The sequence below is a fragment of the Paraburkholderia diazotrophica genome (assembly GCF_900108945.1).
GTDB lineage: Bacteria > Pseudomonadota > Gammaproteobacteria > Burkholderiales > Burkholderiaceae > Paraburkholderia > Paraburkholderia diazotrophica.
The window spans coordinates 1-57,050 of record NZ_FNYE01000039.1 but is presented as its reverse complement, the minus strand read 5'-3'; the positions used below and the strand labels follow the sequence as shown (position 1 = coordinate 57,050).

The 57,050-nt window shown below is 64.4% G+C and carries 52 protein-coding genes and 1 pseudogene (1 of these 53 running past the window's edge); 36 read left to right on the top strand and 17 right to left on the bottom strand.

Going from position 1 to position 57,050, the window contains the following annotated elements; genetic code table 11:
• From glmS to BMW76_RS32570, 5 genes are all read left to right on the top strand, one after another.
• A protein-coding gene (glmS, locus tag BMW76_RS32590; RefSeq protein WP_090872740.1) for a glutamine--fructose-6-phosphate transaminase (isomerizing) crosses the window boundary here: on the top strand, positions 1-31 show its 3' end. The gene continues 1,799 nt to the left of window position 1, outside the view; only the last 31 of its 1,830 coding nucleotides appear in the window; its start codon lies off the left edge, out of view; it ends in the stop codon at positions 29-31.
• 9 nt (positions 32-40) lie between these two features.
• The gene (locus tag BMW76_RS32585; protein ID WP_090872738.1) at positions 41-1,303 is read left to right on the top strand and encodes a hypothetical protein; all 1,263 of its coding nucleotides are present in this window, start codon (positions 41-43) and stop codon (positions 1,301-1,303) included.
• 200 nt (positions 1,304-1,503) lie between these two features.
• The gene (locus BMW76_RS32580; RefSeq protein WP_090872735.1) at positions 1,504-1,875 is read left to right on the top strand and encodes a GFA family protein; all 372 of its coding nucleotides are present in this window, start codon (positions 1,504-1,506) and stop codon (positions 1,873-1,875) included.
• A 33-nt stretch (positions 1,876-1,908) separates the two neighbouring features.
• Entirely contained in the window at positions 1,909-2,646 is a 738-nt protein-coding gene (locus tag BMW76_RS32575; protein ID WP_090872734.1) for a response regulator, read from the top strand.
• Entirely contained in the window at positions 2,646-4,013 is a 1,368-nt protein-coding gene (locus BMW76_RS32570; RefSeq protein ID WP_090872731.1) for an ATP-binding protein, read from the top strand. The genes BMW76_RS32575 and BMW76_RS32570 overlap by 1 nt, the downstream gene beginning before the upstream one ends.
• Positions 4,014-4,100: 87 nt before the next feature.
• On the opposite strand, the gene BMW76_RS32565 is transcribed toward BMW76_RS32570, so the two are convergent.
• Entirely contained in the window at positions 4,101-4,979 is an 879-nt protein-coding gene (locus BMW76_RS32565) for a LysR family transcriptional regulator (RefSeq protein ID WP_090872729.1), read from the bottom strand.
• 96 nt (positions 4,980-5,075) lie between these two features.
• Here BMW76_RS32565 and BMW76_RS32560 point away from each other — a divergent pair, with 96 nt between their 5' ends.
• From BMW76_RS32560 to BMW76_RS32550, 3 genes are all read left to right on the top strand, one after another.
• Entirely contained in the window at positions 5,076-6,059 is a 984-nt protein-coding gene (locus tag BMW76_RS32560) for a nitrilase-related carbon-nitrogen hydrolase (protein ID WP_090872727.1), read from the top strand.
• A gap of 141 nt (positions 6,060-6,200) precedes the next feature.
• Positions 6,201-6,653, top strand: a complete 453-nt coding sequence (locus BMW76_RS32555) for an SET domain-containing protein (RefSeq protein WP_090872725.1) — start codon at positions 6,201-6,203, stop codon at positions 6,651-6,653.
• A 218-nt stretch (positions 6,654-6,871) separates the two neighbouring features.
• Positions 6,872-7,123, top strand: a complete 252-nt coding sequence (locus BMW76_RS32550; protein ID WP_090872723.1) for a hypothetical protein — start codon at positions 6,872-6,874, stop codon at positions 7,121-7,123.
• Positions 7,124-7,213: 90 nt separating this feature from the next.
• On the opposite strand, the gene BMW76_RS32545 is transcribed toward BMW76_RS32550, so the two are convergent.
• Positions 7,214-8,656, bottom strand: coding sequence for an ATP-binding protein (locus tag BMW76_RS32545; protein WP_090872721.1), 1,443 nt, complete (start codon positions 8,654-8,656; stop codon positions 7,214-7,216).
• Positions 8,653-9,312 (bottom strand): response regulator, encoded by a 660-nt coding sequence (locus BMW76_RS32540; protein ID WP_090872719.1) that lies wholly within the window; start codon positions 9,310-9,312, stop codon positions 8,653-8,655. Before BMW76_RS32540 ends, BMW76_RS32545 begins: the two co-directional genes overlap by 4 nt.
• 171 nt (positions 9,313-9,483) lie before the next feature.
• Between BMW76_RS32540 and BMW76_RS32535 the strand changes: the two genes are divergently transcribed.
• The 8 genes from BMW76_RS32535 to BMW76_RS32500 all read left to right on the top strand — a co-directional run bounded on the left by BMW76_RS32535 (position 9,484) and on the right by BMW76_RS32500 (position 17,260).
• On the top strand, positions 9,484-10,023 hold the full coding sequence (locus BMW76_RS32535; protein WP_090872718.1) for a cytochrome b: 540 nt from the start codon (positions 9,484-9,486) through the stop codon (positions 10,021-10,023).
• 244 nt (positions 10,024-10,267) lie between these two features.
• A complete protein-coding gene (locus BMW76_RS32530) occupies positions 10,268-10,627 on the top strand; it encodes a hypothetical protein (protein WP_090872716.1) in 360 nt (119 codons plus the stop codon).
• Between the two features lie 89 nt (positions 10,628-10,716).
• The gene (gene hpnI, locus BMW76_RS32525; protein ID WP_090872714.1) at positions 10,717-11,967 is read left to right on the top strand and encodes a bacteriohopanetetrol glucosamine biosynthesis glycosyltransferase HpnI; all 1,251 of its coding nucleotides are present in this window, start codon (positions 10,717-10,719) and stop codon (positions 11,965-11,967) included.
• A 59-nt stretch (positions 11,968-12,026) separates the two neighbouring features.
• On the top strand, positions 12,027-13,451 hold the full coding sequence (gene hpnJ / locus BMW76_RS32520) for a hopanoid biosynthesis associated radical SAM protein HpnJ (protein ID WP_090872712.1): 1,425 nt from the start codon (positions 12,027-12,029) through the stop codon (positions 13,449-13,451).
• Positions 13,448-14,293: a hopanoid biosynthesis-associated protein HpnK gene (hpnK, locus tag BMW76_RS32515; RefSeq protein ID WP_090872710.1), complete on the top strand. Its 846-nt coding sequence runs from the start codon at positions 13,448-13,450 to the stop codon at positions 14,291-14,293. Before hpnJ ends, hpnK begins: the two co-directional genes overlap by 4 nt.
• A 4-nt stretch (positions 14,294-14,297) precedes the next feature.
• On the top strand, positions 14,298-15,362 hold the full coding sequence (locus BMW76_RS32510) for a lysylphosphatidylglycerol synthase domain-containing protein (protein WP_090872708.1): 1,065 nt from the start codon (positions 14,298-14,300) through the stop codon (positions 15,360-15,362).
• A gap of 222 nt (positions 15,363-15,584) precedes the next feature.
• On the top strand, positions 15,585-16,082 hold the full coding sequence (locus BMW76_RS32505) for a Fur family transcriptional regulator (RefSeq protein WP_245763469.1): 498 nt from the start codon (positions 15,585-15,587) through the stop codon (positions 16,080-16,082).
• 464 nt (positions 16,083-16,546) lie between these two features.
• Positions 16,547-17,260, top strand: a complete 714-nt coding sequence (locus BMW76_RS32500; RefSeq protein WP_090872706.1) for a carbonic anhydrase — start codon at positions 16,547-16,549, stop codon at positions 17,258-17,260.
• 45 nt (positions 17,261-17,305) lie between these two features.
• On the opposite strand, the gene BMW76_RS32495 is transcribed toward BMW76_RS32500, so the two are convergent.
• Positions 17,306-18,712 (bottom strand): aminotransferase-like domain-containing protein, encoded by a 1,407-nt coding sequence (locus BMW76_RS32495; protein ID WP_090872704.1) that lies wholly within the window; start codon positions 18,710-18,712, stop codon positions 17,306-17,308.
• A 783-nt stretch (positions 18,713-19,495) separates the two neighbouring features.
• On the opposite strand from BMW76_RS32495, the gene BMW76_RS41395 reads away from it, so the two are divergent.
• The 10 genes from BMW76_RS41395 to BMW76_RS32450 all read left to right on the top strand — a co-directional run bounded on the left by BMW76_RS41395 (position 19,496) and on the right by BMW76_RS32450 (position 33,779).
• Positions 19,496-19,642 (top strand): hypothetical protein, encoded by a 147-nt coding sequence (locus BMW76_RS41395; RefSeq protein ID WP_177200556.1) that lies wholly within the window; start codon positions 19,496-19,498, stop codon positions 19,640-19,642.
• A gap of 45 nt (positions 19,643-19,687) precedes the next feature.
• Positions 19,688-20,677 (top strand): iron-containing redox enzyme family protein, encoded by a 990-nt coding sequence (locus tag BMW76_RS32490; RefSeq protein ID WP_245763468.1) that lies wholly within the window; start codon positions 19,688-19,690, stop codon positions 20,675-20,677.
• Positions 20,677-21,672, top strand: a complete 996-nt coding sequence (locus tag BMW76_RS32485; protein WP_090872702.1) for an iron-containing redox enzyme family protein — start codon at positions 20,677-20,679, stop codon at positions 21,670-21,672. Before BMW76_RS32490 ends, BMW76_RS32485 begins: the two co-directional genes overlap by 1 nt.
• Positions 21,673-21,680: 8 nt before the next feature.
• Positions 21,681-23,210, top strand: coding sequence for an iron-containing redox enzyme family protein (locus BMW76_RS32480; protein WP_090872700.1), 1,530 nt, complete (start codon positions 21,681-21,683; stop codon positions 23,208-23,210).
• Positions 23,200-24,462 carry an aspartate aminotransferase family protein gene (locus tag BMW76_RS32475; protein ID WP_245763467.1) on the top strand — a complete coding sequence of 421 codons (1,263 nt, stop codon included), beginning with the start codon at positions 23,200-23,202 and terminating at the stop codon, positions 24,460-24,462. The genes BMW76_RS32480 and BMW76_RS32475 overlap by 11 nt, the downstream gene beginning before the upstream one ends.
• The gene (gene rarD, locus BMW76_RS32470; protein ID WP_090872696.1) at positions 24,459-25,511 is read left to right on the top strand and encodes an EamA family transporter RarD; all 1,053 of its coding nucleotides are present in this window, start codon (positions 24,459-24,461) and stop codon (positions 25,509-25,511) included. Before BMW76_RS32475 ends, rarD begins: the two co-directional genes overlap by 4 nt.
• Positions 25,512-26,192: 681 nt before the next feature.
• Entirely contained in the window at positions 26,193-28,553 is a 2,361-nt protein-coding gene (locus tag BMW76_RS32465) for a tellurite resistance TerB family protein (protein ID WP_090872694.1), read from the top strand.
• The gene (locus BMW76_RS32460; RefSeq protein WP_090872692.1) at positions 28,550-29,860 is read left to right on the top strand and encodes an ATP-binding protein; all 1,311 of its coding nucleotides are present in this window, start codon (positions 28,550-28,552) and stop codon (positions 29,858-29,860) included. The genes BMW76_RS32465 and BMW76_RS32460 overlap by 4 nt, the downstream gene beginning before the upstream one ends.
• Complete coding sequence (locus BMW76_RS32455; RefSeq protein ID WP_090872775.1) at positions 29,832-32,066, top strand: DEAD/DEAH box helicase; 2,235 nt, start codon at positions 29,832-29,834, stop codon at positions 32,064-32,066. Before BMW76_RS32460 ends, BMW76_RS32455 begins: the two co-directional genes overlap by 29 nt.
• A gap of 210 nt (positions 32,067-32,276) precedes the next feature.
• Positions 32,277-33,779 carry an MDR family MFS transporter gene (locus BMW76_RS32450; protein ID WP_090872690.1) on the top strand — a complete coding sequence of 501 codons (1,503 nt, stop codon included), beginning with the start codon at positions 32,277-32,279 and terminating at the stop codon, positions 33,777-33,779.
• A 41-nt stretch (positions 33,780-33,820) separates the two neighbouring features.
• On the opposite strand, the gene BMW76_RS32445 is transcribed toward BMW76_RS32450, so the two are convergent.
• Positions 33,821-34,774 carry a LysR family transcriptional regulator gene (locus BMW76_RS32445; protein WP_281248574.1) on the bottom strand — a complete coding sequence of 318 codons (954 nt, stop codon included), beginning with the start codon at positions 34,772-34,774 and terminating at the stop codon, positions 33,821-33,823.
• A 205-nt stretch (positions 34,775-34,979) separates the two neighbouring features.
• On the opposite strand from BMW76_RS32445, the gene ampC reads away from it, so the two are divergent.
• From ampC to ppk2, 3 genes are all read left to right on the top strand, one after another.
• Positions 34,980-36,119: a class C beta-lactamase gene (gene ampC / locus BMW76_RS32440; protein WP_090872773.1), complete on the top strand. Its 1,140-nt coding sequence runs from the start codon at positions 34,980-34,982 to the stop codon at positions 36,117-36,119.
• Positions 36,120-36,275: 156 nt separating this feature from the next.
• Positions 36,276-36,497: a YdcH family protein gene (locus BMW76_RS32435; RefSeq protein WP_090872688.1), complete on the top strand. Its 222-nt coding sequence runs from the start codon at positions 36,276-36,278 to the stop codon at positions 36,495-36,497.
• Between the two features lie 139 nt (positions 36,498-36,636).
• Positions 36,637-37,752, top strand: coding sequence for a polyphosphate kinase 2 (gene ppk2 / locus BMW76_RS32430; RefSeq protein WP_407669053.1), 1,116 nt, complete (start codon positions 36,637-36,639; stop codon positions 37,750-37,752).
• Positions 37,753-37,850: 98 nt separating this feature from the next.
• On the opposite strand, the gene BMW76_RS32425 is transcribed toward ppk2, so the two are convergent.
• The 3 genes from BMW76_RS32425 to BMW76_RS32415 all read right to left on the bottom strand — a co-directional run bounded on the left by BMW76_RS32425 (position 37,851) and on the right by BMW76_RS32415 (position 41,760).
• Positions 37,851-38,921 (bottom strand): serine hydrolase domain-containing protein, encoded by a 1,071-nt coding sequence (locus tag BMW76_RS32425; protein WP_090872687.1) that lies wholly within the window; start codon positions 38,919-38,921, stop codon positions 37,851-37,853.
• An 84-nt stretch (positions 38,922-39,005) separates the two neighbouring features.
• Complete coding sequence (locus BMW76_RS32420) at positions 39,006-40,328, bottom strand: MFS transporter (protein WP_090872685.1); 1,323 nt, start codon at positions 40,326-40,328, stop codon at positions 39,006-39,008.
• Positions 40,329-40,338: 10 nt separating this feature from the next.
• On the bottom strand, positions 40,339-41,760 hold the full coding sequence (locus BMW76_RS32415) for a M20 family metallopeptidase (protein WP_090872683.1): 1,422 nt from the start codon (positions 41,758-41,760) through the stop codon (positions 40,339-40,341).
• Between the two features lie 132 nt (positions 41,761-41,892).
• Between BMW76_RS32415 and BMW76_RS32410 the strand changes: the two genes are divergently transcribed.
• The 6 genes from BMW76_RS32410 to BMW76_RS32385 all read left to right on the top strand — a co-directional run bounded on the left by BMW76_RS32410 (position 41,893) and on the right by BMW76_RS32385 (position 47,348).
• Positions 41,893-42,798 (top strand): LysR family transcriptional regulator, encoded by a 906-nt coding sequence (locus tag BMW76_RS32410; protein WP_090872769.1) that lies wholly within the window; start codon positions 41,893-41,895, stop codon positions 42,796-42,798.
• A 355-nt stretch (positions 42,799-43,153) separates the two neighbouring features.
• Positions 43,154-43,900: a glutamine ABC transporter substrate-binding protein GlnH gene (gene glnH / locus BMW76_RS32405; protein WP_090872681.1), complete on the top strand. Its 747-nt coding sequence runs from the start codon at positions 43,154-43,156 to the stop codon at positions 43,898-43,900.
• Positions 43,901-43,924: 24 nt separating this feature from the next.
• On the top strand, positions 43,925-44,581 hold the full coding sequence (gene glnP / locus BMW76_RS32400) for a glutamine ABC transporter permease GlnP (protein ID WP_090872679.1): 657 nt from the start codon (positions 43,925-43,927) through the stop codon (positions 44,579-44,581).
• Positions 44,578-45,318 carry a glutamine ABC transporter ATP-binding protein GlnQ gene (glnQ, locus tag BMW76_RS32395; protein WP_090872678.1) on the top strand — a complete coding sequence of 247 codons (741 nt, stop codon included), beginning with the start codon at positions 44,578-44,580 and terminating at the stop codon, positions 45,316-45,318. Before glnP ends, glnQ begins: the two co-directional genes overlap by 4 nt.
• 10 nt (positions 45,319-45,328) lie before the next feature.
• The gene (locus BMW76_RS32390; RefSeq protein WP_090872676.1) at positions 45,329-46,393 is read left to right on the top strand and encodes a C45 family autoproteolytic acyltransferase/hydolase; all 1,065 of its coding nucleotides are present in this window, start codon (positions 45,329-45,331) and stop codon (positions 46,391-46,393) included.
• The gene (locus BMW76_RS32385) at positions 46,350-47,348 is read left to right on the top strand and encodes a MurR/RpiR family transcriptional regulator (RefSeq protein ID WP_090872673.1); all 999 of its coding nucleotides are present in this window, start codon (positions 46,350-46,352) and stop codon (positions 47,346-47,348) included. Before BMW76_RS32390 ends, BMW76_RS32385 begins: the two co-directional genes overlap by 44 nt.
• Positions 47,349-47,662: 314 nt before the next feature.
• Here the strand turns inward: BMW76_RS32385 and BMW76_RS32380 are convergent, their stop codons facing one another.
• From BMW76_RS32380 to BMW76_RS32355, 7 genes are all read right to left on the bottom strand, one after another.
• Positions 47,663-49,231 carry an AMP-binding protein gene (locus BMW76_RS32380; protein ID WP_090872671.1) on the bottom strand — a complete coding sequence of 523 codons (1,569 nt, stop codon included), beginning with the start codon at positions 49,229-49,231 and terminating at the stop codon, positions 47,663-47,665.
• A gap of 151 nt (positions 49,232-49,382) precedes the next feature.
• Positions 49,383-50,528, bottom strand: coding sequence for an acyl-CoA dehydrogenase family protein (locus tag BMW76_RS32375; RefSeq protein WP_090872669.1), 1,146 nt, complete (start codon positions 50,526-50,528; stop codon positions 49,383-49,385).
• A gap of 185 nt (positions 50,529-50,713) precedes the next feature.
• The gene (locus BMW76_RS32370; RefSeq protein WP_218162571.1) at positions 50,714-51,742 is read right to left on the bottom strand and encodes an NAD(P)H-dependent flavin oxidoreductase; all 1,029 of its coding nucleotides are present in this window, start codon (positions 51,740-51,742) and stop codon (positions 50,714-50,716) included.
• Between the two features lie 100 nt (positions 51,743-51,842).
• Positions 51,843-52,469: a 2-phospho-L-lactate guanylyltransferase gene (cofC, locus tag BMW76_RS32365; RefSeq protein WP_090872667.1), complete on the bottom strand. Its 627-nt coding sequence runs from the start codon at positions 52,467-52,469 to the stop codon at positions 51,843-51,845.
• Positions 52,466-52,597 (bottom strand): hypothetical protein, encoded by a 132-nt coding sequence (locus BMW76_RS42525; RefSeq protein ID WP_281248573.1) that lies wholly within the window; start codon positions 52,595-52,597, stop codon positions 52,466-52,468. The genes cofC and BMW76_RS42525 overlap by 4 nt, the downstream gene beginning before the upstream one ends.
• Positions 52,594-53,286: an NADPH-dependent F420 reductase gene (gene npdG / locus BMW76_RS32360; RefSeq protein WP_090872666.1), complete on the bottom strand. Its 693-nt coding sequence runs from the start codon at positions 53,284-53,286 to the stop codon at positions 52,594-52,596. The genes BMW76_RS42525 and npdG overlap by 4 nt, the downstream gene beginning before the upstream one ends.
• Before the next feature lie 163 nt (positions 53,287-53,449).
• Complete coding sequence (locus BMW76_RS32355; protein ID WP_090872665.1) at positions 53,450-54,517, bottom strand: LLM class F420-dependent oxidoreductase; 1,068 nt, start codon at positions 54,515-54,517, stop codon at positions 53,450-53,452.
• Positions 54,518-55,211: 694 nt separating this feature from the next.
• Between BMW76_RS32355 and BMW76_RS42520 the strand changes: the two genes are divergently transcribed.
• Positions 55,212-55,745: an acyltransferase gene (locus BMW76_RS42520; protein ID WP_143062379.1), complete on the top strand. Its 534-nt coding sequence runs from the start codon at positions 55,212-55,214 to the stop codon at positions 55,743-55,745.
• 119 nt (positions 55,746-55,864) lie between these two features.
• On the opposite strand, the gene BMW76_RS32345 is transcribed toward BMW76_RS42520, so the two are convergent.
• Together BMW76_RS32345 and BMW76_RS32340 are read right to left on the bottom strand one after the other, a co-directional pair.
• Positions 55,865-56,521, bottom strand: a complete 657-nt coding sequence (locus BMW76_RS32345) for a ProQ/FinO family protein (protein WP_090872661.1) — start codon at positions 56,519-56,521, stop codon at positions 55,865-55,867.
• A gap of 313 nt (positions 56,522-56,834) precedes the next feature.
• Positions 56,835-57,050, bottom strand: a pseudogene (locus tag BMW76_RS32340) (porin); the annotation flags it as partial.

The following is a 57,050-nucleotide window of genomic DNA, read 5'->3' as shown; positions in this document are numbered from 1 at the left end:
CAATCTCGCGAAGTCGGTGACGGTCGAGTGAGCGACGAGCATGCGGACGACGTTTGCAGTGCTCGCCGTGGTGGCCGCATGCGGACTTGTTCCGGCCGCGCTGGCGGCGGGAGCCAAGGCAGGAACGCATGCGGGAGCGAAGGCGGGAACCAGCGCGGCAACGAAGGTCGCGAGCGCGTCGAGCGCCCGCGTGCCGACGGGCGACTTGCGCGCCTATATGCACGGCATCGGCGCGACGACGGACGAGCGCGGCGTGACGACGGTGTTCTTCAGCAGTTCGGGCCTGCCGCCGCGCGGCGCGGGCCGCGACCGCAACTGGACACACGATGTCTACGTCGCGCGCTGGACGCCGCGGCAGGCGACGCTCGATCGCCCGCGCATCTTCATCAGCCGGCCTGAGGCGCAGGAACCCGTGTCGGTCGCGCAGAACGACACGGGCCGCGTGATGGTGTCATTCGAGGACGGCTGGAACACGCCGAATCAGGTGAGCCAGCGTTACGGCGTCTACACGTCGGACCTGAAGGGCGTGAAGCCGTATCCGAACGATGTGCTGTCGGGCGGGCACTCAGGTCATGTCGCGGGCGTCGGCTCGCGGTTTGTCGTGTTCTATTCGAACGACTGGATCGACGGCGGCGGTGTCGACAATCTCGGCACGGGCGACGGCGTCTACGTGAAGACCTTCGATGCCGACGGCGCGCTGTTGCAGGCGATCGACGTCGCGCCGCGCGTGCGCGAATGGTGGCCGATGATCGCCGGTTCGCCGACGCGCGCGCTGCTCGTGTGGCAGCAATACGTGAGCGGCGAAACCTACGCGCGGCTCAAGGTCGCGACGCTCGACCCCGCGACGGGCGCGCTCAGCGAGCCGCATGTGATCGCGGAGCGCCTGCAGTACTACACATACGCGGCGGCGTGGGTGCCGTCCGTCGACCGCTTCATCGTCGTCGCTACCGACGACAAAGACAGAGGCTTCGCGGAGCTCATCGATGCGAACGGGCAGACGACGGCGACGCTCGGCTGCATGCCGGCATCGGTGCGCGAGGCAGGCATTGCCGTGATCGGCGCGCGCGCGTTCACGCCGTCGCAGGACGGACGGCTGCTGCATCTGAAGCTCACGCCTTCGTCGATCGAACTCGCGGGCACGCAGCCGTCGCCGATCAAATGGACCTATACGGGCAGCGTCGGGCTCGTGCGCTCGCCGTCGGCTTTGCATTGGGTCGCGACGAGCCCCAAAGGACTACAGGAAGCGGACTTCGATCTGAATGCCGCAAGCGTGCCCGGCGACAAGGATCAGTGCCGGGAGTGATCGGTGCGTTGAACCGGGTGCGTTGAACCGTCTTGAACCGTTCCGCGACGGCATGCAACGTGTCGGGCGAGAGGCGGCGACGCATCATCGGCAAACCCGCCATCCACCCATTTTGTATCGCCGTACCCGCCAGATACATTGGGACACAAAGCAGGGGAGACGTTACGGTATAAAGTCGGCATTGCAATCAGGAGCAAGCCATGACGTCCAACCTTCATCACGGCTCGTGTCACTGCGGCGCGGTCACCTTCGAAGTCGAAACCCCCGTCACGCCTGCCGCGCGCTGCAACTGCAGTCTGTGCCGGCGCAAGGGCGCGCTGATGTCGCCGTTCCTTCCTGCAAGCGCGCTGCGCATCCTGTCGGGCGAGGACAGTCTCACGCTGTACCAGTTCAACACGCACGTCGCGAAGCACTACTTCTGCAAGCATTGCGGCATCTATCCTTTTCATCAGACGCGCAAGGACCCGAATCTGTGGCGCGTGAATCTCGGCTGCCTGGACGGCGTCGATCCGTATGCGCTCGAAGCGTCCGTATCGGACGGCGCGAGCCTGTCGGTGGTCGGCGACGCATAATGTCGAGGACAACGGCGGGCTAAGGAGCCTTGTGTGGAAAAGACGGATCACGTTCTGATCGTCGACGACGACCGCGACATCCGCGAACTGGTCGGCACCTATCTCAACAAGAACGGCGTGCGCGCGACGCTCGCGTCGGGCGGACGACAGATGCGCGCCGCGCTCGCCAGCGAGCGGCCGGATCTGATCGTGCTCGACCTGATGCTGCAGGGCGAAAGCGGCCTCGACCTGTGCCGCGAGCTGCGCGCGGGCGAATTCCAGACAGTCCCCATTCTGATGCTGACGGCGCTGAGCGAAGAGACCGACCGCGTCGTCGGCCTCGAGATGGGCGCCGACGATTACCTCGCGAAGCCCTTCGCCGTGCGCGAATTGCTCGCGCGCATCCGCGCGATCCTCCGCCGCGCGCGCATGATGCCGCCCGGCAACGAGCAGGCGAGCACGTCGCACTTCCTGTGCTTCGGCGACTGGCGGCTCGATACGATCGGCCGCAATCTGATCGACAGCGAGGGGACGATGGTCGCGCTGAGCGGCGCCGAGTACCGGCTGCTGCGCGTGTTCCTCGATCATCCGCAACGCGTGCTGACGCGCGACCAGCTATTGACGCTCACGCAAGGGCGGCAGACGGAACCGTTCGACCGCTCGATCGATCTGCTCGTGAGCCGCGTGCGCCAGCGTCTGCGCGACGACGCACGCGAGCCGCGCTACATCAAGACGCTGCGCAACGAGGGCTATGTGTTCTCGTCGCTCGTCACGCCGGAGGACCGCGCGTGATGAACGATGCAGCCGGCCGCCTGCGCGGTCTGTGGCCGCCGCGCACGCTGTTCGTGCGCCTGTCGCTGATCTTCTTCGCGGGGCTGATCGCCGCGCAGACGCTGTCGTTCTGGCTCACGATGACCGAGCGCAACGAGTCGATGACGCATGTGATGGTCGGCTACATCGGCCAGGAAGTGACGAGCTCCGTCGCGCTGCTCGACCGGCTGACGCCCGCCGAACGCGTCGAATGGCTGCCGAAGCTCGCGCGGCGCAGCTATCGCTTCGTGCTTGGTCCGGGCACGAGCGGCATGCCGCCGGATGCGACGCTGTCCCGGCAGATCGGCGCATCGATCGCGAAGGACGTCGGCGCGCGCTACAACGTGACGGCCAATGCGGTGCCCGGCGAGCGCGAGCATCTCGAAGTGCATATGACATTGAGCGACGGCTCGCCGCTCACCATCGACATGCATCCGATGCACGGGGTTCCGCTGTCGCCGTGGCTACCGCTGGTGCTCGTTGCGCAACTCGCGCTGCTGGGCGGCTGCGCGTGGCTCGCAGTGCGCCTCGCGACGCGGCCGCTCGAACGTCTCGCTCAGGCGGCCGACACGCTCGGCCCCGACCTCGCGCCCGCCGCGCTGCCGGAGGACGGGCCCGAAGAAGTCGCGCGCGCGTCGAAGGCGTTCAATGCGATGCAGGCACGCATCGGCATCTATATGCGCGAGCGTCTGCAGATTCTCGCGGCCGTTTCGCACGATCTGCAAACGCCCATCACGCGCATGCGCCTGCGCGCCGACCTGCTCGACGACGAAGCGGAGCGCGCGCGTCTGCAAAAGGATCTGAAAGAGATGGAGCTGCTCGTGCGCGAAGGCGTCGCGTATGCACGCACGTTGCATGGCGCCGACGAGAAGCCCTGCCGCATCGACCCCGATGCGCTGATCGAGAGCATCGTCAGCGACTATGCGGATGCGGGCGACCGCGTGTCGCTGACGGGGCACGTCGGCGAGCCGGTGACGACGCGGCCGCAGGCGTTGCGCCGCATTCTCGGCAATCTGATCGACAACGCGCTGAAGTACTCGGGCGGCGACGAAGTGACCGTCGAAATGAGCGCCGAAATGAGCGCCGAAATGAGCGCCGAAATGAGCATCGACGCCGCGCGCGCGCGGCACGTGTCGATCGCCGTGCTCGATCGCGGCCCCGGCATTCCGCAGTCGCAACTCGACGCCGTGTTCCAGCCGTTCTATCGCGTCGAGACGTCGCGCAATCGCGAGACGGGTGGCACGGGTCTCGGGCTCGCGATTGCGAAGCAGCTTGCGCAGTCGATGGGCGCGACGTTGACGCTGCGCAATCGCGAAAGTGGCGGTCTCGAAGCACGTCTCACGCTCTGAAGGACCACTTCTTTTTAAGGCGCGCTTCGAACGTTCGTAGGCGCTTCGCGGGCGCTTCAAAGGCGTTTCGTACACCCTACGCAGACCTTACGCGGCGCGCTTCACCGACGCGCGCACATAATCGACGAAGCGCGTCACGACGGGATCGTCGCGCTCCGTCTGCCAGGCAAGACCGACGCGCCATTGCGCGGACGCATCCTTCAGCCGCAACACGCGCGCGTCGCGCAGCAGATGCTCTGCGCGCGAAGGCACGAACGCCGTGCCGACACCCGCAGCAACGGCGGCCAGCACCGACTGGATATCGTCCGCCTGCTGGATCACGCGCGGCACGAAGCCGCGCTCCGCACACCATGCGTCGATCATGCCCGACAGCCCCGGGCCGCGGCTGCGCACAAGCGCAATGAAGCCGAGTTCGTTCAGTTCATCGAGGTTCGCGGGCACGCGCTTCCACGTCGCGTGCGGCGGCACGGCCAGCGCAAGGGATTCTTCGACGACGGGAAACGCCGACAGGCCCGCGCTCGCGGGCAGGCGGACAAAGCCCACGTCGAGCTTGCCCGCGAACATGCGCCGCGTCTGCTCCGCCGACGACAGATCGTTCAGCGTGACGCCGATGTTGGGATTGAGCCTGCGATACGCGGCGATCAGGGCCGGCGCAAGCGTGAGCGCCGACAGGCACAGGCCGATGCGCAGATGGCCGCGCCCGCCGCTGCTCGCTTCGCGCGCGCGGGCGAGCACGTCGTCGGCGTCGCGCACGAGCGTTTCGGCATCGGGCAGGAACACGGTGCCGAAGGCCGTCAGTTCCGCGCCGTGCCGGCCACGCTCGAAGAGCCGCGCGCCGAGGCTTTCCTCGAGCGCGACGATCTGCTTGCTGAGGGCCGGCTGGCTCAGATGCAGCGCCTGCGCCGCACGGCCGAAATGGCGCAGGTTGGCGACCGTCAAGAACGCGCGCAGCAGCCGGATTTCCATTCTTCACCGTTATCGTTTCGATCAGATTATTCATTTTACGTATCGAATAGCCGGAGGTCCAATGGAGGCATTTCATCGATTCTTATCGGGTCCATCATGTCCTCTCTGCCCACGACGACGCTGCGTGTCGCGTCGATGCTGTTCACTTCGCCCCGTGGCGCGACGGCCGATAACGTTGCGCGAACGGTCGCTGCGATCGAGCGGGCCGCGCGCGATGACGTCGGACTCGTGGTCTTTCCCGAAGCATGTCTGACGGGTGGCATTGGCGAAACCGCTTCGTCGGATGCGCGCAAGATGCGCCGCACGGAGCTGAGGGCGCTTGCGCTGGGCATCGAAAGTGCGCCCGTGCTCGCCGTCGCCGATGCTGTCGAGCGCACGGGCGTCGCTGCGGGCGTCGGCCTGATCGAAGCTGCGCCCAACGGGGAGTTGTTCAGCAGCTATATCGTGTGCTTGCCGGGCGGCGTGCGGCACGTGCATCGCAAACTGCAGCCGGATGGCGAGCGCCATCTCGCGCGCGGCGACCGCTTTACGGTATTCGACACGCGCGGGGGATGGCGGCTCGCGGTGCTGATCGGCGGCGACAACTATCTGGTGGAGAACGCGCGGATGGCGGCATTACTCGGCGCGCGGCTGCTCGTCGCGCCGCATGCGCGCACGGGCGCCGGCGACGCCGCGAGCAACGAATGGATGCGCCGCGCGTTGCCGGCGCGCGCGATCGACAACGGCATGTTCGTCGTCTACAGCGACGGCGCTTACGGCGAAATCCAGGCGGGCGAGCGCGAAGATGCAGGCGAGGGCGGGGCGGCCGCGATCGTCGATCCGTGCGGCAATGTGATCGTGCAAAACCGGCAGCGTAAGCACATCGACGAGATGATCGTTGCGGACCTGGACCCGGCGTTGATCGGCACGAGCCCCGGGCATCGCTGGCTCGATGCGAGGCGCCCCGACCTGTATGCGCGGCTCGCAAGCGTGCGCGACACGCCACTGGACTCACGCGGATTCGAATCACGCACGGCCAGCGCGCGCGGCTCGGTGCCCGTGAGCTTTGCGATGGTGAGACGCGAACGGACGCAGGGCTGATCGAACGCGACGCCTGCTTTCGTTATCCCATTCCGATGCACGCTTGCGATGCATGCAAGAGGATCAACATACGCACATCGATAACAGCGCATTTTTTTCGCGCCCTATACTTAGCCGATGAATCCTCTTCGAAAGCAGGCCATGCGTCGTTTATCAGTCAGGCGGTCGCCCATTCATGGCAAGGGCGTGTTCGCGCTGTGCGCGCTCGCGGCCGGCGAGCGCATCATCGAATACAAAGGCGAAGTGACGTCATGGCGGCGCGCCGCGCGGCGCATCGAGCGCAGCGGTGACTATGGGCATACGTTCGTGTTCGGCCTGTCGGATGGGCGCGTGATCGACGGCAGCGTCGGCGGCAATAGCGCGCGCTGGCTCAACCATGCGTGCAAGGCCAATTGCGAGGCGGTCGAAATCGACGGACGCGTTTTTATCGAAGCCGCCGTCGATATCCAGTGCGGCGAAGAACTGCTGATCTCGTATGGTCTGTCCGTCGACGATCCGCAAGACGAAGAAACACGCCGTCAGTACATATGCCGGTGCGGATCACCCGCATGCCGGGGCACGATGCTCGCCGTTGCGGACGACGCGCGCGCATGAGGCGGCAGCGCTTGCCTGCATTCACCTGTCGATAAAGCCGGCTGACGATCAGCTGACCGTGCGTGTCGCGCGTGGTTCCAGACCGTACACGCCGTCTGGGCGGACCTGTGGCTGGGCTGTGCCGTCGGCTGTATCACAGGGCTGTAATGCCGGGCTGTAACTTCGGGCTGTAACTCCGGGCTGTGATACAGTGCCCGCAGCGTTCCAGAGAGGCGTCCATGACAAAACGACCACGGAAGACCACGCAGTCCCCGGCTCCGACCTTGCCGGCGTTGCTCATCGAACTGGAAGCGTCGCTGCCGTGCCTGATGGCGCAGCCCGCCGCTTTCTCATCCGCGCTGGTTCGCGTGTACCGTTGCCTCGACCGCGCGAGCGCGCCGATCCGGCAGCGCGCGCAGCGAGCCGAGCGGCCCGCGCGAAAAAAAGCGTCGCGCGCCGACATGCCGATGTCGCTGCCGCTCTTTCCCTGAAGCCCGAATCCCCGAGCTTTTCCGCGTTGCGCCCAACATACGGACCCACACCGCGTGTTCTTGCACACGCGCCGCATCGACTCGCGTCGTTTATGGCCTGAGCGGCTCGACAGCCTGACCGGCCCGCGCGTGCTGCACGCGCGGAAATGCAATCTGCACTGCGAGCCCGCGCCGCCCGATCCCCGAACCGATGTGAATCTGCGCGTCGAAATGCGTGGCGATGCGCGCGACGATCGACAGCCCGAGGCCGCTGCCATTGCCGCTCGCCGTTGCCGCCGAGCCGCGGAAGAAGCGGTCGGTCAGACGCAGGCGCTCTTCGTCGGAAACGCCCGGGCCGTTGTCGGAGACCGTCAACGCAACGCTTTGCGCATCGGCCAGCACGCTGATATGCACGCGACCGCCGACATCGCCGTACTTGATCGCGTTGTCGAGCAGATTGTCGATCAGCGTGCGCGCGAGCACGCGATCTGCATACACTTCGGCGTCGCGATCCCCGGCCAGCACGATGGCCATCGACTTCTCTTCGGCATGAGGCGCGCGGAACGCGATCGCTTCGCCCGCGACTTCATGCAGTTTGACGGGCAGCGTCGTGACCGTCTCGCGTTCGTCGAGCCGCGCGAGCAGCAGCAGTTGCTCGGCGAGACGCGCGCTGCGGTCGACACCCTGTACCACCCGGTGCATCGCCTGTTGACGCTGCGCGCCGTCCTGCGCGGCGAGCGCCACTTGCGCCTGGACCTTGATCGCGGCGAGCGGCGTCTTCAGCTCGTGCGCCGCATCGGCCGTGAACGCGCGCTCGCGCATGATCGAGTGTTGCAGCCGCGCGAGCAGCTGATTGATCGCGTCGACGAGCGGCTTCACTTCGGCGGGCGACGGATTGACGTGGATCGGATCGAGGTTGCGCGCGTCGCGCGTGCGCACCGCCTTCGAGATCGTCGAGAGCGGCCTGAAGCTATGTCCGATGCTGAACCAGACGAAGAGCGCGAGCACGGGCAGGGCGATGGCCATCGGACGTGCGATCCGGCTCGCGACGCCCGTTGTCAGATCGCTGCGCATATTGGCCGGCTCGAGTACGCGCACGGTGCGGCCCGTCGCGCTGTCGCGCAACGCATAGGCGAGCCACATGCGTCCGCCGATCGCCAGCCGGTGCACGCCTTCTGCCGTCTCACCCGGCTCGACGGACGTTTTCAGCGCAATGAGGCCGGGGCTTTCGACGATCAGCTGGCCTGCCGCATCGCGCATCTCGAAGAGCGCATAGCGCGGCTGCGCATCGCTGTCGTCGTAGACGGCGGGCGACGCGCGCGTGTATTCGTTGCGCACGTCGATGCCCGTCGCGGCCAGCTTCGCGAGATTGGCCGCGTCGAGCTGGATCAGCAGATGCGCGAGCTGGATCAGGCGCGCGTCGTCCCATTCGTCGACTTCGCGCGTCGCGTTCGTGAAGCTCCACGCGAACATCACCGCCCATACGGCGCTGACGCTGACGAGAATCAGCCACATCAGCCGGCGGCGGATCGACGTCGAGCGCGTTCCCGTCATGCTTTGTCCACGACGTAGCCGAAGCCGCGCACGGTGCGGATCACGTCGCCGCCGAGCTTCTTGCGCAGATTCGACACGTGCACTTCGATCGCGTTGCTCTCGACTTCCTCGTGCCAGCCGTACAGGCTTTCCTCGATCCGCGAGCGCGGCTGCGGCACGCCCGCATGCGTGAGCAGGTGGATCAGCACGGCCCACTCGCGCGCGGTGAGCGGCACGCGCGCGCCGTCCTTCGAGACCGTTTGCGCGACGGGGTCCACGGTCAGCCCGCGCCATGCGATCACGTCGGTGCTGCGGCCTTGCGAGCGGCGGATCAGTGCACGGCAGCGCGAAACCAGTTCGGCGAGATCGAATGGCTTGCCGATGTAGTCGTCGGCGCCGGCGTCGAGGCCGCGCACCTTGTCGGCGGCCGTGTCTCGTGCCGTCAGCACGAGCACGGGAATGTCATTGCCGCGCAGGCGCAGCGCCTTGAGCAGATCCATGCCGGAGAGCTTCGGCAATCCCAGATCGAGGATCAGCAGCACATAGGGCGTGGTTGCGAGCGCCACTTCCGCATGCTGGCCATCGCGCGCCCAATCGACCGTAAAGCCGGCGTTACGCAACGCGACTTCGAGTCCGCTGCCAATCAGGTCGTCGTCTTCGACGAGAAGGATGCGCATAGATGTCAAATCTGTTTTAGGTCTGTTTGATGAGAGTCTATCGCGTATGGCATATGTATACATGGGCCGCGCGGCATCGGCAGGACTTAAGCATTTCTTCAGATTGAGCCGCTAGCATCGCCCGGTACCCGCTTGCAGCAACGGCGCCGCCCCTTCACGACGAGGTAAACGATGAACCTGAACGCACTCACTCAACGCCCTGCCTACGATGGCATCGCGCGTCTGCTGCACTGGCTGGTGGCGCTTTTGATCGCCGCGCAGTTCGTGCTCGGCTGGACGATGCCGGACGTGCATCGCGATACCGTGCCCGACGGGCTGATCGCGTGGCATCTCGGCGTGGGCGCGGCCATCGTCGCGGCCGTCGCATGCCGGATTCTCTGGCGCATCACGCATCAGCCTCAGCCCGCCGAACTGACGCCCACGCTCAGCTTCATCTCGCGCGCGACGCATACGCTGCTGTACGTCACGCTCGTCGCGGTGCCGCTCGCGGGCTGGGCGAACGCGTCGTCGCGCGGCTGGGCGGTCAAGCTGTTCGGCATGGTCCGCTATCCCGACCTGACGCAGAACGGCTCGCAGACGGGCCACGCGCTCGGCGATGTGCATGGATGGCTCGCTTGGGCGCTGCTCGCGCTGATCGTGCTGCACATCGGCGGGGCGCTCTTCCATCGGATCGTCCTGAAGGACGACGTACTGCAACGCATGCTGCCGTAGTTGCCGCAGTGGCCGCAGTCAAGCCACAGTTAACCGTAAGCCATGAGCAATATGCCGCAAGGCATCTGAAACGGCCGCCGCGCCGAAGGGGCTTAATATTCCCTTCAGAATCGGGTCGCTACCATCGGGGTGCCGTGTCCGGCAAGGTTCGGACACGTTCGAATTCGTCGCACCGTCACGCGAACTTCACGCGAGGGGAGTAGCCACAGCGGGCCGGTGCGCGTCATGTAGGGCTGGCTGTGTGATGAAGCAAACCACTGTAGAGATGATCCGGGCACACGTCGTCACGGCTTCCGTTGCTGCGACGGCCATTGACGTGGCAGTCGTCAGCCTGCTTTTCTTCTGCAAATTTCCGGAGTCGATGTTCGAGACGGCTTCGTTCCGTGTGCTTACGTTTACCTTATTGCTCGCTGCCGTTCTCGCCACGCGCCACGCGGCGCATATCGCGTTCCGCGCGGCCATCCGGCGGCGTCATGCGCGCTTCGTCGGGCCACGGGAGGATGCCGTTTGTGTGTCCTCCCTGTGTCCGGCGCGCAGACTTGTGATTCTTCATCTGCATTTCACCGGCATGCCTTACGTTCCCGTCAACCGGACGGGATGGTGACCGCGCGTTGTGACGCGTGTCATCCGTTTATGCGCGGCTGTCAGCGTGACGGCCAGCTTTGAAGTCTTTTTGCCGGAGCAACTGAAACCATGCAGGACGCGCTGCTGCACATCTACTGGCTGCCGACCGCGCTTGCGCTCGGGGCAGCGGTGTATGCCGTCATTGCGGTGGTGGCCTCGATCGTTTCGATGTCGCGTGTGGCGGCGTCCGAACGGCGCGTCGCGCCGATGCCCGTGAGCGTGCTGAAGCCGCTATGCGGTGCCGAGCCCAGGCTCTTCGAGAATCTCTCTACGTTTTGCGAGCAGACGCATCCGTGCTTCGAGCTGATCTGCGGCGTATCGCGCGCCGACGATCCCGCCGTCGCGATCGTCCATCGCTTGCAGACCGTTTATTCCGAACGCCAGATTTCGCTCGTGATCGATCCGCGCATCCACGGCACGAATCTGAAAGTGAGCAACCTGGTCAACATGGCCGAATGGGCGCGGCACGACGTGTTCGTGATCGCCGACAGCGATATCGCCGTCGAAGCCGATTATCTGGAGCGCGTGTGCGCGCCGCTCGACGACCCGCAGGTCGGGATCGTCACGTGCCTGTATCGCGCGAAGGGCATCGCCGGGTTCTGGTCGCGCGTGGGCGCGCAGTTCATCAACGAATGGTTCGTGCCTTCCGTGCGCGTCGCGCATATGTTCGGTTCGACGCGCTTCGGCTTCGGCGCGACGCTCGCATTGAAGCGCGCGACGCTCGAGCGCATCGGCGGCTTCGAACGTCTGAGGAACACGCTCGCCGACGACTACTGGCTCGCCGGGCATGTACGCGAGCTCGGCTTGAACACGGCGCTGTCGCCCGTCGTCGTCGAGACCGATGTGACGGAATGCACGCTGCCCTCGCTATGGGATCGCGAGACGCGCTGGCTGCGCACGATCCGCTCGGTGAACCGCGCGGGCTTCACGTTCCTGTTCGTGACGATCACGCTGCCATGGATGCTGTGCAGCGCGTGGCTCGCGTTCGCGCTGCACGGCGGCGCGCATTCGCCGGGCCTCGCGCATGGCGCGCTTGCGCATCCCGCTGTGTCGATCGCGCTGATCGTCGCGACGGTGACGGGAATTTCGGCGCGCGTCATCCTGCATGCGATGATGAGCGCCGAGCGAAACATGTTCTGGCGCGATCTCGCGCTGACGCCCGTGCGCGATGCGCTGATGTTCGCACAGTGGCTCGCGGGATCGTTCGGCTCGACCGTGGTGTGGCGCGGCGTGCGCATGCCCGTCGAGGAAACGGACAGCGCGGCGGCCGTGTTCCGGCGTGAGCCCGTCAAGGCACTCGAAGTATCCGACGGCCGCTGAATGCGCTGCATTCGCAGCAGTGGCGCGTTCGGCTCAATTGAAACTCGTGGAAAACGACTATGAAAAAGACGTTATTTTTGCAGGCGCCGTCGTACGACGGTTTCGATGGCGGCGCGGGGTCGCGCTATCAGGCGAAGCGCGAGATCCGCTCGTTCTGGTATCCGACGTGGCTCGCTCAGCCGGCTGCGCTCGTGCCGGGCAGCCGCGTGCTCGATGCGCCCGCCGATGGTTTATCGGTGGAAGCGACGCTTGCGATCGCGGCGGAATACGAGGTCGTCGTCATTCATACGAGCACGCCGTCGTTCCCGACGGATGCGCTCTTCGCCGAGCAGTTGAAGGCGCGCGCGCCGAAGGTGATGGTCGGCATGGTCGGCGCGAAGGTGGCCGTCGATCCGCACAACTCGCTGACCGCGAGCGATGCGATCGACTTCGTCTGCCGCGAAGAATTCGATTTCACCTGCAAGGAACTCGCCGAAGGACTGCCGCTCGCGCAGATCAAGGGCTTGAGCTATCGCGCCGCCGACGGTTCGATCGAGCATAACGAAGCGCGCCCGATCCTCGAAAACATGGACGAGCTGCCGTTCGTCGCGCCCGTCTATCAACGCGACCTCAAGATCGACAACTACTTCATCGGCTATCTGAAGCATCCGTATGTGTCGATCTACACGGGGCGCGGCTGCCGTTCGCGCTGCACGTTCTGCCTGTGGCCGCAGACGGTGGGCGGCCATCGCTATCGCACGCGCTCCGTCGAGAACGTGCTCGAAGAAGTGAAGTGGATTCGCGACAACATGCCCGAAGTGAAGGAGATCATGTTCGACGACGACACGTTCACCGACTTCAAGCCGCGCGTCGAAGAGATCGCGCGCGGTCTCGGCAAGCTGGGTGTCACGTGGTCGTGCAACGCGAAGGCGAATGTGCCGTATTCGACGCTGAAGATCATGAAGGAAAACGGTCTGCGTCTGCTGCTCGTCGGCTATGAGTCCGGCGACGACCAGATCCTGCTGAACATCAAGAAGGGCCTGCGCACCGACATCGCGCGCCGCTTCTCCGATGACTGCCGCAAGCTCGGCATCAAGATTCACGGCACCTTCATTCTCGGCCTGCCGGGTGAGACGCAAGAGACGATCAGGAAGACGATCGAGTACGCGAAGGAGATCAATCCGCACACGATTCAGGTGTCGCTCGCGGCCCCGTATCCCGGTACGACGCTCTACCAGCAGGCCGTCGAAAACGGCTGGCTCGAAGAGAACAAGGTGATCAATCTCGTCAGCAAGGAAGGCGTGCAGCTTGCCGCCATCGGCTATCCGCATCTGTCGCGTGAAGAGATCTATCACCACCTCGAACAGTTCTATCGCCAGTTCTATTTCCGGCCGTCGAAGATCTGGGAAATCGTGCGCGAAATGCTGATGAGCTGGGACATGATGAAGCGGCGTCTGCGCGAAGGCGTCGAGTTCTTCCGCTTCCTGCGGGCTCACGAGGCATGACGCAGCCGGGCAGGCCCCGACGCGCACTGATCGTTACCGCCGACGACTTCGGCCTGCATACGCGCATCAACGAAGCCGTCGAGCGCGCGCATCAAAACGGCGTGCTCACGGCGGCGAGCCTGATGGTCTCGGCACCCGCCGCCGCCGATGCCGTGCGGCGCGCGCAGCGCAATCCGACCTTGCGCGTCGGCCTGCATATCGTGCTGGCCGACGGCGTCCCCATGCTCGCGACGCAACTCGTGCCGGCGCTCGTCGACAGGCACGGGCGTTTCGGCGACCGGATGGTGCGCGACGGCTTTCGCTTTTTCTTCCTGCCGGAAGTGCGCCGTCAGTTGAAGGCGGAAATCCGCGCGCAGTTCCAGGCGTTCGCGCATACGGGGCTGAAGCTCGATCACGTGAACACGCACAAGCACTTTCACCTGCATCCGACGGTGCTCGCGCTGATCATCGAGGTCGGCAGCGACTTCGGGTTGAACGCGATGCGTCTGCCGTATGAACCCGGCGCGCCGGCGTGGATCAGACCTTGGATGGCTCGCGTGCGCAAGCAGTTGGATAATGCAGGAATCGCGCACAACGATTACGTGATCGGCATGTCGCAGACGGGGCGGCTCGACGAAGCGGCGCTGCTTGCCGCGCTCGCGCGGCTGCCGGAAGGGGTCGGAGAGATTTACGGTCATCCGGCTGTGGCCGGAGACGGGGCGATCACGCCCACGATGCAGACATACCGGCACAGCGACGAATTCGACGCGCTGGTGTCCGGGCGCGTTGCATCGGCAATTGCCGCGAGCGGGGCCATCACGGGCGGTTTCGCCGATGTGTTCTCGCAGCGGACTTACGTATGACGAAGTGATGAAGTGGCTTAAATGGTTGGGGTTGCCGGTGGGCATCGCGGTGCTGATCGCGCTGGCGCTGCACGGCGGGATGGACGATGTGCTGCGCGCGATCGGCGCGGCCGGCTTTGCGCTGTTGTGGCTCGTGCCGCTGCATGCGCTGCCGCTGCTGCTCGATGCGCAGGCATGGCGGCTGCTGCTCGGCAAGCGCACGCCGCTCGCGTATCTGTGGTGGGTCGCGACGGTGCGCGAGGCGGTCAGCCGGCTGTTGCCGGTGGCGAGCATCGGCGGCGAGTTTGTCGGCGTGCGGCTTGCGCGCTGGCGGGCGGATGACGCGAGCGTGGTCGGCGCGTCGGTGATCGTCGAGGTGCTGGTGACGATGGCCGTCCAATACGTGTTCGCGGCCATCGGTCTCGTGATGATTGTCGCGCAGACGGGGCACGACGCGATGCTCGTGACGGTCGGCGCGGCGCTCGTGCTGTCGCTGCCGTTACCCGTCGTCGTGTTCGTGCTGTTGCGGCGCGGCGGGCTCTTTCACGCGATCGAGCGATGGTCCGCGCGTCTGCCGATGAGCGAGCATTGGGGCGTCGAGCGCATGGGCGGCGCGCGGCTCGATGCCGCCATCGATGCGTTGCTGCGCGAACCAGGCCTGCTGCTGCGCGCGTTTCTGTGGCAGTTCGCCGGCTATGTGCTGGGCGCGTCCGAGGTGTATCTCGCGCTGTGGATGCTCGGGCATCCCGTTTCGATCGGCGGCGCGATCGCCGTCGAGGCGCTCACGCAAGCCGCGCGGCATGCGGCGTTTTTCGTGCCGTCGGGGCTCGGCGTACAGGAGGCCGTCGTCGTGCTGCTCGCGCGGATGTTCGGCGTCGACGAGCACACGGCATTTTCGCTTGCGCTCATCAAACGGATGCGCGAGGTCGTGTTCGGCTGCGTTGCGCTCGCATCGTGGCAGACGGCCGAGCTCGTTCGCAACCGCGTCCGCGACCGCCAGGACGCGTGGCGCAAGAATCCGTCGCTCAGACCGGCCGAGCATCGCGTGCCGTCTCGCGATGCCGTCGAGCGCAAGCGTTCTTCGCGCTGATTTGATTCTGTGTAGTGGCAGCGCGCGATTCGCGCGATGTGAGTTGCGCACGCTGGTTCGCGCAGTGGATCAAATGGCGCAAGTGGAGCAACTAGATCAACCGCATGCGCAACGCGCGCGCTTTACCGAACGCGAATCGCAATCAACAAGGTTCCGGAAATGTGCGAGCCGATGTCATAGGCTGGAAGCCGGTACCTTCCGATCGATACAGAACGGCTGCGCATGCCGCCACGTTCCCCATCCCCGATACATCCCCTCGACGCGCTGAGGCGCGCCGGCCTCGCAGGTACGGCCGCGCAGGCTGCCGTGCTCGATTATCTGCAGCATGCGGAGCACGGCCACTACAGTGCGGAAGAGATTCATCGGCGCATTACGGCGAGCGGCGAGCGGATGAATCTGTCGACTACCTATCGCGTGGTCAATCAGCTCGTCGACGCCGAGCTCGTCGCGAGCGTGCCGCTCGGCAAGCACCATAGCCTCTATGAGCTGAATAGGGGCAAGGCGCACGACCATTCGTATGCGTCGTGTGCGGACGCGTCGAGGAATTCTCCGACCCGGCGTTCGACCGCCGGCGCAACGCGATCGCGAAGAAGTTCGGGATGCGCTTCGTCGGCAGGACGCTGGCGTTGCAGGGTATCTGCGCCGCATGCACGGCGCGCACGCATCCGCCTCGCACGCGGACGGAGCGAACGTAGTTCAAGCAAGCAGGGCAGGCGATGAGCCGCTACCGCGCTTGCATGCGTTTGCGCACGCAGGAAAGGACTGTTCACCCGAGACGGATTAATCCGCCGCACGGGAACCGCTAAAGTGGCTCGTGTGCGCGGTGGTCCCTTCGCGCGCGAGAGAGCTTCCCCCGGTCTCCGGCACCCGGAGACCGGGGTTTTTTTCGATTGCTCCGGTTTTTTGATGCGGGTAACGTGAGATCGCCTCTTGAGAACAGGCGAGCTTTTGTCGAGCCCCGCGCCGCTCCGATCACGTCCGGCCGGGGCTTTTTTTCCGCCCAGCGCTTCTGTCCGAACTTCTGCCCGAATTTCTGCCCGAATTTCTGCCGGCAGCATCGCGCACCGCGATCCGCTGCGTTCTTCCGCCTCCGCTGGACCGCACCCGTCCGTCAGCTGACGCGAACCCGTCGTACACTCTCCTTCAATCATCATCGAGGCGCACTGCGAAGGGGGACCATTTTCATGCCGGACGATCTGCTCAACACGAGGCGCCTTCGCGATCCGGCGAACCCGGATCTGCTACATCTGCTCGAAGGGGTCGAGCAGTTCAGCGACCAGGTGTTTCCCGCCACCCAGGCGCTCTTCGAGAGCCTCGCGCAAGGGCAGGCGCCGCATACGCTCTTCATCACATGTGCCGATTCGCGCGTGTCGCCGGAAATGATTACGCAGACGCATCCCGGCGAGCTGTTCGTGTGCCGCAACATCGGTAATATCGTCCCCGCTTACGGCGAGATGCTGGGCGGCGTGTCAGCCGTCGTCGAATATGCGGTGCTTGCGTTGAACGTGAGGCAGATCGTCGTGTGCGGACACAGCGATTGCGGCGCGATGCGCGGGCTCGCGGGCACGGCTCCGATGACAGCCGAAGACATGCCGACCGTCAACGCCTGGCTGCGCAACGCGGAGACGGCGCGCAGCGTCGTGCAGGCGCGCAACGTGGGCCGCGATCAGCTCGTGCAGGCGCTCGTCGAAGAGAACATCCGGCTGCAACTGATGCATCTGCGCACGCATCCGTCCGTCGCGGGGCGGCTCGCGCAACGGCGCCTCGATGTGCAGGGCTGGGTGTACGACATCGGGCACGGGCGCATCACCGTCTTCAACGATGAAAACGACCGGTTCGAGAGCGTGAGTGAAGCGCGTGAGCGGCTCCAGTTGCTTACGCGGCAGCAGCGCGGTTGAGTCGGCTTAGCCTTCATTCGCTGCCGCCGGCGTTTGCCTGTCGGTTCATCCGCCCAGTTTCGCCGCGCGCCGCAGAAATCCCATCGCGCGCTCGTTGTCGAGATACGCGGTGTTGAAGCGGACCCACGGCGTCGGCTCGCCGTGCGGCCGGTAGTAGCTGCCGGGCTGCACGGTGATGCCCGAGCGGGCCGCCTCGGCGACGAACACATCCGAATTCGGCACGCCGGGCACGCGCGCCCACACGAGCGTGCCGCCGCAAGGCTCGTCGAACACCTGCCAGCCGACGCTTGCAAGCAGTTCCACCGCCGTCGAGATCGCGCCGTTCACGCGCCGGCGCAGCCGCTCCAGATGCTTGCGATAGGTGCCGCGCTCGAGCAGCGCGGCTACCACGCGCTCGCTGAAACGCGTACCGCCGAGGCTCGTCAGCGCTTTCACTTCGACGAAATGCTTGACGAGCCCCGCTTCCGCCGCGATATAGCCGAGCCTCAGCGACGACGACAGGCTCTTCGAAAATCCACCGATGTACACGACACGCGTGAGCCGGTCGAGCGACGCGAGACGTTGCGTCGGAATGGTCTGGAAATCGGCATACACATCGTCTTCGACGATCATGAAGTCGTGCTCCTGCGCGAGTTGCAGCAGCCTGAAGCCGACGTGCGGCGCCACGTTCGTGCCCGTCGGATTGTGAAAGACGGTGTTGAGGAAAAAGAGCTTGGGCCGGTGCGCTTTCAGCAGCGCTTCGACGGCTTCGACATCTGGCCCCGTCGACAGACGCGGCACGCCGACCAGCTCGATGCCTTGCAGCTTGAGCAGGCCGAACAGGTTGAAGTAGCCGGGATCTTCGACGAACACCGTGTCGCCGGGTTTGAGCAGCATCCGCACGACGAGATCGAGCGCCTCGCTGGCGCTGTTCGTCACCATGATGTTCTGCGGTTCCGCCGTCACGCCGACAAATGCCAGCCGCTGTTCGATCTGCAGACGCAATTGCGGGTCGCCTTGCGGGATCGCGTAATCGATCAGGCTGCGGGCGTCCGTGCGCGACGCCTGGCGGATCGCCTGCGCGATTCCTTCGACATCGCGCCACGCTTCGGGAATGAAGCCGATCGACAGATTCAGCACTTCGTCGGGCCGCTCGAACTGGCGCAGGATCTGGTCGGACTCGGGCGTCGCGCGGATCGCGTCGAGCCCGCGCGTGGCACGCGGCGCTTTTTCGAACTGCTCGGCGACGTAGTAGCCGGAGCCGTGCTTCGGCTGGAGCAGGCCGCGCGTGGCGAGCCGGTCGTACGCCTCGATGACGGGAAAGCGGCTGATGTTGTGCTCGGCCGCGAACTTGCGGATGGACGGCAGGCGCATGCCGACGCGCAATTCGCGCGACAGGATCAATGCCTCGACCTGCCCGACAATCTGCTCCGTGAGCGGCGTGGAAGTTGCGACGTCGAGGGTAATTTTCATTCGCCTCCCGTTCAAAGTGTTCGAGCAAGTTCACCGAACACTTCGCGCAAATTGATCGAAAGTGTTCATTCCAGTCGTCGAAGTTTACCGGAACAATAGGTCCGACGAAGAGAATTCTTCGCGCAGATTGTTAGCTGAAAATGGCTTTAAATCAATAGCTTGCTTAGCATTTGGCGAATTCGCCAATCGCCGGTGAAGACGGCCGAACACTTTGAGTGATCGTACGAAAGCAGAACTGTATCGAAAGGACTTCCGAGGCCGTGCGAAACGACATGGCCCAGCAGAACCTGAGAGAACCGAACCTGAGAGAAACCATCGAACGGCGGCCGCTAACGAGACTCCGACCGGACCGACCAGTCTGAAATCGACCTTTGAGCGCGCTCCCCACTGCGGGAGCGCCCGTTTTGTGGGTCGAGCGTTCAGTCTGCGGTCTCAGTGCGACACTCGGGCACGCATTCGATCACAGCGCGATTTGCCACGGTCGTTGCGCCGCAATTACTTTGCTGCGACCGCTTGCTGCGACGTATGGCATCTGGCGGATAAACACATACACGTCTGACTGAGCCGGAACGGACACGAAGGAGCCGCCGGTGTCGGGATTCACGACGGAGAACGGGGGCTGCATCTACAAGCCTGTTGCGCTCATCGTCTTGCCGCCGCGGCGGGGCGGTGCTGCCTGTCACATGGCTCGGGTTTCTGGCTCCGGGTGCGCAGAACTGACCACTTTAAGTGGGCAGATTGTTAAGTAGTGCAGATTTAAACCATTAACCGAAGGAGATTGAAATGACGACGCAAACGCAGGTTCAACAGGTTCAGCCGCAGCAGCAGTCCCAGGCGCAGCCGCAAACGGACCCGCAGGACGACAGGAAGGTGACGGTCGTGGTCAAGCCGCGCAAAGCCCGCCCCGTGCTCATCCCCGTCCACCTGTAACGAGCGGGCCGGCACTCCGCGTGCCGGCCGCGAACGGAGGCTGTCGTGATCGACGACATCTTTGAACCACACGCGTTCGTGCTGGCGGGAAAGTGTCTCAGCACGTCGCCTTCGCTCGTCATCGAAGACGACGAGCATCAATACGAATTTCCGGCGTCCGCCGACGGTGAAGACGCAGCGCCACTCATCAGCGCGCTGCGCTCGGGTATCAAGGCCGACGAGGTGTTGGCGCGCTGCTCGACTTATGAACAGAAACTGTTCGGCCGTCTGAAGGAGCTGCAACTGGTGCGCGCGGTGAAGCCTGCGCTCGCCCGCAGCGGCCTTGACGTGCTGCTCGAACTCGAAGATCTCGCCAACGAACTGCTGTACCGCACGCTCTACACGAACGTGTTCTGGGAGAAATGCGCATCGGCGAGCACGCGCGACGACATACCGCTCAACGTGATCCAAGGGATGATCGTCGAGAACTACCATTTTCTGTTCCGCGAAAGCTACTTCGACGCGCCCGTTCTTTCGTACGTCGCGAATACGGGCGTGCGGCTCGCGATGAACGAGTTTTACGCGGAAGAGTACGGTCACGACGAACTGCTGCTCAAGGCGCTGAGCACGCTCGGCGTCACGCGCGAAGACCTCGCGCGCACGGTGCCGCTGCCGCAGACCATGGCGTTATGCAATGCGCTCGCGTATTGGGCGCACAGCGATCCGCTCTTCTTCTTTTCGACGCTCGGCATTCTCGAAGGGAAGGACATCAAGCAGGATTCCTTTCTCGATGCCGCGTACCGGATCGGCGTCGATCCCGCGTTGCTCAGGCCTGTAAAGGCGCATTCCGATATCAATCTGCACGGCGGACACGGCAGCCTCACGCGCAAGATCTTCTCGCGCATCCCCGCCATCGCGGAAACGGACGTGCGGCGCATGCGCGCGCAGACGCATCTGTTCATCGAACTGTACGACCAGTTCTATACGGGCATCTGGGAACACTATTCGACGTCGCCGACGCTGTTGCGCAAGCTCGACGTCGACGAGGAGGCGTAATGCAGGCCACGACCGCATCGGATCTCTTTTCCGCGCCGCGCTTTCGTCCCGGCGTTCAGCTGATTCAGGAACACAACGGCCTGACGATCGACTATCGCGAGCAGTCGTGCTCCGTCGTCGCCGACATGCAGGGCTCATTGCAGGCGTTCGCCGATTCGCTGAAGCTGGGCGACGCGACGATTGCCGAACTGAAGCGCAGGCATGCCGATCTCTCGCCCGAGATCGACGGGCTGATCGAAGAATTCGACCGGCTCGGCTTGCTCACGGAGAGCGCTTTTCCGGCGCCGCGAGGGTGCCTGTCGGGCGAGGAGTTCTACCATCGGATCAGGAAGTTCGCCGCCGAAACGATCGAGCGCAAATCGAAGTCGCGCTTCTATCAGGGCCTGCGCGATAGAACGCTGCCGCGCAGCGCGCTGATCGGCTATGCGCTCGAATACTTCTACATCGTCCGGGAGGCACCGGGCCTGATTGCGCCCGCGCTCGGCCACGCCGAACCCGTGAAGGTGCAGAAGCTGCTGCAAGGCTTTCTCGCGTCGGAGCTGAATCATGATGAGATGCTGCGCCAGTCGCTGCATGCCGTGTCCATTCGCACCGACAACCTCGACTATCTGGTGCCGCTGCCCGCCACATTCGCGTTGTGCGCGTCGCTCGGCGTGTACGCGCGTCAGCATCCATTGAGCTTCAAGGCGCTGCTTTTCCTGTTCGAGCAGCCAGGCGTGAGCTTTCATGTCGAACTGGCCGACTATTGCCGCGAGACGGGCATCCCGGAAGGCTTCTGGCGCCCGATCGCCCGTCACGCGTCAATCAACGACGAGTTCGATCACGACGACATTTCGCTCACGCTGCTCTCCGGGATCGACGCCGTGTCGCCAGAAGAGCAGTTGACCGTGAAAAAGCACGTGATGCTCGCGATCGAAACGATGGTGCTGCAAGAGAACCAGATTTTCAATTACTACGGCAGGCAGCCCGTCGTGAAGCCCCGCATCTTTGCCTGAGCACGGTCATGGAACGCTGGGATATCGATCGATACAGACGGCCCGCGCTGGTGCCGTGCGAGGTCGCGCCGGGCGACGACGACGTATTGACGATCGGCGTCGGCGACGATGCCATCGATCTGTCGTTCGAAGGCGTCGCGCGTGACGAAGTGGCCGATGTCGTCGCGCAATTGATGCGGCCTTCATCCGACATCTGGACGAAGCTCAATCGTGGCGCGTGCCCCGCGTGGGTACGCGCGCTGACGGTACAGCTCGACGCGCTGTCGTTGATCGAAGAGACCGACTCGGGCATCGACAGCGTGACGTCGGGCGCCGAACGCGCGATCGCGATGTGCGCAGAAGTCGGCCAGCGTCTCGCCGCTGTCGTCGAGGCGCGGCTTGCGATGTACAAGGACACGCTCGCCGCCGTTCACGAGATGCTCGCCGACGATGACGACGAACGTGCTGCGCCGCCTGGCACGTTTCCGTTCTCAGGCAAATCAGCGGGCCCGTTCGCGGACAACTTCGCGCTGCAAGCCCTTCATTTCCAGCTTGCGTACGCGCGCCGGAACGCGCCCGAACTCCTGATCGCGTGGCAGCGCGTGCTTGCAGAAGTGTTCCGCCACGTGTGCTGGTTTCTTGCGCACGCGACGGCGAGATCGCGCGGCCAGAAAGACGCCGCGCTGGAGAGCTTCCGCAGCGTCGCTTCGCTCGATCCCATCGACCTCGAAATGTATCTGCTGTCGTTCGCGCATTTCGTCGAGCTTGTGCCGTTGCGCGTCGGCAGGCGCATGATGTCCTTCGCGTCCTTTGATACCGCGCGCTTTGACGACGCATGCAGCGGCCTCACGCTCGCGGCGCGCGCGGAGCGGCTGCTGATCAGGGCGCTCGATCAACTGGGCAGCAACGCGTATGCATCGGCGGCGCTCGCGTGCAACGAGATCACGCCGCTCGTGAAGGGCCTGTACATCGAGCAGTATCACGTGACGGACCGCTTCGTCGAGATACTCGGGCCGCTGCTGTCGCGGCGTGTGCAGCGCAATCTCCGCGCGCGGCTTTTCCAGTACTTTCAGGAGGAGTACGGCCACGAAGCGTTCGAGCTGGCCACCTGTGTCGCGCTCGGCATGAACGAAGCCGATGTGCGCGCATCGGTGCCGCTGCCGCTGACGGCGCTCTATATCGATACGTACACGGTGCTCGCGCATCGGATGCCCACGGCGTTCTTCGCGTCGATCATGGTCACGGAGGGCTTGCGCGACCAGCACAGCCCCGTTCACGCGCACATCGCCGCGCTCGTCGAAAACGCGCTGCACGCGGGCGACATCGCCGCGAAACATGGCGAGACGAACGACGAGCTGAATCATCCGAGCCTGTCGCGGCTCTTTCTCGCCGACGTTCCGCACGTGACGGCGGCCGAGCAGCGCTACAGCCTCGAAGCAGCGCTGTTCATGCTCGAAGTGAACATGCGGCAACTGGAATCGGTCGCGTACTTCTATGGCGGGCAGACGCAACTCGAGTTTCATGGACTCCGCGAAGGCAGGAGGGCGCTTGAAGTCTGATCGCGAGTCGGGCGGCGCGTCGTCGCGCTTCGCTTCCGTCAATCCGTACTGGGAGACGTTTCTCGACGAGCTGGGCCTCGACATGACGGGCGCGCGCGGCGACGGCTGCTACATCGAAGCGGCCGACGGGCACGTACTGCTCGATTGTCTCGCGGGCTTCGGCACGGCGAATCTGGGTCACGCGCATGCGACGCTGAGCGCTCGCTTCACCGATGCGTTGCAGCGCACGTCGCTGAACGTGTTTCCGTTCGAATGCGCCGAAGCTCAACTCGCGCTCGCCGACAGGCTCCTCTCGCTGAGCAGCCGGCGTTTTCAGAAAGTGTTCTTTGCAACCACGGGCGCCGAAGCCGTGGAAAGCGCCGTCAAGTTCGCGATGACAAGCACAGGCCGCAGCGATGTCGTCGCGTTTCGCGATTCGTTCCATGGGCTGTCGATGTTCGCATCGTTCATGACGGGCAATCCGTTCTGGACAGAGGCGTTGCCCTGGAAGCCGGGCAACGTGAATCACGTCGACGCCGGCAACTTCGCCGCGCTCGAAGACATGCTGGCGAGCCGCAAGATCGCGGCCGTCGTGTTCGAGCCGGTGGCGGGCTCGTCGGCGGCGCAGCACTGGACGGCGGAAACATCGGCGCGGCTCGCCGGGCTGTGCCGCTCGGCGGGCACGAAGCTGATCGCCGACGAGGTGTACTGCGGGCTCGGGCGCGCGGGCGCCTGGTTCGGCATCGACGCGATCGGCATGCGCGACGTGGCGCAAGCGGCGCCCGACATGATCGTCGTATCGAAGGGACTGACGGGCGGGCTCGTGCCGCTGTCGGCCGTGCTGATGAACGACGGCGACTTCGACGCCGTGTTCGGCGCACCCGGCAAGGCGAAAGTGCAGGGCTCGACGTTCGGCGGCAACCGGCTCGCGATGCAGTGCGGACTGATCGTGCTCGATCTCGTCGAAAGCGGACGGCTCGTCGATAACTCGGCGGCGATGGGCGCGCTGATCGAACGGCGCATCGCCGATCGCTTCGATGGGCGTCTGACGCTGCATGGCAAGGGACTCGCGCTGAGTCTCACGCCCGGTGCGCAGTGGGACATCAACATGGCGGATGTGTGGCTGGCGCTGATCGACGCCGGCGTGCTGGCGATGCCGAATGCCGCGTCGCCGCGTTCGTCGGGTTCGCTGCGCCTGTCGCCGCCCCTGATCTTCGGCGTGGACGAAGTGGAATTTCTGATGGACCGACTCGATGAGGCGCTACAGGAATGAACGCACACAATCAGAAGCACAAGGAAGGCGCCGGCTACCCTGCGCTGCTCGTGGCGCTGTGCTGGTGGGGTCTGATGCCGCTGTACTACTGGCATCTGAAGGAAGTGAGCGCGCCGGAGATGCTCGCGCATCGCGTGTTCTGGTCGTTCGCGGTGCTGTCGGCGGTGATCGGGTTCAGGCCCGCGTTGAGGCGGCAGATGGGCGGCTGGCGGTCATTCGCGCTCGCGCTGCTGCCGGCCGTGCTGCTGTCGGCGAACTGGGTCGTGTATATCCTCGCGTCCGTGACGGGCAACGCATTGCAGGCGAGTCTCGGCTATTTCCTGAATCCGCTGCTGTCGGCGGCGCTGGGCATCGTATTTCTGAACGAGCGGCTTAACGGTCTGAAGGCTGCGGCACTTGCGCTCGGACTGGCCGGCACGGTCGTTCAGTGCTACGCGCACGGCGGCGTGCCCGTGTTCGCCGTGATGCTCACCGTGACGTTCTCGCTGCTCGGCCTGGTCCGCAAGCTATGGCCGACGAAGAACGCGATCGTCAGCACCTGGCGCGAGACCGTCGTGATGATGCCGTTCGCGCTCGGCTACTTTGCGTTCCTGTCGTCGAGTCATGCGCTCGCGTTCACGTCGTTTGGCGCGAGCGCGGCGGTGCTGATGATGCTCGCGGGCCCGCTGACGGTCGTGCCGCTCGCGCTTTACGCCTATGCAATGCCGCTCGTCTCGCTGACCGAGTCTGCCGTGATGCAGTACGTGACGCCGACCGTGACCTTCGCCCTTGCGCTCATGGTTTTCCACGAACGTCTGACTACCATCGATCTGACGGGCTACGGGCTGATCTGGTGCGGGCTCGCGCTCGCGACGTATGCGACGGTGCGGCGGCGTCCCGTCGGGTCGTCGACAGCGGCCGGAGAAGAGGCAAGCGCAGGGACAGCGGCACAGAACGTGTCCTTTCTCGCTGCGCACAAAAAGACGCCAGCTTCCGCTGGCGTGAATAGGTTCTGGCATTCCGAGGGCCGTCCAGAACCTGAGAGACGGTGTGAAAAGTCCGACGCATGACCGTGCGAGTGGGCGCCGGATGTGGCGCGAAGCGGATTCGACGGTATCGGATCTGTGCACATCGACAGCGCGGTCAACACATCGCCAGTCTACTCCAGTTCGCAAAACAAACCCCGAAAATATGCGAATTGGGTATGAGATCCGCGTGCGCTCCCGCACGCAAGTCACATGAAAGCCGATGCCGTTGTCGAGGGCGCGAATTCGTGATGCGTTCCCCGCGCCGCGCGTCGCAAACAGGCGTTTAGCGGCGTCTGAGCGATCCCGGAAAAGATAATATAATCAACCGTTAAAACAGGCCGCGACCGCGACCGCGGCGGCACGCGGCGGACGGGAGAACAATGAGCCGCGGGCGAAGCAGTATCGGGAAGGGCTCAGCTGTCGTTAATTGACGTGCTGTTTGGCGTGCTTTTCGGGCTTGCCGTTCTTGCGCCGGATGGCCACATGCGGATCGTCCATCCGATCGTTCTGGCGCTGGCCCTTTTGGCCGCCTATCGTAGGTTCCCAATCAGGCTTGCATCGAAGAACACGTCGCGCGATGCGCCGCCTGTCGCTGCAAGGCGTGCCCGCGAACCGCTCGATTCTTCCACCGCGCCGCTGTTGTCTATGGCGTCACTGGCATCACGTTTTGCTTCGCAGTTTTCATCCGGATCTCACAAGGCTCACGCTGAGCCAGGCTATTTCATGACAAGTTCTCCCGGCTCATACGACGAGGAGCCGTTTGCATCGATGACGGAAGCCGGCACGCCCGCCGACGCCTATCGCATCCGGCCCGCGTCCGGCGGCGCGCGGCCGTCTGTGCATACATCCGTGCGTTCGTCCGCGCGCTGGATCGCGCCCGGCGAACACGTGGAGATCGACGGCATCGCGGTCGAGGGAGGCTTTTTCTACACAGGCGACGTGCAGCGCTCGCACACCGATTCGATCGAAGCATGTGTGATCGACGCGCGCTTCGATCTCGCTCGCGAGGGCGCGGACCCGACCGACAGCCTCGGCAGCACCGCGCTCAGCTACGGCGGGCTCACGCCGGCGCAGCGCCGCACGTACGTCGAATGGCTCGCATCCGATCGCCGCAAATCGGATCTCCACACCGGCTATCTGTTTTTTTACCTGTACGGGCTGGAGCGGCGCGTGCTCGTCGACGGCGCGGCAGGCAAGGTGAGCGGCGACGAATTCAACGCGATCGCAAAAGAACTGCGCCGCCTGCTGAATCTCGACGCGAACTACGCATGGCAAAAGCACGTGCGCGGTCTGCTCGATGCGCTTTCGCTGATGGCGTCGCGACATACGCGGATGTATCTGCAGCCTGCGCCGGACGGGCTGGCGACGGGTTATCAGGTGCCACTGAACGTGCGCGTCGCGTTCGGCCAGGCGGCGCTCGACCAGCATCCGCTGCCGGCGGACTGGGCGCTCGCGTGGGTCAAGCTCGATCCGATGATGGTGCGACGCACGGCCGTCGCGCGCTGTCCCGAGGAATTCGATCGCGTGTTCATGCGCCAGTATCGCGAGCGCTTCGGCGACGGCATGATCCTGCCCGCCAACCGGACGAAGCTGGACGCGTCGCCGCAGCCGTCGTTCCGCGCGCTGAAGAACGTGCCCGTGCCGGGCTTTCTGGTTGGCCTGCCCGATATCGCAGCCGTCAACGGCACGCGCAACAAGCTGCAATTGCTGATGCACGAGAGCGCCGCGGCGCTCGATGCGTACAGTCGCTATCTCGGCCGCTATCCCGAAGCGCAGGGCACGCTCGAAGCGACGCTGATGCTGCCCGCGAACATGTGGCCGCAAGCGACGCACGATGCAATCGACGCACTCGCCGACGAAATCGGGTATGGGACCACCGTCAGCACGTTCGGCGCGGTGCTCGCGCGCTTCAGATCGGGCGGCAAGATGACGCGCGACAAGGCCGTCGTGTTCACGACGGCGCTGGCGGAGGCGGGCATCGCCGTCGAACCCGACGTGCGCCTCGGCGCGCGCACGCCGAAGCCGACGGATGCCGTCGCACTGTTCGCGATCGAGCCCGACGCGGCCCCGTTGCATACCGACGATGCGTACGACGTCGCGACGATCATCGTCGATCTGGCCGCGACGGTGGCGCGCGCGGACGGCGATGCGACTCAGCGCGAGACGGCCGTGATCGAGTGGCAGATCGAGCAGTGGCCGCATCTGTCAGCGCGGCAGCGCGCGCGGCTGAAAGCGCGTAATCTCGTGCAACTCGCGCAACCGACGGCCGCTGCCGGGCTGAAGAAAAAGCTGGAACCGCTGTCGCAGGACGTGAAGGCGACGATCGCATCGTTTCTGGTGCATACGGCGAACGCCGACGGCGTCGTGTCGCGCGACGAAGTGAGGCTGCTGGAAAAGGTGTATCGGATGCTCGGCATCGATCCGCAGCGTCTTTACACGGATCTGCACCAGCACGCGAGCGGCGCGCCGGCATCGGCGTCGGTGGCGGGCGCAAAGACGAGGGCGCACAAGCACGCCGATACGCAGAAGCACGCCGCGCCAAAGGCGGCGTTCGCGCTCGACGCGACACGTATCGCCGCGCTGAAGGAGGAAACTGCGCGTGTATCGTCGATGCTGGCGGACGTGTTCGTCGAAGAGGCGCATGAAGCAGCCGGTGGGGCGCACAGCCAGCCTATGGAAGCGAAGCAACCCGCGACCGTCGAAGTGAACGCGGAGCAGACCGTCCGCGACGAGGAACGCGAAATGCTCGCCGAACCTGCAACGTCCGCGTCGGATGTACGGCAAACGTCTGAAGCAACGCAGTCTGAAGCAACGCAGTCCGAAGCCGCGCAGACCGACGATGAAACGCAAGCCCGGCTCCTCGGCCTCGACGACGCGCACTCGTCCTTCCTGCGCCTGCTCGTGACGCGAGCGTCGTGGACGCGCACCGAACTCGCCGCCGCCGCGTCGCATCTCGAACTGATGCTGGATGGCGCGATCGAACAGGTAAACGAGGCGTCGCTCGATCATTGGGACGAGCCGCTCACGGACGGGGACGATCCCGTCGAAATCAATCAGGAAGTCGCACAAAGGTTGGCTGCATGACAACGATTCGCCCCAGAGACCGCGACGCGGTCCTGCAATCCCTGCGCGCCGGCGTCGTGCCGCGCATCGGGCAGCATCTGATCCAGGTCGGCCGCGCGCGCGAACTCGAAGCGCTGCTGAAGGACGTCGAGCGCGTCGCGGACGGCGGTTCGGCGTTTCGCATCGTCGTCGGCGAGTATGGCGCGGGTAAGACGTTTTTCCTGAACCTCGTGCGCGCGATCGCGCTCGAGAAAAAGCTCGTCACCGTTCATGGCGATCTGAACCCGGACCGGCGTCTGCATGCGTCGGGCGGCCAGGCGCGCTCGCTGTACGCGGAGCTGGTGAAGAACATGGCGACGCGCACGAAGCCCGAAGGCGGCGCGCTCTCCGGCGTGGTCGAGAAGTTCATCGGCCAGGCGAAGACGGAAGCGAAGGCGACGGGCCGCACCAGCGACGAAGTGATCCGCGCGCAGCTCTCGCAGTTGACGGAGATGGTCAACGGCTACGATTTCGCCGACGTGATCGCCGCGTACTGCCGCGGCTTCGACGAAGGCAACGAGAAGCTGAAGAGCGATGCCGTGCGCTGGCTGCGCGGCGAGTTCTCGACCCGCACCGACGCGCGCCAGGCGCTCGGCGTGCGCACGATCGTCGACGACGCGAACATGTACGACCAGCTGAAGCTGCTCGGCCGCTTCGTGCGGCTCGCGGGCTATAGCGGCCTGATGGTATGCCTCGACGAAATGGTGAACCTGTACAAGCTCGCGAACCTCCAGGCGCGCAACGCGAACTACGAACAGTTGCTGCGCATCCTGAACGATTCGCTGCAAGGCACGGCGGAAGGGCTCGGCTTCGTGCTGGGCGGCACGCCGGAGTTTCTGCTCGATACGCGGCGCGGCCTCTACAGCTATGCTGCCTTGCAATCGCGTCTCGCGGAAAACGCGTTCGCGACGAACGGACTCGTCGACTACAGCGGCCCTGTGATCCGCCTCGCCGCGCTCACGCCGGAAGACTTCTACGTGCTGCTCGACAAGTTGCGCGTCGTGTACGCATTCGGCGACGCAAGCAAGGCGCTCGTGCCCGAGGAAGCGATTCCCGCGTTCATGGCGCACTGCGCGACGCGTCTGGGCGAAGCGTACTTCCGCACGCCGCGCACGACGATCACCGCGTTCATCAATTTTCTCGCCGTGCTGGAGCAGAATCCGTCGGCGGATTGGCGCGAGCTGATCGGCAGCCTCGACATCGAGCGCGACACGGGCGGCGCGGCCGACATCGTCAACGATGCCGCTCCCGACAGCGACGATGAGCTCGCCAGCTTCCGGCTCAACTGATTCGCGCAGCTTCGATCTGCTCGACGAGCGCATTCGCCGCTGGATCTGGCGCGAAGGCTGGACCGAGCTGCGCGATGCGCAGGAACGCGCGGTCCCCGCGCTGATCGATGCCGACCGCGACGTGATCATCGCGGCGGCGACGGCGGCGGGCAAGACAGAAGCCGCGTTTCTCCCCATTCTTTCGAACCTGCTGCGCGACGAGCCGTGCAGCGGGTCGGTGCTCTACATCAGTCCGCTGAAGGCGCTGATCAACGATCAGTGGTCGCGGCTCGACGATCTGTGCGAAGCGCTGGAGATTCCCGTCACCGGCTGGCATGGCGATGTGTCGTCGGGCCGCAAGCAGCGCTTTCTGAAGAAGCCCGCTGGCGTGCTGCTGATCACGCCCGAATCGCTCGAAGCGATGTTCGTCACGCGCGGCTCGTCGCTGGCGGCGACGTTCGGCGCGCTGCGCTATGTCGTCGTCGACGAGTTGCACGCGTTCATCGGCTCCGAGCGCGGCATGCAATTGCAGTCGCTGATGCAGCGTGTCGAGCGCGTGTGCGCGCGCAGCGTACCGCGCGTCGGCCTGTCGGCGACGCTCGGCGACATGCGCCTCGCCGCCGATTTTTTGCGGCCACGCGCGGCGCAGAACGTGCAGATCATCGAATCGGGCAGCGCGGGCCAGGAACTGAAGATTCTGATCAAGGGCTATGTCGAGAAGCCGCCGCGCATTCACTTCGAACCCGATATCGAGAATCCCGGTCTCGAAGACGTCGTGCCCGGCAGCACCGTCGACGTCGCGAACCACATGTACAAGGCGCTGCGCGGCTCGAACAATCTGATCTTTCCGAACAGCCGCCGGCAGGTCGAGCTTTACGCCGACCTGTTGCGCCGCGCGTGCGAACGCGACGGCTATCCGAACGAGTTCTGGCCGCATCACGGCAGCCTGTCGAAGGAATTGCGCGAGCAGACGGAACAGGCGCTGAAGGCGGGCGACCGGCCCGCGAGCGCAGTCTGCACGACGACGCTCGAACTGGGCATCGACATCGGTGCGGTAAAGAGTGTCGTGCAGGTGGGCGCGCCGCCGTCGGTCGCGAGCTTGCGGCAGCGGCTCGGACGCTCGGGGCGCCGCAAGGGCGAAGCGGCGATTCTGCGCTGCTATTGCGTCGAGGCAGAGCTGCACAGCGACGCCGATCTGTCGGACCGGCTGCGCGAAAGCCTCGTGCAGTCGGTGGCGATGGTGAATCTGCTGCTGCGCGGCTGGTTCGAGCCGCCGCGCGCTGGCGGCATGCATCCGTCGACGTTCGTGCAGCAGGTGCTGTCGATCATCGCCGAACGCGGCGGCGCGACGGCGAGCGAACTGTGGGACACGCTGGTCGCGAGCGGCCCGTTCGGTGCGATCGACAAGGCGACGTTCGCGGCCATCCTGCGCAGCCTCGGCGCGAAGGATCTGCTTGTGCAGGAAGCGGGCGGCTTGCTGCTGCACGGCGTGGCGGGCGAGCGGCTCGTCAATCACTATGAGTTCTACGCGTCGTTCACGACCGACGACGAGTTCCGTATCATTGCCGGCGCGAAGGTGCTGGGCTCGTTGCCCGTGTCGCGGCCGTTGACGGCGGGCCAGGGCATCGTGTTCGGCGGGCAGCGCTGGCGCGTGCAGGAAGTCGACGCGGGCAAGAAAACCGTCTACGTGAAGCCCGATCAGGGCGGCGTGCCGCCCGTGTTCGACGGAAGCGGCTCGCTCGTGCACGATGCAGTGCGGCGCGAGATGTTCAACGTGCTGAACGATGCAGAGCCCGTCGTGTTCGTCGATGCGTCGGGCCGCGAACTGCTCGAAGAGGCGCGGCGCTTCTTCGCGTCGAACGAACTGGCCTCGCGCGCGGTGTTCACGCACGGCGGCAGCACGATACTCGCGACATGGTCGGGCGACTGGATCAACGATGCGCTCGTCGTGCTGTTGCGCGCCGAAGGACTCGACGCATGGAATCAGGGGCCGACGGTCAGCGTACGCACATCGGGCGCGGATTCGGTGAAGGACGCGCTGCAACGCATCGCGGCGCTGACGCCCGCGCAAACCCGCGACGCGTTGCGCGCAATCGGCAACATCGACAACGAGAAGTGGGACTGGACTTTGCCCGACGATGTGAAGCGCAGCGCGTATGCCTCGCTGCGTCTCGACATGCCGGGCGCGCAGGCGTTGGCGCGTCGGCTCGCGGCGGCGTGTTCATGAGCCTCGCGGCTTACGGGACTTACGAGCGCGACGGGAAACGCAAGAAAGAACGCATGGATGCACGCACAACCAAGTGCAAGAAAGTGAATTAAGCGGTAGCATACTTTTCTTTGCCCGCACCGTATGGCTCGCGCAGACCCCATGTTTCAGCGGGGTTTCGGCAGGCTTTCGGTTTTTGTGTGCGCGGCGCACTCCACATCATCGCTCCCCATGTCGAATCATCCACAGACGAGGCGTCCCCTCGTCATCGCGTCCGTGATGGCGTCGATGGCGATGGTGGCCATCGAAGCCACCATCGTATCGACGGCCATGCCGCAGATCGTCACGCAACTCGGCGGACTGCACCTCTATAGCTGGGTCTTCTCGTCGTTCCTGCTCGCGCAGACGGCGATGACCGTCGTGTTCGGCAAGCTCGCCGATCTGTATGGCCGCAAGCCGACCGTGCTAGTGGGTATCGTGATTTTCCTGATCGGCTCGCTCGGCGCGGGCTTCGCGTGGTCGATGCCCGCGATGATCGTGTTTCGCCTGATACAGGGCCTCGGCGCAGGCGCGATCCAGCCGGTGACGCTGACCATCGTCGGCGATCTGTATCCGGCGCGCGAACGCGGCAAGATCCAGGGCTATCTCGCGAGCGTATGGGCGATCTCCGCCGTGATCGGGCCGATGGCGGGCGGTCTCTTGATCCGCGATCTGTCGTGGTCGTGGATCTTCTGGATCAACGTGCCGATCGGCATCCTCGCCGCGTACGGCTTCTTCTCGTACCTGCATGAGGAGAAGCGCCATCGGCGTCCGTCGATCGACATGCTCGGCGCGCTGCTCTTCACCGTCGCGATCGGCGCACTGATGATGGCGCTCACGGATGCCGGCTCGGCGAACGACGGCCGCGCGCCGTTCGAAGTAGCGCTCTTCGTCGTGAGCACCGCGCTCTTCGTGTGGCACGAGCGGCGCGTTCCCGAACCGATGATTTCCTTCGCGCTGTGGAGCCATCGTCCCATCGCCGCGTGCAACGTCGCGACCGTGTTGTCGGGCATGGCGCTGATGGGGCTCACCACGTTCCTGCCGATGTACGTGCAGGGCGTGCTGACTCAGTCACCCGTCGTCGCGGGTCTCGCGCTGACGATGATGATGGTCGGCTGGCCGTCGGGCGCGACCTTCGCCGCGAAGGCGTTTCATCGGCTCGGGTTACGGCGCACGCTGGTCGGCGGCAGCTTCTTTCTGCCGCTCGGCGCGATCGCGTTCGCCGTGCTCAATCCGCAAAGCTCGCCGGTGCTGGCGGGCGTCGGCTCGCTCGTGATGGGTCTTGGGATGGGGATGGTGAGCGTGAGCTCGCTGATGCTGATCCAGGAGATCGTGCAGCCGCTGCAGCGCGGCTCGGCAACGGCGTCGAACCTGTTCGCACGCAATCTGGGCAGCACGCTCGGCGCGGCCATTTTCGGCGCGGTGCTGAACTTCGGGCTGAGCCATTTCAAAGGCATGTCGATCACGTCCGACCAGTTGCGCTCGCTGCTCGATGCGACGCCCGGCGCGGCGCAGGCGGCGCTCGCGGGCAACGAGCTGGTGCGCTCGGCGCTGCATCACTCGCTGCATCTGACGTTTCTGTCGATCTTCGTGATCTGCGTGGGCGCGGTGCTGTCGGTGATGGTGGTGCCGCCCATCAAGCTTGGCGGGCAGCCGCGCGAAACGTCGGCGGCTGCGCATCTGACGGAGATGTGATTTTCTTTGGGCGATGCTTCGTGATCTTGCGGCACGCGTTGTCACGGTGCATCGCCTAAGCGGGGCTTTTGCGCGGCGGCGTCGAGCGCTGCTTCGATCTGCGCGAAGCCATCATCAGGCGGCCGGCTCGCTTCGCCCGCTGCCTGCACGATCCATTGATTGAACGCGCGCATCGCGGGCGTCGCCGGCTTGCCTTTTTGCCACGTGAGCCAGTAGCTGCCCGCATGCACGTCGATGTCGAACGGACGCACGAGACGGCCCATCGACAGATCGTGCTCGAACATCGACGCCGGCGCGAGCGCAACGCCCGCGCCTTGCATCGCCGCTTCGACCATCAGCCGCGACGAATCGAACACCGGCCCACGCACGGGACGCGGCGCGAGACCCGCGGCGGCGAACCAGTTCGACCAGTCGTCGGCGCGATATGAGCGCAAGAGCTTTTCGCCGGCGAGATCGGCGGGCGCGCGCAGCCTCTGCGCGATCTCGGGCGCGCACAGCACCGAGAGCGGCGCGTCGAACAGCTTCAGCGCGCGCGAGCCGGGCCAGGTGCCATCGCCGAAGCGGATCGCGAAGTCGAGACCTTCCGCGGCGAGATCGACGAGATTGTTGTTCGTCATCATCCGCAGCTCGACGAACGGATGCGCGTCATGAAACGACTTCAGGCGCGGCATCAGCCATCCCAACGCGAACGTCCCGACTGCGCCGACCGTCAGCACCTCGTGAAAGTGGCCGCCTTCGAACTGGCGCAGCACGGCCTCGATGCGGTCGAACGCATCGCTGAGTACGGGGCGCAGCGCGAGTCCTTCATCCGTGATCGCGAGTCCGCGCGGCAGGCGCTTGAAGAGCGTCGCGCCGAGTCTTTCTTCGAGCATCCTCACCTGCTGGCTGACGGCCGCCTGCGTGACGTTCAGTTCGAGCGCGGCGCGCGTGAAGCTCAGGTGCCGGGCCGACGATTCGAATGCGCGCAGCGCGTTCAGAGGCAGATACGGTCGCATGATCGAGTCATAAGATTTTCTGGGGTGTCGGCCAATTTATCATCGTTTGTCAGCGTGGCGCGGAAACGCGATAGTGGCGGCTCTTCAAGGAGACGCAATGATGACGCGGCGACGGTTCACGATGACAGTATGGGGCAGTGCGATAGCTGAGGTTGCATCTCGGGCGTTGGGCGCGGGGAGGTTGGCGCGACCCGTCGCGGCCGCGATGCTCGGCGCGTTGTGCGCGACGCCGGGCGCGAGCCACGCGGCCGATGCGCCGCCTGGCCGCGTCCAGCGCGCAGTGGATGAAGCCATCCGGCCGCTGATGGCGAAGGACAGGATTCCGGGCGTTGCCGTCGGCATCATCGATGCGGGCAAGCCGTGGGTCATCAACTATGGCGTCGCGTCGACGCAAACCCGCACGCCCGTCACAAACGACACGCTGTTCGAGCTGGGCTCGGTGAGCAAGACGTTCACGGCGACGTTGACGGCCTGGGCGCAGGTCGATCATCGGCTCGCGCTTTCGGATAGCGTCGGAACGTATCTGCCGTCGTTGCGCGGCAGCCAGTTCGGACGCGTGAGCCTGCTCAATCTCGGCACGCACACGCCGGGCGGCCTGCCGCTTCAGGTCCCCGACGACATCCACGACGAAAGCCAGTTGATGAGCTACTTCAACGCGTGGCGGCCGACGTACGCGCCGGGCACGTATCGCACGTACGCGAATCCCGGCATCGGCACGCTCGGCCTGATCGCGGCGAAGAGCATGGGACAGGATTTCACGGCGCTGATCGAGCGGCGGCTCTTTCCCGCCGTGGGAATGAAGACCAGCTTCATCGACGTGCCCGTCGATCGAGCGGCCGATTACGCGCAGGGCTACACGAAGGACGGCAAGCCGATCCGGATGGCGGGCGGCGTGCTCGCGCCGCAAGCGTACGGCGTCAAGTCGACGGCCGCCGACATGCTTCGTTTCATCGACGCCAACATGGGGCTGCTCAGGCTCGACGCGCAACTGCAACGCGCGATCACCGATACGCACACCGGCTACTTCACGGCAGGACCGATGACTCAGGATCTGATCTGGGAACAGTACCCGTATCCCGTCGCTTTGAAGTCGCTGCTGGAAGGCAACAGCCCGTCGATGGCCCTGAACGCGACGCCCGTGACGGAAATCAAGCCGCCTCTCGCGCCTCGGGACAACGTCTGGATCAACAAGACGGGCTCGACCAACGGCTTCGGTTCATACGTGGCTTTCGTTCCGGCAAAGCGCCTCGGCATCGTGATTCTCGCGAACAGAAATTTCCCGATTGAAGACAGAGTGGCCGCGGCGTACAACATTCTCACCGCGCTCGATGGCGCCGAACGCTGACGTTGTCCGTTGACGCAGATCACCGGCTTTGCCCTTGCAGCGCCTTGAATGCGACTACATGACACAGTAATTAGCCATCCGTATTATTTGAGCAGACCATTCCCCGATGCGACAATGATCGTCAGCGATTAACCGACACCCGTACGAGGAGTGGCCATGTTTCCCGAGTATCGCGATCTGATCTCGCGCCTGAAGAACGAAGACGCACATTTTGCCCGGCTGTTCGAGCGGCACAACGAACTCGACCATCAGGTTCACAACATGGAGACGGGTGTCGCGCCCACCGATAGCATCCGCATCGAAGCCTTCAAGAAAGAAAAGCTGCGGATCAAGGACAGTCTGTACGCGATCCTCAGAAAGGCCAGCGCCGCCGCGTGACGGCCGGCAGCGGCAAGAAGAGATGTGAGGGCCGGCATGCGCGCGCAAACGGCGCGCCGCAACATGCGGGCGGTCCGGAGTTCAACGCCAACGGGAGGCAATGAAGTTGACAGCGCAGCACGACAATCCAAACGTACAGATGCAGCAAGCACCGTCGACGGCGCACGCTGCACACGAACCCGGTGCGCGCCGCGCATCGCGCGGCGACGTGATGCCGGGGCATACGGCGAAATCGGCGGAGCTCGCGCAGACGAGCCACGCCGTCGCGGCCGCCAACGACCTGCTTGCCAACAGCGTGCAAGCCGTACTCGAAGCACACGCGGGGCAACGCCACGACGAGGGCGGTGACACGCTGATCCATACGGTCAAGACGCTGATGGACGGCATGTCTGCAGACGAAGTGAGCGCATTGCGCGGCCTGCTGCTGGAAGGCAATCCGGCGACGTGGTCGGCAAAAAAGAGCCGGCATCCCGACGACGAACTGTCACCCGCATTGCGCGAAGGCGGCTATCCATATCTGAACCTGATGTCGCGCAAGGCGTACGAAAAACAGAAGTATCGCCTGCAGGTCGAACTGCTGAAGCTGCAGGCGTGGGTGCGCGAAACAGGCCAGCGCGTGATGATTCTTTTCGAAGGGCGCGACGCGGCGGGCAAAGGCGGCACGATCAAGCGCTTCATGGAGCATTTGAATCCGCGCGGCGCGCGCGTGGTCGCGCTCGAAAAACCGACGGAACAGGAGCGCGGGCAGTGGTATTTCCAGCGCTACGTCCAGCATTTGCCGACGTCGGGAGAGATCGTGCTGTTCGACCGCTCATGGTACAACCGCGCGGGCGTCGAACGGGTGATGGGCTTTTGCTCGCAGACGGAGTACACCGAGTTTATGCAGCAGGTTCCCGCGTTCGAGCGGCATCTCGCGCAGAGCGGCATCCGCATCGTGAAGTTCTGGTTCTCGGTGAGCCGTGAGGAACAGGCGCGGCGCTTCAAGGAGCGCCGGGTGCATCCCCTCAAGCAATGGAAGCTCAGTCCCGTCGATCTGGCGTCGCTCGACAAATGGGACGAGTACACGCAGGCGAAGGAGGCGATGTTCACTCATACGGATACCGCGGACACGCCGTGGACGGTCGTGCGTTCCGATTGCAAGAAGCGCGCGCGGCTCAATGCAATGCGCTTCGTGCTGCACAAGCTGCCGTATGCGAATCGCGATCTCAATGTGATCGGCCCCGTGGACCCAGTGATCGTTGGACGGACGATGTAGCCACCCATCCGCCATCGCTCGAAACACCCTATGATGCGCGCGCCGCGATCAACATCGGCGGCGGCGCGCCGCGCATCGCACACGTGATTCAGCGCGTGTTATCGCGAGCACACCGCATCGACGGCTTGAAGCATCTTGCCGAAGAATGCATCCGCGAACTGAGAATCGAGCCAGCGCACAATTAGCGCGATCCGTCGTTCCGGCTCGATCCACATGAACGAACTCCCAGCGCCGACGCCGAAATAGCTCGACTCCGGCACGCTCGGGAACACGCGCCGTCCTGTGTTGAGCCACACCAGTGCGCCATAGAAGGGCGCGAGCGCGCAAGGCGTGCGCATCCGCGCAATCCATTCGCTCGACAGCACGCGGCGCCCATTCGCGAGGCCATCGTCGAGCAGCATCTGCGCGATCTTGAGCTGATCGCTCGCGCTGACCGACATTCCGCCGCCCCAGTGCGAGCCGCCTGGCACCGACTGCACGCGAGCGCCACCGATCTCGACCCACGCATCGTCATAACCCACCCACTGCCAGTTCTCGCTCGCGCCCACGGGCCGCATGATCGACTCGCGAAACACCTCGGGCAAAGGCCGTCCGAACAGATGCAGCAGCGCCAGCGACAACTGGTTGATGCGCACGTCGTTGTATTCCCAGTACGTGCCGGGACGCTGCAACTGGCGCAAGTCGCCTTTCCTGCCGTCGGGCGGATCGCCGAACGTAACCGCGCGAAAGTGATCGGCCTGATCGGACAGTCCGAAACACGTGCCTTGCCATTCGCTTGTCTGCTGCAGCAGGTGCGTCCACGTGATGGGCGCGTTGTGCGCGTCGTCGAAACCGATGCCCGGCACGCGCATGTGCACGGGCTCGTCGGGGTCGGGCAACAGGCCGCGATCGTGCGCGATGCCGGCGAGCAGCGCCAGATACGTCTTCGCGATGCTGAACGTGAGATCCGCGCGATCCGGCTCGCCCCATGTCGCGAGCAGCCGGCCGTCGACGGCCATCGCGCCCGACACCGGCCCGCGATCATGAATCGGCCCGAGCAGCCGGTTCCAGGGCGGCGGATCGTTCACGTGCACGCCGAACTTGCCATTGGCGTTGCGGTCCCAGGCGGATTCGTGATCGACGGAAAACTGGATGGCGTCCCGGAGTTTCGGTGGCAAATCGCGCTGCATGCGTGCCTGCTTCCTTGCGTGTTCGTGAATGTTCGCGATGTCGAGTCAATCGTGCCGAACGATCGTGCCCGCACGTCGATTCGTTCAATGCGCGTTGAGCCGTGCCCGCGCCCAGACGAGCGTCAGCAGGCTCACGATCGCAGCGAGCATCAGATACAGTCCGGGCGCGAGATTGTTGCCCGTCAGTGCGATCAGCGATGCGACCGCGAGCGGCGTGAAGCCGCCGAACACCGTCGTGCCGATGTTGTAGCCGATCGCCATGCCCGTCGTGCGCGTGCGCGTCGGGAAGAGCTCGGCCATCAGCGCGGGAATCGGCGCGAAGTAGGTGGCCTTGAGCAGCGCGACCCAGGTGACGGCGGCGAGCAGCGCCGGCAGCGACGGATGCGCGTTGATGAACATGAACGCCGGATACACCGTCAGGAAGAACAGCACGCCCGCGCCGAGCATGATGCGTGTGCGGCCCACCTTGTCCGACCAGTGGCCGACGCACGGCGTCAGCACCGTCACGATGAGCCCGGCGATCAGCGTCGCGATGAAGCCCGACGAAGGCGCGAGGCCGAGTTGCCGCGACGCGTAGGTGGGCATGTAGAGGATCATGTAGTTGGCCGTCGTCGTCAGCACCAGTGCGCCGATCGACACCAGCACGCGCGACTTCTGTGTTGCAAGCAACTCGCGAACGGGCGATTCGGCTTTTTCCATGCGCTCGAACTCGGGCGACTCGTCGATCCGGCGGCGGATATACAGGCCGACGGGCCCGATCAGCATGCCGAACAGAAACGGAACACGCCAGCCCCAGCCTTCGAGTTGCGGCTGCGTGAGCATGCCCGTCAGCACCGCGCCGAACGCCGATGCGAGCAGCGTGCTCGCGCCCTGGCTGGAGAACTGCCAGCTCGACATGAAGCCGCTGCGCTGAGGCGCATGTTCGATCAGGAACGCCGTCGAGCTGCCGAACTCGCCGCCCGCCGAGAAGCCTTGCAGCAACCGCGACAGGAAAATGCCGATGGGCGCGAGAATGCCGATCGCCGCGTAAGTGGGCATCAGCGCGACCATGCCCGTGCCGAGCGTCATCATCGCGATGGACAGCGTCAGCGACGCCTTGCGTCCCTTGCGGTCGCTGTACGACCCGAGCACGAGCGCGCCGACGGGCCGCGCGAGATACGACAGCGCGAACGTGCCGAGCGTGAGCAGCAGCGACATCGTCGCGTTGTGCACGGGGAAGAACAGCTTCGACAGCGTGGTCGCGAAGTAGCCGTACGCGATCAGGTCGTAGAACTCGAGCGCGTTGCCGATCGACGTGGCGATGATCAGACGCGAGACGCTCGCGCGCGACGGCGCGCTTGCGGCTGCATTCGAGGTGGCCTGCGCGCCCGGGGAAGCGTGATGCGCGGATACGGAGTCAATGCTCATTGCGACGTCCTCATGCAAGGGTTGTCGAAACATGCGGTGCGGGATTGGATGCATCGGTGCCCGTCGTGCCGAGGTCCCAGAACAGACCGGCCATGATGCGCAGCCCGTCGCGCACGACGGGGCCGAGCAGATGCTCGTTCGGCGCGTGCTGCGAGCAGCCGGGATACGAATGCGGGACCCATAGCGTCGGCATGCCGAGCACGTCGGCGAAGACGTCGTTGGGCAGCGTGCCGCCCAGGTTCGGCAGCAGCACGGGTTCTTCGCCCGTCGTCTGACGCAGCGAGCGCAGCGCCCACTGGACCCACGCGTTGCCGGGATCGACGCGCGTCGCGGGCGCGCCGCGCTCCACGTCGAGCTCGACCATGCCGAAACCGTGCTCATCCAGATGCCGCCGCACGATCGATTCGAGGTTGCGCCAGTCCGTGCCGACGACGAAGCGGATCTGCATGTACGCGATCGCGTGCGGCGGAATCGCGTTGACGGGCTTGTCGGGATTGCCCGTGCGGAACGCGAGCACTTCGAGATTGTTCCAGCCGAACACGCGCTCGGTCGGCGTGAGGCCGGGCTCGCCGTAGTCGGCATCGACGGCCGGCTCGCCCGGATTGCCGCCCACGCCGATGTCGGCGAGCGCGCGGCGCACCGCATCGGGAATCGGCGGCGGGCGCAGTCCTTCGACGAGGATCTTGCCGTTCGCATCGACCATCGACGCAATCGCGTTCGCGAGCACGACGCCCGGATTGCGCAGCAGACCGCCCCAGTTGCCCGAGTGATGACCGCCGTCGCGCAGCTTCAGTTCGAGCCTGAAATTGACGAGGCCGCGCGAGCCGAGGAAAACGGTAGGGCGGTGCGCGGAAAGACGCGGACCGTCGGAGGCGATCAGCACGTCGGCGGCGAGTTCGTCGCGCAACTGCGTGCACAGTTCGTGCAGGCCCGGCGAGCCGACTTCCTCTCCCGTCTCGAACAGCAGCTTCAGGTTGAAGCCGAGCTTGCCGCCGCGCGCATCGAGCACGGACTTCAGCGCGGCGAGGTTGATGCTGTGCTGGCCTTTGTTGTCGGCGGTGCCGCGGCCATACCAGCGCTCGCCGTCGATGGTCACGTCCCACGGCGTCAGGCCGTCGCGCCATTGCGCGTCGTAGCCGCGCACGACATCGCCGTGGCCGTAGCTGAGCACGGTCGGCAGCGCATCGTCTTCGTGGCGATGCGCGATCAGGAAGGGGCCCGCGCCTTCGGCAGGGTTGTCGACGACACGGCAGGCGAAGCCCCATTGGGTCAGAAGCGGTGTCAGTTCGCCGTCGAGATAGCCGCGCAGGCGCTCGCCGCTGTCGGCCTCCTGGCTCTCCGTGCGATACGCGACGCGGCGCCGGAGGTCGTCGAGGAACCGGCCGGAATCGTACTGGCCGGCCGCGTTTTGAATGGCGATGTCACGGGTCAACAGCGTGTCTCCTCTGCAGGCGCGGGTTGATGAAAAGCAGTTGAGCCGATCGTGCAGTCGCCGATATTTCTGCACAATTACAATATTTGCCACGAATCGTTGCCGAAACGGCAAAGCAAACGACCCATCGACATGGACAGCACGGCACTGCGTTACTTTCTGGAGGTGGCCCGCAGCGGGTCGCTGAGCAAGGCATCGGAGCGGCTGTATGTGGCCGTGTCGGCGTTGAGCCGGCAGATCGGCAAGCTCGAAGAGGAACTGGGCACGCCGCTTTTCGAGCGGCGTCCGCGCGGCATGGTGCTGAGCGACGCGGGGCGGCTGCTCGCCGAGCATGCGCGGCGCAGCCTGCTCGAAAGCGAGCGCGTGATCGACGAGATTCGCGGGCTGAGCGAGGGCGGCCGCGCGACGATACGCGTCGCCAGTTCCGAAGGTGTCGCGCCGCATTTTTTGCCACAGGTGTTCGCGCATTTTCTGAAGACGCATCCGTCGACGCATTTTCAGCTGGACGTGTCGGCGCCGTCCGTCGCGACGCAGCGCGTGAGGGAAGGCACGGCCGATATTGCCGTGTGCTTCAGCATCGCGCCGGAGAAGGAGATCAACGTGCACTATTCGCAGCGCGCGCCGATCTTCGCGCTCGTGCGGCGCGGCCATCCGCTCGCGGCGCGCGAATCGGTGTCGCTGCGCGATCTCACGCCGTGGCCGCTCGCGATGGACAACCAGGGCGTGACGATCCGGCAGTTGTTCGATATCTCGTGCAGCCTCGAAGGGCTGATCTTCGAGCCGGTGTTCGTGAGCAGCTATCACGCGGCGTTGCAGAGCTTCGTGCGTCTGACCGACGCCGTGACGCTGACGGGCTATCTGACCGTCAGAAGCCGTCTCGAAGCGGATGGACTCGCGGCTGTGCCGATCACGAACCCGGAGCTGCATCAGCGAACGCTGCAGGTTCAGACGATGGCGGGACGCACGCTGCCGCAGGCGATGCAGGCGTTTGTCGATCTGCTGACGCGAGCGATCGAGGAGCCGGCGATCGTCGATTGATGGCAGGCGTTATACGCCGCGCCCCGGTTAGCAATCCAGCAGACTCCCAACACGCGTCCCGCCCCTCGACGTAACGCTTACGTTCGTTTGCCTTCAACCGAAGTTCAGCGCTTCAGCGCAACTCGCGCCAGCATCGGCAGCAATCGCGCATCGCGGCGTCCCGACCCGGACACACAACGCCGTCGCCGCTCCCCACGCCAGGGTATACCCAATTCGCAAGCGAATTTGCGCACGCCCCTATTGCGCAAATAAATTTGCGAGAAGATACTCAGCGCAAATCGGGTTGCTGTCGTTTGCGGTTTACCGTCGTTCCCGGTTTGCTCTCGTTCCATCAACCAACGCAGAAGGTGTCGTCATGAAACTCGTTGCAAAGCTCGCCGCGGCCGCACTCGTCGCCGTTTCCGTCCTGGGTCATGCGGCGCGGGCCGAGACCCTGCTGGTCGCCTGCGATACGGCGTTCGTGCCGTTCGAATTCAAGCAGGGCGACAAGTACGTCGGCTTCGATATCGATCTGTGGGCGGCCATCGCGAAAGACCTGAAGATCGACTACAAGCTGCAGCCGATGGACTTCAGCGGCATCCTGCCCGCGCTGCAAACGCATAACGTCGATGTCGCCCTCGCAGGCATCACGATCAAGGACGAGCGCAAGAAAGTCATCGATTTTTCGGACGGCTACTACGACAGCGGCTTCACGCTGATGGTGCCCGTCGCGAGCGCGATCAAGGGCCCGGACGACCTGAAGGGCAAGTCGCTTGCGATCAAGACGGGCACGTCGTCGGCGGATTACGCGAAAGCACACTTCGCGGGCACGGACCTGCGCCAGTTCCCGAACATCGACAACGCGTATCTGGAACTGCAGACAGGGCGCGTCGACGCGGCCATGCACGACACGCCGAACGTTCTCTACTACATCAACACGGCAGGCAAGGGACACGTGAAGGCGGTCGGTCCGCAGATGATGGCGCAGCAATACGGCATCGCGTTTCCGAAGGGCAGTGCGCTCGTGCCGAAGGTCAATGCGGCGCTCGCGAAGATCAAGGCCGACGGCCGCTACGCGGCGATCTACAAGAAGTGGTTCGGCGTCGAGCCGGCGAAGTCCTGATAAGCGGTCCTCGGGAGAGAAGTCATGCAGTTCGATCTGTCCGTCGTCGTCGATGCGTTGCCTGCGCTTTTGCAGGGCGCGCGGCTCACGGTGATGATTACCGTCGTGGGCCTCGCGGGCGGCATGCTCGTCGGCTTTCTGTTCGGCCTGATGCGCGCTTACGGCAGCGCGCTCGTGCAGAAGATTGCGTTCGCGTATGTGGAATTCGTGCGCGGCACGCCCATCGTCGTGCAGGTGATGTTCATCTACTTCGCGCTGCCCGTGATGCTGAACGTGCGCGTCGATGCGATGACGGCAGCCGTCGTGTCGATCGTCGTCAACTCGGGTGCGTATATCGCCGAAATCGTGCGCGGCGCCTTTCTGTCCGTGCCGCGCGGGCTGAAGGAAGCGGGCCTCGCGCTCGGCATGCCGATGTGGCGCGTGCTGGCGTTCGTCGTCGGGCCCGTTGCCGTGCGGCGCATGACGCCGTCGCTCGGCAACCAGTTCATCGTGAGCCTGAAGGATACGTCGCTCTTCATCGTGATCGGCGTCGGCGAGCTGACCCGCCAGGGGCAGGAGATCATGGCCGCGAACTTTCGCGCGGTCGAAATCTGGACGGCCGTGGCCGTCATCTATCTGTGCATGATCGGTGTGCTGACGTTCGGTCTGCGCACGATGGAAAAGAGGATGCGGATTCTATGAACGCGCTCGCCAACATGGTGGAATTCAAGCAGGTGACGAAGCGCTTCGGACAGACGACGGTGCTCGACGGTGTCGATCTGGACATCAGTGCGGGCGAGGTCGTGGTGCTGATCGGTCCGTCGGGTTCGGGCAAGTCGACGCTCCTGCGCTGTATCAACGCGCTGGAGCATATCGATGGCGGCGACCTGATCGTCGATGGCATCAGCGTGCGAGGCGGGGCGAAAAAAGTCCGCGAGATCCGCAGGGAAGCAGGCATGGTGTTCCAGCAGTTCAATCTGTTTCCGCAAATGACGGCGCTCGAGAACGTTGCGTTCGGTCCGCGCCAGGTGCGCGGCGTGGGCAAGGACGAAGCGCAGACGCTTGCGCGGGAACTGCTCGCGAAGGTGGGCCTCGCGGAACGCGTCGATCATTACGCGAGCGAGCTGTCGGGCGGACAGCAGCAACGCGTAGCGATTGCGCGCGCGCTCGCCGTGAAGCCAAAGCTGATGCTGTTCGACGAGCCCACTTCGGCGCTCGATCCCGAACTGCGCCAGGAAGTGCTGCGCGTGATGCAGTCGCTCGCGGAAGAGGGGATGACGATGGTCGTGGTCACACACGAGATGGCGTTCGCGCGCAAGGTCGGCACGCGGCTCATCTTCATGGAGCACGGCCATATCACCGTCGACGGACCGCCCGCCGAACTGCTGGACAATCCGCCGAATCAGCGCTTGCGTGATTTCCTTCAACATGTCGAATAATTTCGCACACATGCCAGCACTTGGTTTCATCGAAATCTCCGGTTCGCCTTATGAGGCGGGCCAGGCGTTAGGGCGCTTCGGCGCCGACGCCGTGCATCGTCATCTGGTTCATACGCCCGCATGGCGCAACGTGATGCAATGGCGCGGCACGCCAATGGCCGCTGCAATGGCCGCGCACGCGCAGCAGCGGTTTCCACGTATCTGGTCCGAGTTGCAGGGTCTCGCCGATGGTCTCGGCGTACCCTTCAACGACCTCTTTTTGTGGAACTGCCGCGGTGACGTCTGGGCGGCATCGCCCGACGGATGTACGACGGTGCAGTTGCCGCTTGCAGCGGAAAAGCGCATCAGCCACAACGAAGACGGTGATCCCGGTTTCGCCGGACATTGCGCGCTTGCGGGGTGCCGTATCGACGGCAGTCCAGGGTTTGCGGCGTTCGTGTATCCGGGCTCGCTGCCGGGGCATACGTTCGCCGTGACGGACGCGGGTCTTGCCGTCACCGTCAACAACCTGCGGCAGCGCCGGGTCGAGGCGGGCGTGCCTCGCATGGTGCTCACGCGCGCGGTGCTGGATGCGCCGAGTCTCGATGCGGCGCTTTCCGTGGTGCGCGACAACCCGCGCGCGGGCGGCTTCCATCTGACGCTCGGGGCTTGCGCAAGTCCTGGGCTGCTGAGCGTCGAGTACAGCGCGCATGGCGTTTCGGTGCGAGAGATCGCGCAGCCGTCACTGCATGCGAATCACGCGATCCATCCGTCGATGCGTGGCTTCCCGCAGGTCGTGACGGATTCGTCGCGCGACCGGCAGGCACGCGGCGACGCGCTGTTGAACGAAGCGCGCAACGAGGGGCGCACGCCTGATCCGCTTGCGATTCTCGCCGACACGCACGACGCGTCGCTGCCGATCTATCGCGCCGATCCCGCCGACCCGGACGACGAGAACACACTCGCCACCGCCGATATCGTGATCAGGGCATCTCACATAGAATGGGACGTTTATGAACAGCTTGGCGGGCCGCCACGGTATCGACTGATCGATGGACACAGACAAACGCAAAACGCGCCGCACGCCTGCGAATAACGACGAGGCGAGGGTGCCGGAGATGACGGGAACCGCGCCGCGCAGCGTGGACGGGCTGCGCGAGTTGGTAGTGCGGATCGGGCGCGACGAGGCGGGCCTGTCGCTCGGCGGCAAGGCGCACACGGTGTTGGCGCGACTGCTCGAACGGCCGGAGGAAGTGGCCGTGCGCACCATCACCGATCTGGCGACGGCGCTGGACGTGAATGCATCGACGCTCACTCGGCTCAGCACGAAGCTCGGCTATACCGGGTTCGCCGATTTTCAGAGCGTGTTTCGCGATTCGCTCGCGCAGCGCCATCGGCATTTTTATACGCATCAGGCAGAGCGGCTCGTCACGGGGAAAAAGGCGCGCGCGCAGACGCCCGTCAATGGCGGTACGTCGCCGGAGGTCGAGGTCGTCGCGCGACTCGCGCGCGAATCGATCGGTAACGTCGAGACGTTTCTTGCGCGGCTGTCGTCCGACGATCTGCGCGGCACGGCGGCTTTGCTCGCGGGCGTGCCGCGGGTTCGGGTGCATGGCTTGCGGCAGTTCAGCGCGCTCGCCAGCTTTCTTTGCTACGGGCTCGGGATGATCCGCACGGATGTCGCGTTGCTCGACGCGCAAGGATTGGGCGTGGCCGAAGGACTCGCGCAACTGCAGCCGGGCGACGTGGTGGTGGTATCGAGCGTCGCGCCTTATACGCGCAGCGTCGCCGAGGCCGCCGTGGCTGCAGCCGAGGCCGGCATGACGGTGATCGCGATTACCGATACGCTTGCGTCTCCATTGGTGCCGCCCGCGCGCCACGCGTTTCTGATTCCCCATGACAGCAGCTTTTTCAGCAACAGCATGGGCGCGTATCTGATCTTCTGCGAAGGCTTGCTGAATCTGGTCGCGACGCATTTGGGGAAACGGTCGTTGCAGGCGTTGTCGCGGCGCGAGCGATTGATTACGGCGTTGGGGATTGAGACGGGGTGATTTTTTGAGCAGGCCGGTTGAGGGGGATGTCAGTTTTCGATGGTCCGGAAAGCGGACATTTGAACTTGGCCAGAAGCGGACATTATCATCTGGCCGCTACAAACCAGTCAGGTGATAATTTATGTTATGTCAAATAGCATATGCCATCCACCAACCTGCACCCGGACATACCAACGCAACCATCTCAACGGCCTCGACCGTTCCTTCGAACAGCCGAAGCCATCACCAAAGATTCAGAGCGAGCATCGGATACAACTCAGGCAAACATCCACGCACATCCGACCGCCCTCTAAATCCTGCGAGCCCAACGAGTCCTACGACACCATTCGTGCACGGTCCTTCCAGTACCGCTCCCGAACCTGTCGACGCAGCACCTTTCCGACCACGCTCACCGGAAGCGATTGAACGAACTCGACCGATTTCGGCGCCTTGAAGCGGCCAAGACGGCTCTTGACATGCTCGATCAGCTCGTCCGGACTCACCCGGGCGTCGGCCCGCAATACGACCTCCGCATGCACGGCTTCTCCCCATTCCTCGTGCGGCACGCCGACCACGGCGGACATCTGCACGGCCGGATGCGAATTCAGCGCAGCCTCGACTTCGATCGCATAGACGTTGAACCCGCCCGTGATGATCACGTCCTTCTTGCGATCGACGATATACAGGAAGCCCTGCTCGTCGATATAACCCATGTCGCCGGATTTCCAGTAACCGTCTTCGAACTCGGCCGCAGTGCCCTCCGGATTGTGCAGGTAGCCCGACACCGTGGCGCGCGAGCGCAGCCAGAACTCTCCGGTTTGGCCTTGCGCCACGTCGGCGCCGTCATTGCCCACGACCCTGAGGTCCACGCCCGGCGCGACACGCCCGGCCGAGGCGAGTTGAGCATCGCTTGCCGCAAGATGATCGGCCTTGGTCAGGCACGTCACGGCCTGGAGACATTCCGTCGAACCGTACTGCTGCACGAAGATATTGCCGAAGCGCTGCTGTGCCTGTCTGAGTTTGGCGGGACTCATCGGCGCGCCACCGTAGGTCAGCGTGCGTAGCGACGAAAGATCGTGGTGCGCGGCTTCCGGCAACTCCAGCAGTCGATAAATGAGCGTTGGAAGCAGCAGGCTGAACGTGATCCGCTCATGTTCGACGTTGCTGCACCACAACTTGAGATCCGGCGTGTTCTGTGTGACCGAGCAGCCGCCGCGGAACAACGTCGGCAGCAAACCGAGACCGGAGCCGTGACTGATAGGCGCCATGTGCAGATAGCGCGTGTCAGGCTCGTAGTGCTGCTCGAATTCCGCGTAAAACGAATCGCGCGAGGCGAGCCAGTTGTCCATCGTGTACTGAGCACATTTGCTGTTCCCCGTCGTGCCGCCCGTGAAACGGTACACCATGACATCGTCGAACGCGTCGCTGACAACGCCCGGATTCGCATCCGATACGCCTTCGAGAAGATTCCAGAAGTAGTACAGACCGTCGCGCCCGACGTCCACGGGGTCCATGCACACCACGGTCACGCCTGACTTACGCAACGTGTCGTAGTAACGCTCGATTAGCGCGTTCTCCATGAACACGACTTTCGGACGAATGAAATCGAACTGCCGGCAATGTTCATCCACGGAATCGCGAAAGTTGGTCCACGCTGCTGTCGCCTCACCCTTGAGCGTGGTCCATGCGTGCATCAGCGACAGATTGTCGTTTTCCAGCAGGCACATGAATACATCGCCGCGACGCAACATCAGACGCTCGCGCATCATGTTGACGATCTGGTTGGTGAGGCGATGCAGTTCCCGATACGTGTAGCGCCGCTGCCGTTCGATATTGACCAGTGCCTCGCGGTCGGCGAACCGGACAGCGAGCTTCTCCATGAGGTTCGCAAAATTGAGTTTCACGCGTTGTCTCCTTTTGTCTATGCATCCGGTTTCTGGAAGATTCAACAGCCATATCGATCCAGTTCGTACGCTTGAATACGCCGCCCGGTCATCGATGCTAGACCTTTTGTCCGAGGACGATCGGCTCACCCGATGAGCCGACCGAACAGGCCTAGACCAGGTTGCGAGCGATGATGAGCTTCTGGATGTGACTCGTTCCTTCGTAAATCTTGGTCACGCGCGCATCGCGGTAATAGCGCTCAACGGGGAAATCGGCGAGATAGCCGTAGCCGCCGTGAATCTGCAACGCATCCGAGCACACCTTCTCGGCAATCTCGCTGGCGTAGAGCTTCGCCATTGACGCTTCGGACACGCACGGGATGCCTGCCGTATGCAGTCTCGCTGCATGAAGGACAAACTGATGCGCCACTGCGACCTGGGTCGCCATGTCAGCCAGATCGAACCCTACGCCCTGCAGATTGATGATGGGCGCGCCATAAGCTTCGCGTTCCCTGGCGTATTGCACCGCGGCTTCCAGTGCTGCGCGCGCCACGCCAACCGCCACCGCAGCGATCCCGATACGCCCTTCGGAGAACCCGCCCATTAGCCGCTTGTATGCAGTGCCCTCTTCTCCAAGAAGATTTTCGGCGGGAACGCGGCAATTATCCAGTTGGATCTGCGCGACGTGAGCCGAGCGCTGCCCCAGTTTGTTTTCGACGCGCGCAACGACATAGCCCGGGTTGGTGGGATCGACGATGAACATGCTCCCACCGCCCTTCCCCGCGTTCTTGTCGGTAATGGCAAACGCAAATGCAAAGCCGGCTTCGCTGCCGTTCGAGATGAACTGCTTCGTGCCGTTCAGCACGTAGTGGTCGCCTTCGCGTCGGGCCGACGTGCGGAACGCCGCCGTATCGGAACCCGCCTGCGGCTCGGTCAGAAGCCCCGCGCCGATGGTCTTGCCCGACACCAGATCGGGAAGATAGCGCTCTTTCTGCGCGGCGTTGCCCTCGGCGGCGAGCATGCCGCCCATCGTGTTGTGGACGTGCAGGATCGTCGCGAATCCTGCGTCGGCTGCTGCGAACGCTTCGATAGCGAGGCAGTACTCGACGAAGCTCGCCCCCGACCCGCCGTACTCGGGAGGGACCAGCATTCCGAGGAATCCAAGCTCCGCTATCTGTTTCAATTCGGCATGCGGCCACGCGCATGTCCTGTCGCGCTCGGCCGCGGTCGGCGCCACGACCTCCGCCGCGACCTTTCTCGCCGTATCGCGAATCATCAGCTCCTGTTCGCTGAGAAACGCCGCTGAATTGTCTTTCATAGTCTTTCCACCCGTTGGTTTCGTTTCAATATGGGATTACGAATGCCGCCGCTTCCAGCTAGGTTTGCGCGCTGTTGCGTCACTGCCGCCTTTGCGTGTTTCGTCGACGATCAAAAGAATGCCGATCATCTTCTTGTTTTCTATTCCTTATTAAACGGGGTGCACCGATATAGAAAACGACGCGATCAAGCCGACACCATCCGGTTCTGTATCTCTTCTGCTTCGTCGAGCGTGCGTTGAATGATCGCCGAGGCGGACAGCACCTCGTCGATCAGTCCCTGAACCTGTCCGATCGGCAAAATTCCACGCTCCATGTCGCCTTTCCTGATGGACAGCAGCGTGGATTTCGTCAATGCGCCGATCTGCACTTGCTGCACCAGGTTTGCCGGCCGGGCGAACGCCATTCTGAGAATCTGAGGCAAGGACATGCCGAGCTGGGCGGCGCTCGCCAGCGCACTCGGCACGGCCTCGATGAAACTGATCGCGCGACGCGCACGCTTGCGCGCGGCTCGCGTGTCCATCACACGGCATGGAATCCCGTCGAAATTCGGGCTGTACAGCGTGTCGGTCACGCTCCTGCTGATCGCCGTATCCTTTGCGTGCGCGTGCAGCGGGCTTTCGAGCGACAGCGCGAAGCGCGTACCCATCGCGATGGCGTCCGCGCCGAGCGCCAGCGCCGCGACCAGCCCTCGCCCGTCAGCGAAGCCTCCCGCCGCGATGATGGGCAGCGCCACGGCATCGCGCACGGCGGGCACGAGTGTCAGTGACGTCGCCGCGCCGCCATGGCCGGCCGCTTCGTGACCCGTGACGATCAGCGCGTCGGCACCGGCCGCTTGAGCGGCACGCGCATGCTTTTCGGTCGTCACCGTGCTGACGATCTTGCCGCCATAAGCGTGAACGGCATCCGTGATTTCCTTGCTTCGCCCAAGCGACAGATTCACAACGGGCACGCGCTCTTCCAGCGCGACGCGCACGTTTCCCGCCGCAAACGCCGTCAGCATCGTGATGTTGATGCCGAACGGCCGCGAGGTGATCGCCCGCACGCGTCGAATGGACTCGCGCGTCGATTCGGGGGTCAACGGGGCCGTCGCAAGAATGCCCATCCCTCCCGCTTCGGAGACCGCAGCGACGAGTTCCGGTACGGCGATGTGACTCATGCCCGAACAAATGACCGGATGATCGATACCGAACAGTCGTGTAATACGGGTTTCCAAAGTTGAGCTCCTTATTGGTTTGCATCGGGGAGTGTTCATGTCCAGATGGCGCATCGGACGCAGGTACGCCGCGCTAGCGCTTGCGGTTCGCGTACGCCCCCTACGCTGCCCGCGCGTGCGGCCACAGCCAGGGCACGACGAAACGCAGCGCCTGAAGATCGGCCGGGGTGTCGAGATCGACGGCAAGCCCCGGCCGCTGAACTTCGACGACCGGCAAGCCTCTTTGCGCCGCTGCGTTGCGATGTCGTTCTGCGCTGTCTTTGCCGAAGCTGAACGCGAACGGAACGTCGAGCGGCAGGCATAACGCGTTAGTGCCGCACCTTGTGTGGTCACGTGCGAGCGCGACACCGGTGCCCATAGGCGCGGCTGTCGCCAGCGCGATCAGATCGTCGGAGCACAGCAACGGCAGATCGCACGACACCGTCATCAGGCGTGATCCGCGATTCGTACCGAGATGGGCGCGTGCTTCGTCGAGGGCAGCGTTCATCCCTGTGGCATTACGCTCGATGAGCCACTTGACGCCCGCCATCTGCGCCACAGCCGCCACTTCGGCGCAGCGCGTCACCACGAGCGTGCGTCCGCGTCCGGGAAACCACGTGGCTTCGGCTAGTACATGCTCGAGCAGCGCCGTGTTGAGACGAACACGTTCGCGTTCGCTCAATACGGCGGCGAGGCGTTGCTTGCCATCGCGTATCGATCGAACGGGCACGACGAGCCAGGGTTTCATGCGTTCGCTCTCAGGCCGGACCGATCGAGTGCGTCGAGCACGAGTGCCGCGAAGTCGTCGACTGCCGATACAGGCGGGACGACCGCCATTGCCGTCGAGACGATCTGTTCCCGTTGCCGCGGCTTCATTGCTCGTGCGCGTGAGGATCGGCTTGGAAACCGGTGATACGAATGCCCGCACCCGGAATCTTGTAGCGCGAATTGATGGCGATGAGCACCGACGTCAACGCCTCGGCTGCCGCCGCGTTGCAGATGGGGCCCGCATGATACGCACGCAGGCCGATCGCGCGGGCGAGACCGATCACGGTGTCACGTGCGTCGATGTCGTCGCCGCACACGAGCACGTCGCATTCGACTTCATGCGCAAGATCGCGCAGATGATGCGCCGAGACGTTCTGGAATGCCGCGACAACACGCGCGTCTGCGCCGAGGTGCGCCTGCATCTGCGCGACGGCCGAACCGCCCTCGGGAAGTTGCACGCGTGCGACCTTGGGCGGAACGAGCGGCACGGTTGCGTCGATCAGAATCTTGCCGCCAAGACTGCTGCGCACTTCATCGGCTGTGGCGCGCGCAGCCGCATACGGCACCGTCAGCACGACGATGTCGGCTGCCTGCGCGGCGGTCGGATTGTCCTGCCATGTCAATGCCGCGCGGCCGAGTACATCGTTGAGTTCGGCACAAACGCGCGCAGCCTTCTCTGCGTTGCGCGAGCCGATGATGACCCTGTAGCCGGCCTGCGCCCAGCGCAATGCGAGTCCGCTGCCTTCATTGCCTGTTCCGCCAAGCACGGCGATCGTCGGTTTTTCCTGTTGCACCATGTTGCCCTTCGCGTGTCTGTTCGATTCACGCGACCTGAATGGCCGCGTCGTGTTGGCTATGCGCCGTTAAGCGCCGCCACATTCCGGTGCGCAGCTCAAGTCCGGACACGTCACGTTCCGGCGACGCGTCGTCAGTCCCGCCCGTGCCCGCGCAAAACGCTCGTCAATCGAGGCTCAACGTCACGCAGCCGGAGCGCTTCGCGATATCGACGAACGCTTGCAACTGCGACATCCGCTCCGCGAAACTGCTCGTCTCGAACATCGGAATGACGGTATGGGCGCCGGCGGCCTGATAGGCGTGCAGCCGCTCGGCAATTCGCTCCGCGGGGCCGCAAAGCGTCACCATGTCGACGAGTTCGTCGGGCAGAAGCGCTGCTGCCTCGGCCTTGCGGCCGGACAGATAAAGCTCCTGGACCTGTTCGGCGATGTCGCCGTAGCCATACGAACTCACGAGCGTCTTGTAGAAGTTGTTTTCCTTCGAGCCCATGCCACCGACGTACAACGCAAGCCTCGGCCGCATCGTGTTGCGTGCCCGGGCAAGGTCGTCGTCGATATGAACGATCACGTTGACCATGACGTCGATCGCAGAGGGATCGCGGCCGGCCGCGCGCGCGCCCGCCTCCAGCGGAGCTCGCAGCGTCGCCGCGTGCTCGGGTGCAAACCAGAATGGCAGCCAGCCGTCGGCGATCTCGCCGCACAATTCGATGTTCTTCGGACCGAGCGCGGCGAGCAGGATGGGCACCGCGGGACGCACCGGGTGCATGATCAGCCTGAGCGGCTTGCCTTCCGTCCCTGGCAGCGGCAGACGTATCGTCTCGCCGTGATACTCGAGCGGCTTGTCGCGGCGCAGGATCATGCGGATCACTTCGACGTATTCGCGGGTGCGCAGCAGCGGCTTTGCGAACGGCACGCCATGCCAGCCTTCCGAGACTTGCGTGCCACTCGGACCAAGGCCCATCAGCAGACGTCCGTTAGAGAGCCAGTCGAGCGTCGCGGCCGTCTGTGCCGTCATGGCTGCCGTTCGGCCAGGAATTGCGAAGATGCCCGCTCCGATCTGAATGCGCTTCGTGCAGGCCGCAAGCGCAGCGAGGACGGTTGCTGCGTCGTTGCCATAGGGCTCGCCAACCCACAGCGAACGGTAGCCGAGCCGCTCCGCTTCCTGCGCGAACTCGATTTCCTGGGCGGGTGTGAAGAGGGTGGCGATATACCCCATGTTGATGCCGATATACATGCTGCTTGTCTCCTGTTCGACTCGACCGGGTTCGGGGATTGCTGACGTTATCTGGCAGTTCGTGGCGCAATGCTATGCCAATACGTTTTGTGCGCACCCTGTCCTTTGAGGGGGTAGAGGCGCAAGCGGTCCAGCGCTCGCCGCCGCTTTCAGGACGTTGCTGGACTGTCCGGCAGAGCGTCACAGGACAGCGATAAGCGACCGGTTCGGGGCCACAGAAGGCATGCGCGCAATTTCACCCGAACGTGGAAAGGGCAACGGCACATGGCATGTCGAAGCCATGTGTTCCCTGTCGAGAATGGCGTTGCGTCATGCATGTCGAATGCTGGATCACCTGCGCGACGGCAGAGCGTCATGCAGCACGGGTCAGAACGAAAGGGGGAAGCATTCCGGTGCGCACTGCGCGACTACGTCGGCGTTGCGGCGCACATGCCTGAGTTCGCGCCAAAACCCCCTCTGAATAGGCCACTTGAGGGACGAAGCGGGTTGGCGGGTGCAAGCGATCGGTAAGATCACACTTTTAGTCCAACCAGGCGGTTCGATGGCGATGGCCCGTCGAGCGAGCCGGGATTATCGACATGTCCTGCAAAGAATGGCTGAAGTCAGAACAACCCGACCGCGCGTGTGCCCCACGGAGCATGGCGACGTTCGACCGCGCGAGGACGGCACAGCGCGCGGTAATCAAGGCGGAACGATGAAGTTACTGACGGCACTGAAACGACACATCTTCATGAGCCTCGGCAACATGCTGCCGACGTACGGCCCATTCAATCGCATGCGTGCTTCGATGTACCGCACGGCGGGCATGGTGATCGGCAAGGACGTGACGATCATCGGACCGTTGAGCGTCGAGATGAGCCTCAACCAGGAAACGATCGGCGGCATTTCGATCGGAGACCGCGCGTATCTGAACGCCGATACGCGCCTCGCCTGTCGCAACAGCCGGATCTCGATCGGCGTCGATGTGCAGATCGGACCGCGCGTGTCGTTCGAGACGGCGACGCATGGTCTCGTGTTCGAACCGGAGCTTGGGCGCGGACTGGATCAGCAGGAGATCCGCATCGAAAACAAGGTGTGGATCGGTGCGGGCGCCACCATCCTGCCCGGCGTGACGATTCACGAGGCGGCGGTGGTTGCCGCAGGGGCCGTCGTGACGAAGGACGTGCCGGCGTATACGCTTGTCGGCGGCGTGCCGGCACGAAAAATCAAGGATATCGAGCGCACGTGAAGCGTGCGGCGCGCGCTGCATCACGGAGAAATGGGCGGCGAGGATGTGTCGCCCGATTCGTCACCGCTCAGGTCACTTATTTCCCCGCCCTTTCGCTGCCCCACTCGGCGAGCCGACTATCAGCCACGCGTCTGATCCGCTTCAGAAGACGCGTTGCCTTCATCGGCGGCCGCGCTTTCCGGCTCCGGCTTGCCGCCGTCCTCGGCAGTCTTCGCGACAGCATTCGCTTCGCCCTGCGGCTTGGCCGGTTTCGTCCGTCCACCCGAGCGACGACGCGCAAACGCCGAATCCGATGCCGTGACTTTGCCGGTTTCGGTGCCCGTCAGATCGACGCGCGGCGCGCCTTCCGTCAGGCTCGCCCAATAGCGGCTGCCGCGGCACCAGGTGCTCACGGCGTCGCGGATTTCCTGTTCGGTCAGCTTCAGTTCTCCCGCTTGCGCCAGCAGATCTTCGAGAATGCCGATCTTCAGCGCCACCTTCGGCGCAGGGTTCTTCGGAAACGCCAGCGGAAAGCGCTTCTGCAATTTGCCGATGGTATGCACGACGGGATCGACGGGATTTTGCCGCGCGGCCGGCCGCGCCTGCGCCGACTTGCCCGCCGGCTTCGCGGCAGGCTTTGCCGCCGGCCTGGCGTCCCGGGGTTTTGCGTCCTTCGCTTTGGCATCCCTGGCGCCCGCCTGGGCCGCCTGCTCTTTCGCCGCCTGCTTTTGCTTGCGCTGCGCGTTTGCCTGTTTGGCGAGTTCGTCCCTCAGCTTCGCCAGTTGTTCAAAGCCCATGTGTTCACCTGTATTGCAATGACGCAGGATTGTAGCAGCCGACGAGCATCTTCATCGCGGCCGGCCACCCACTGCCGTGCGCCTATCATGCACTCTCTTGATGGCCCTTTCTTGATGCTCCTCGCGATATGCGTGCATTCGCCATGGAGCGGACGACGACGCGGCAGTAGCCCGCCGCAAGCAAACAGCGGTCCTGATACGCGTGACTCACAAAGAAGTTGTCACCGCATGCGATTCTGCGCGAGATTCACGCATAAAAAACAAAGCGCCGCAAGCGCGGCGCCCTGGTCTGCTTCCGATACGACAAGCGGCATCAGAACCGGTGCACCATACCCACGCCCACGCCCACCATGCTGCGCGATGACGAAGGCGTCGAGTTGAAGCCGTCGCCGAGCGTCGCCGTCGCGTTGATGATGTTGCCCGCGCCGTTGTTGCCGAGCGTCTGGCCGTTCGCGCGCTGATACGCCTGCAACGCGTACAGGCCCGTGCGCTTGGACAGCGAGTAGTACTCGGACAGGTTGAACTGCTG

Coding starts and splice junctions, on each gene's coding strand:
- BMW76_RS32585 (WP_090872738.1), top strand. CDS start 41: ATGCGGACGACGTTTGCAGTGCTCGCCGTGGTGGCCGCATGCGGACTT.
- BMW76_RS32580 (WP_090872735.1), top strand. CDS start 1,504: ATGACGTCCAACCTTCATCACGGCTCGTGTCACTGCGGCGCGGTCACC.
- BMW76_RS32570 (WP_090872731.1), top strand. CDS start 2,646: ATGAACGATGCAGCCGGCCGCCTGCGCGGTCTGTGGCCGCCGCGCACG.
- BMW76_RS32565 (WP_090872729.1), bottom strand. CDS start 4,979: ATGGAAATCCGGCTGCTGCGCGCGTTCTTGACGGTCGCCAACCTGCGC.
- BMW76_RS32560 (WP_090872727.1), top strand. CDS start 5,076: ATGTCCTCTCTGCCCACGACGACGCTGCGTGTCGCGTCGATGCTGTTC.
- BMW76_RS32555 (WP_090872725.1), top strand. CDS start 6,201: ATGCGTCGTTTATCAGTCAGGCGGTCGCCCATTCATGGCAAGGGCGTG.
- BMW76_RS32550 (WP_090872723.1), top strand. CDS start 6,872: ATGACAAAACGACCACGGAAGACCACGCAGTCCCCGGCTCCGACCTTG.
- BMW76_RS32545 (WP_090872721.1), bottom strand. CDS start 8,656: ATGACGGGAACGCGCTCGACGTCGATCCGCCGCCGGCTGATGTGGCTG.
- BMW76_RS32540 (WP_090872719.1), bottom strand. CDS start 9,312: ATGCGCATCCTTCTCGTCGAAGACGACGACCTGATTGGCAGCGGACTC.
- BMW76_RS32535 (WP_090872718.1), top strand. CDS start 9,484: ATGAACCTGAACGCACTCACTCAACGCCCTGCCTACGATGGCATCGCG.
- BMW76_RS32530 (WP_090872716.1), top strand. CDS start 10,268: ATGAAGCAAACCACTGTAGAGATGATCCGGGCACACGTCGTCACGGCT.
- hpnI (WP_090872714.1), top strand. CDS start 10,717: ATGCAGGACGCGCTGCTGCACATCTACTGGCTGCCGACCGCGCTTGCG.
- hpnJ (WP_090872712.1), top strand. CDS start 12,027: ATGAAAAAGACGTTATTTTTGCAGGCGCCGTCGTACGACGGTTTCGAT.
- hpnK (WP_090872710.1), top strand. CDS start 13,448: ATGACGCAGCCGGGCAGGCCCCGACGCGCACTGATCGTTACCGCCGAC.
- BMW76_RS32505 (WP_245763469.1), top strand. CDS start 15,585: ATGCCGCCACGTTCCCCATCCCCGATACATCCCCTCGACGCGCTGAGG.
- BMW76_RS32500 (WP_090872706.1), top strand. CDS start 16,547: ATGCCGGACGATCTGCTCAACACGAGGCGCCTTCGCGATCCGGCGAAC.
- BMW76_RS32495 (WP_090872704.1), bottom strand. CDS start 18,712: ATGAAAATTACCCTCGACGTCGCAACTTCCACGCCGCTCACGGAGCAG.
- BMW76_RS41395 (WP_177200556.1), top strand. CDS start 19,496: ATGACGACGCAAACGCAGGTTCAACAGGTTCAGCCGCAGCAGCAGTCC.
- BMW76_RS32485 (WP_090872702.1), top strand. CDS start 20,677: ATGCAGGCCACGACCGCATCGGATCTCTTTTCCGCGCCGCGCTTTCGT.
- BMW76_RS32480 (WP_090872700.1), top strand. CDS start 21,681: ATGGAACGCTGGGATATCGATCGATACAGACGGCCCGCGCTGGTGCCG.
- rarD (WP_090872696.1), top strand. CDS start 24,459: ATGAACGCACACAATCAGAAGCACAAGGAAGGCGCCGGCTACCCTGCG.
- BMW76_RS32465 (WP_090872694.1), top strand. CDS start 26,193: ATGACAAGTTCTCCCGGCTCATACGACGAGGAGCCGTTTGCATCGATG.
- BMW76_RS32460 (WP_090872692.1), top strand. CDS start 28,550: ATGACAACGATTCGCCCCAGAGACCGCGACGCGGTCCTGCAATCCCTG.
- BMW76_RS32455 (WP_090872775.1), top strand. CDS start 29,832: ATGAGCTCGCCAGCTTCCGGCTCAACTGATTCGCGCAGCTTCGATCTG.
- BMW76_RS32450 (WP_090872690.1), top strand. CDS start 32,277: ATGTCGAATCATCCACAGACGAGGCGTCCCCTCGTCATCGCGTCCGTG.
- BMW76_RS32445 (WP_281248574.1), bottom strand. CDS start 34,774: ATGCGACCGTATCTGCCTCTGAACGCGCTGCGCGCATTCGAATCGTCG.
- ampC (WP_090872773.1), top strand. CDS start 34,980: ATGCTCGGCGCGTTGTGCGCGACGCCGGGCGCGAGCCACGCGGCCGAT.
- BMW76_RS32435 (WP_090872688.1), top strand. CDS start 36,276: ATGTTTCCCGAGTATCGCGATCTGATCTCGCGCCTGAAGAACGAAGAC.
- ppk2 (WP_407669053.1), top strand. CDS start 36,637: ATGCAGCAAGCACCGTCGACGGCGCACGCTGCACACGAACCCGGTGCG.
- BMW76_RS32425 (WP_090872687.1), bottom strand. CDS start 38,921: ATGCAGCGCGATTTGCCACCGAAACTCCGGGACGCCATCCAGTTTTCC.
- BMW76_RS32420 (WP_090872685.1), bottom strand. CDS start 40,328: ATGAGCATTGACTCCGTATCCGCGCATCACGCTTCCCCGGGCGCGCAG.
- BMW76_RS32410 (WP_090872769.1), top strand. CDS start 41,893: ATGGACAGCACGGCACTGCGTTACTTTCTGGAGGTGGCCCGCAGCGGG.
- glnH (WP_090872681.1), top strand. CDS start 43,154: ATGAAACTCGTTGCAAAGCTCGCCGCGGCCGCACTCGTCGCCGTTTCC.
- glnP (WP_090872679.1), top strand. CDS start 43,925: ATGCAGTTCGATCTGTCCGTCGTCGTCGATGCGTTGCCTGCGCTTTTG.
- glnQ (WP_090872678.1), top strand. CDS start 44,578: ATGAACGCGCTCGCCAACATGGTGGAATTCAAGCAGGTGACGAAGCGC.
- BMW76_RS32390 (WP_090872676.1), top strand. CDS start 45,329: ATGCCAGCACTTGGTTTCATCGAAATCTCCGGTTCGCCTTATGAGGCG.
- BMW76_RS32385 (WP_090872673.1), top strand. CDS start 46,350: ATGGACACAGACAAACGCAAAACGCGCCGCACGCCTGCGAATAACGAC.
- BMW76_RS32375 (WP_090872669.1), bottom strand. CDS start 50,528: ATGAAAGACAATTCAGCGGCGTTTCTCAGCGAACAGGAGCTGATGATT.
- cofC (WP_090872667.1), bottom strand. CDS start 52,469: ATGAAACCCTGGCTCGTCGTGCCCGTTCGATCGATACGCGATGGCAAG.
- BMW76_RS42525 (WP_281248573.1), bottom strand. CDS start 52,597: ATGAAGCCGCGGCAACGGGAACAGATCGTCTCGACGGCAATGGCGGTC.
- npdG (WP_090872666.1), bottom strand. CDS start 53,286: ATGGTGCAACAGGAAAAACCGACGATCGCCGTGCTTGGCGGAACAGGC.
- BMW76_RS32355 (WP_090872665.1), bottom strand. CDS start 54,517: ATGTATATCGGCATCAACATGGGGTATATCGCCACCCTCTTCACACCC.
- BMW76_RS42520 (WP_143062379.1), top strand. CDS start 55,212: ATGAAGTTACTGACGGCACTGAAACGACACATCTTCATGAGCCTCGGC.
- BMW76_RS32345 (WP_090872661.1), bottom strand. CDS start 56,521: ATGGGCTTTGAACAACTGGCGAAGCTGAGGGACGAACTCGCCAAACAG.